The organism is Thermodesulfobacteriota bacterium (genome assembly GCA_040757775.1).
Classification (GTDB): Bacteria; Desulfobacterota; UBA8473; order UBA8473; family UBA8473; genus UBA8473.
Genome location: JBFLWQ010000002.1, coordinates 173,014 through 230,684 on the forward strand (window position 1 = coordinate 173,014; position 57,671 = coordinate 230,684).

A 57,671-nucleotide genomic window follows, 5' to 3' on the forward strand; every position below is an offset into this window, starting at 1 on the left:
TGCTGGTGGAGTCACAAAAGTAACCGAACCGTCCCTATCTAGGGATCACACTGAGCGCATGCTCAGTTTCTTCGGCGCCAATCTAAAAAGGGAGGGCAATTCAGTCAGCATATCCAATGGATCAAATATGGAAGGAAAGGAGATTGAGATTCCAGGGGATATCTCTTCGGCTGCTTTTTTTATAGTAGCGGCATTAGTCATACCAAATTCGGAACTTTTTTTAAAGCGGGTTGGGGTAAATCCAAGTCGTACCGGGATTTTAGAAGTATTGAAAAAAATGGGGGGAAACATTCAATTATTAAATGAATATGAAACATGGGGAGAACCTGTAGCAGATATACTGGTTAAAACCAGTCAGCTTGAAGGAACTAAAATTGAAGGAGACCTCATACCAAAAACAATAGACGAACTCCCTATCCTGTCTGTTGCAGCATCAGTAGCAGAGGGCGACACAGTCATCAAAGATGCCAAAGAATTAAGGGTTAAAGAAACAGATAGAATCAAGGCTGTTGCCTCTGAATTAAAGAAATTTGGAGTAGAGGTAGAGGAATTCGATGATGGTATGAGGATATCAGGCAAAGATAGCTTAAGAGGATGTGACTGCCAGAGTTTCGGGGATCATCGCATTGCCATGTCACTGATAATTGCCGGTCTCATGGCATCAGGTAAGACTGTTGTAGAAGATACTTCCTGTATTGGAATATCGTTCCCTGATTTTAAAGATAAATTATTTTCTCTTATTCAGTAAGTTAACGTTAGACAATTGCTTGGCCAGGATGTTGGTAAATATGAAAAAGGGACTTATCATCGCCATTGATGGACCATCAGGCGCAGGAAAAAGTACAGTAAGCAAAATTTTAGCAAAAAGGTTGAACTATCTCTATATCGATACCGGAGCTATGTATCGGGCAGTAGCATTGAGTACCCTTGAAAAAAATATTAGCATTGATGAAGAAGACAGGCTTTTACAAATGTGCTTAGAGATTGATATTTCATTTAGTATGGGAAATGGCTCTCCAAGGGTACTGCTAAATGGTAAGGACGTTACTGAGGCAATAAGGTCTTCCAGTGTGAGTATGCTGGCATCAAGCGTTTCTGCTAAAAAGGTTGTAAGGGATGCATTATTAAGGTTACAGAGAAAGATGGGGGAAGATGGGGGAGTCATTATAGAGGGAAGAGATATTGGAACAATAGTTTTTCCTGATGCTGATATTAAATTCTATCTTGATGCTTTATCAGAAGAAAGGGGGAAGAGGAGATACAGAGAATTAATAGCAAATGGAGAAAAAGTCAGCTTGGATAGGGTTACCAGGGAAATAATCCAAAGAGACCGCAACGACAGTTCGAGGAAATATGCCCCGTTAAAACCTGCCATTGATTCTATTACTATTGATTCTACCGACAGCACTATTGAAGAAGTTGTAGAGAAGTTGTTGGAGATTATTAGAGGAATTAAAAATTGATGGACTTTTTACTAAGCCATCAAAGCTGTTAGAAAAAATAATTTAGGAGGATAACCTTTTAATGGAAAATGAAACTGATGTAGTTCAAGATAAAGATTCTATCCCTGAGAGAAAGGATGCAGACCCAGGTACTGCTTCAAAAAACAAGAGTTCTGATCTTGATGAAAATTTTGAGCAACTCTATGAAAAGAGTTTAAACAAGTTGCAAGAAGGGGAAGTGGTAAGGGGAAAGGTTATTCAGATAACTGAAAATAATATTATGGTAGATGTGGGTTACAAGTCTGAAGGACAGGTTCCGACTAAAGAATTCTTAAATGAACAGGGAGAGATAACTGTAAATATCGGTGATGAGGTAGACGTTTTACTTGAGCGAAGAGAAGACAAAAATGGATCTGTGGTTTTATCAAAAAATAAGGCAGACAAGTTGAAAGTATGGGATGAAATTAGCAGAATTTATGATGAAGATAACGTTATAGAGGGGGAAATCATTTCCAGGGTAAAAGGAGGATTTGCTGTAGATATTGGTGTTAATGCATTTTTGCCTGGCTCACAGGTGGATCTTCGCCCTGTTAGAAATTTTGAAGAATCCATTGGTAAAAGGTTTAAATTTAAGATATTAAAATTCAACAAAAAACAGGGTAATATCGTTCTGTCCAGAAGAGCTATCATGGAAAAAGAAAGAGAGATTTTGAGAAAAAGAACCCTGGAAACTCTGGAAGAGGGGCAAATAATTGAAGGTACCGTAAAAAATATTACCGACTATGGTGTCTTTATAGACTTAGGAGGAATTGATGGTCTGCTGCATATCACAGATCTGTCCTGGGGTAAGATAATCCACCCTCAGGATTTATGTTCAATAGGAGACAAACTAAAGGCTAAAGTTATAAAGTTTGACAGAGAAAATGAAAGGGTCTCCTTAGGGTTAAAACAAATCACGCCCGCCCCCTGGACCAACGCAGATGAAAAGTACCCAATAGGTTCAAGGGTTAAGGGAAAAGTAGTCAGTCTGGCAGATTATGGTGCTTTTGTCAGGCTGGAAGAAGGGATTGAGGGGTTAGTACATATTTCTGAAATGTCCTGGACCCGAAAGATAAGACATCCATCGAAAGTTGTTGCCATAGGTGACGAAATAGATGCTGTAGTTCTGGATATTGATACGGCCAGAAAGAGAATTTCTTTGGGTATAAAACAAATAGAACCAAACCCCTGGGCTATAGTTAAAGAGAAATACCCCTTAGGCACAAAGATTAAAGGTATCGTCAAAAATGTGACTGACTTTGGTCTATTCGTAGGGATAGAGGAAGGGATTGATGGATTGGTTCACATATCAGATATTTCCTGGAAACAGAAAATAAAGAACCCTTCGGAGTTATATCACAAAGGTCAAAGCGTGGAGGCGGTCGTCCTAAATGTAGACCAAGAAAATGAAAGGTTTTCCCTGGGTATCAAACAGCTTGAACCTGATCCATGGGATACGCTACTAAAAAAGTATAAACCGGGCAATGTAGTGTCAGGGATTGTTACCAATATCACGGATTTTGGTATATTTGTTGAAATAGAAGAAGGGATTGAAGGTTTAATTCATGTCTCTGAAATTAGTAAAGAAAAGGTGGAAAAACCTGCAGATTTTACTAAAGTTGGAGAAGCGATATCTGCTCTCATTATCAATATCGCAGAGAAGGAAAAAAAGATCGGGCTGAGCATTAAAGAGCTCCACAAAATGTCAGAAAAAGCTGATTTTCAGAAATTTTTAACTAACCAAGAATCTGCTACCTCCAATTTGGGAGAACTAATTAGAGAAGAACTCGAGCAAAAAAATAGAACGTGAGGTTAAGAGATGAAAAGGCATCCAGTTTTACTAGGTATTATAATAGCAGGAATACTTCTAGTTGTCTTCTTCATCGCTGTATTTGCTATCACATATACTGGAGGGGATACCACTCTAGCCATGGGTGATAAGGTTGCAGTGGTAAATACTAAAGGAATAATTAAGGATTCAACAACTATTATAGAGCAACTTTTAAGGTTTAAAAAGGATAAAAGTGTCAAAGCAATCGTGTTGAGAATTGACTCTCCAGGAGGTGCTGTTGGGCCAACTCAGGAAATCTATGAAGAGGTAAAAAAGATCAGGGAGAAAAAAAAGGTATTAGTCTCTATGGGGTCTCTGGCAGCCTCAGGTGGTTATTATATAGCCTGCGCTGCTGATAAAATAATAGCAAACCCCGGAACTATAACCGGAAGTATCGGCGTAATCATTGAGTTCGGTAATATAGAAGAACTCATGAAAAAAATTGGGTTCAAAAGCGTAATAATCAAGAGTGGTGAGTACAAGGACGTTATGTCTCCTTTCAGAGGGATAACAGATCAAGAAAAAATTATACTCCGTGGGGTTGTTGATAGTGTTCATAGTCAATTTATTGAAGCAGTAGTGGAAGGTAGAAAGTTAAAAAGAGAAGATGTGGCTAAGATTGCAGATGGAAGGATATTTTCGGGAGAACAGGCTAAGGCATTAGGTTTAGTTGATACTCTCGGTAACCTACAAGACGCTATCTCAATGGCAGCTGAAATTGCGGGTATCAAGGGTGAACCAAATGTAATTTATCCCCCCAAGGATAGATTCTCGATACTCGATTTTTTATTCCAACGAATGGCCACAGATTTCATTAATTATCTAGAAAACAAAAGTTGCCAGTTTAATTACCTGTTTGTCCCCAATAGATTATAACTATTTAATTTGCAAACAGACAGTATTCAGCAGCCACAAAGTCACCTTTCCATGGTTTAAAAAACGTATAATGTAACTTCATGAAAGGAAATTTCTATGACAAAGAGTAAACTAGTTGAAAAAATATCTGAAAACCTCACTAGCATCACCAAGAAAGATGTCAAAATAATAGTCGATATTATGTTTGATAGCATGATTGATTCACTAAAAAAGGGCGAACGAATCGAAATCCGTGGGTTTGGAAGTTTTAAAGTAAAGGAAAGAAACGCCAGGAATGGAAGAAATCCCAAGACCGGGATTATTGTGAACATCCCTGAAAAAAAGACTATATTTTTTAAACCTGGTAAAGAACTTAAAAAAAAGGTAGACTATCAGATAAGTTAATTTTGTCTCTTTTCCTTCCTGCACACTCCTTGTGAGTAATTAGTCCACCCCGAAAAATGAAACATTCATGTCGCATGGCAACACAAAGGAGAATGAAAATCCCCTCTCACCCCATAGGCGCCAACTTAAGAGAGTAGGATTCATTCGTCATTCCGGCAAAACCCGTATCAAGTAAGGGGCAGGCACCGGAATCCAGAGAACTATACAACTGGATTCCCGTTTTCACGAGAAGACAGATTAGAGTAGGGAATTTTCCAGGACGAACTAACTATGTAGTTCTATATAAATGCACTAAATTTTGAATCAGGAATAAATTAATGACAATAGTTGCCTCTATTGATATTGGTACCAATACAATTCGCCTTTTAATCGCTGATATAGGTGAGAGAAAAAAACTAAAAAGGATAGTATCAAAGAGGGATATAACCAGACTGGGAGAAGGCTTTATTAAAAAAAAGGAAATATCCTTTAAAGCGACCAAGAGAAGTATCAAAGTCTTAGAGGAGTATTTAAACCTGGTAAATAAATACCGGGCAAAGAAAACCCTCGCAGTGGCTACCAGTGCCGTGAGAGAAGCTGCCAATAAAGATGAATTTCTAATGGAGGTTTATCGAAGTACCGGTTTGGAGGTACAGGTCGTCTCAGAAAGGGAAGAGGCCAGCATGACATTAGCAGGTGTTCTATCGATTATAAGCGAAATTATCGGTAGAACCTTAGTCATAGATATTGGAGGAGGAAGCACGGAATTTATCACCATTGAAGGCAAAATCCTTATAACGACTCACAGTTTAAACCTTGGAGCAGTGTATTTAACTGAAAGATTTATCCACTCTGACCCACCACCTCACCTGGAACTTGAAAACTTAAGAGAGTTTGTTGCTAAAAGACTATCCTCCCTGCCATTGGCAGGACTTTCTTTTTCTTCTTTATTGGGCACTGCTGGGACAATCACCACACTGGCAGCAATTGACCAAGAAATGAGTACCTATGACCCAGAGAAAATAAACAAATACACTTTGACCAGAGAAGCGGTAAAGAGCATTTACAACAGACTAAAGAGTCTTAATAGAGTTGAACGATGCTTAAATCCAGGCTTGGAAAGAGGAAGAGAGGATATAATTTTGGCTGGCACCATTGTTCTCCTGAGTATTATGGAAACCCTCAATTTTAACGAAATAACAGTTAGCGACTATGGGTTACTGGAAGGAATAATTATAGACAACTATAGAAAAAGGGGAGACCTTTTTTAATTTATTTCGTGTTGCCTCCGATATCCCTATAGCAGTGCTTTAATATCTTCGGCTATATCATTTACTGCTTGTGCCCCCAGCCGTTTTGTCTTCATAACACCATCTTTCCCTATAAGGATAAACGCAGGAATGCCAACTATTCCATACTGCTTACTGAGGCTGCCATCGTCTACAAATACTGGATATTTGATGGAATTTTTTTGCACATATGAGTTTACCGCTGGTATTCCAGATGGGACAGAATCTACGGACACTGCTATAATGTTTAAACCTTTTTGTTTATAATTGGTATAAAGGTTCCGTACTTCCGGGGTAATTTCTCGACACGGACCACACCACGTAGCAAAGAACATGAGCAGTAAAACTCTGCCTTTATATTTTTTGAGATCCAGTTTCTTTATATCAGTACTGACTATTTCAGAAGGCGCTGTAATATCCTCTGATGGAATGACAGATGTTTCAGCTGGTTTTTTAGGAACAGGTGGAACCTTCATAGATTCCGGCGCAGGAACTGTTAGTTTGGTGATTCTCTTTTCAGGGGCTGTTAGAGCAGTTGAAGGTTCTGCTGTTTTCTGTTTTGGGAGTAACGCAGAAGGTGCTTTTTCTTTTTTCTGCACAGAAGATGGTAATGGAGTTTCAGCTGGTTTTCTTTCAGGGGCTGGTGCAGTTCTTACAGGTGCAGAAGTAGAAACCGGTGCTTTAGACTCTTCATCCTTTTTGCAGCCTGTTGAAATAAAGGCAGGCACAGACAATAACAGCAAAAAAAGTAAAAGCCTTTTCATTGAATCGCTCCTATATAATTACATTGAGATAGTGTTTGCAGTATTAATACCACATATATTAACTGTTGTCAAAAATTCAACAACTACAATTGATGGACAAACTCCTCAATAACCTTAAAGTATTTCTTCATTCCTCCCATCATTATAATCAAACTTTTCTCCTGTCATCCAGAACCCCCGCATCTTGAGGTATAGTCCCTTCTTCTATCAGTACTACATTGGACTTAAGACGTATAACCTCTTTTAATTCATTGGTTAAAAATCCCTCTATCTTCCCCTTATCCACTAGTTTATTGAACTCCACCTTTATAGTTAATTCGTCCTCCAGTCTTGGTCTATCTACGATAATCTGAAACCTGCCCAACTCTGTATGCCTCTTTATCACGCTTTCTACCTCGGAGGGGTTAATAAACATCCCCTTCACTTTTGCTATATCACTGGTCCTTCCTAAAATTCGCTTTAACCTGGGGGTTGATCTTCCACAAGGACAAGGCTCTAAATTCAACCCTTCTGTTATATCACCTGTACGATACCTGATTATTGGCATAGCCCTTCTGTATATATCGGAAGCCACAACTTCGCCACCCTCACCAAAAGGAACATGCCTGCCCGTCTTAGGATCGATAACTTCTACAAGGATTTCCTCATACAGATGCATACCGCCGCCCTCAGGACACTCGGCTGCTATCAGCCCAAGGTCAGCAGTTCCATAAGCCTCTCTGACCTCGGCTCCAAACGTCTCTTCCAGTCTACCTTTTGTATCTTCGGTCCTTACATCTCCCAGTACAATAAGCAGTCTCAATGATAGTTCCTTGCTGGGATCAATTCCCATCTCCTTTGCCGTTTCTCCCAATTTTAATACAAACATCGTAAATCCCATCAAAACTGTGGTCCCGGTTAACCTCATCATCTCTACATGCATTTTAGACATTCCAGGCCCCCCTGGCAGAACCGCACAACCGATCTTTCTGAATGCCTCATCAAGAGCAGTTCCGGCAATGACCCAGTGAAAGTTAGCAGCTAAATTCACTATGTCTTTTTTCCGAGCTCCACATATGTAAAAACCCTTGGCTACCATCGATGTTAACATATCATATTCTTCTTTTGTAAAAGGCAACGCTATCGGTCCAGGAGCTATATATATTCTGGAAAGATCTTCAGGGTTAACAGCAAGCAGATCGCCAAAAGGGGGATGAGCTTTCTGATTTTCAATTATCTGGATTTTCGACAAAAAAGGGACTCTTTCATAATATTCTTCAACTGTCCTCATATCATCTATCCTAACCCCGGCATCTTCGAAACTTCTCCGATAATACAGGGCATTATTATATGCGTATCGTAACTGGGGCAATAGGTTACTCCATTGATATTCCAGAAGCTTATCCCTTGACATCGTCTCTGTTTCCGGGTCCCAGTACATTTCCTTTTCCAGCATTTATTAATACCTCCTCATATAGTCTTTAAAGTATTGCCGTTATCCCAATTCCACAAAAAATTACATTCTTTATTTATTTATATAGGCTTTATGGTTCTATTACTATACAACCTAAAAAAACGTCAAGAGTTTGCCAAAGGTTTATCCGGTTGTTTTAGCACCAAAGAAAACGCTATTGAAACTGCGTAAGACCCAAAAGCCAGTAAAAAGGCTAAAGTATAATTTCCCATAATATCGTAAAGATACCCTCCCAGTACAGGACCTATCATTCCACCAATACCGGCACTCGTTGCTATTATCCCTATTATCTCTGCCAGAGAATGTGTCCCAAAAAGAGAACCTACTAACCCAGGCAGTATAGGCACCTTGCCCCCATAAAAGAAACCAAATAATGCTACAAACACATAGAGTGCCCATGCGCTTTTAACAAAAATAAGCCAGAGGACCATAATCCCACAAAAGCCTATACATATAATAAGCCCATACTTCCACCCTATCCTATCTGAAAAACTACCCATTACTATCCGGCCTAAGATACTGAACCCACCTATAAGTCCTAGGGCACTGGCTGCAATTACCTTTGGAATCCCTACATCTGTGGCAAAAGGCACTATATGAACCATTATCAAAAATAAGGGGAGAATAGCAAAAAAGTGGACAAGATATATTACCCAAAAGGTCCATGTCTTTATTGCATCTCTGGTAGTCCAGATCCGCAATCCTTCTTTACTGACAGTGCCTCCACTGTTATCTGCATATTTAACTCTTTGAAAAGAGAAATCATGTCCCTTTTCGTTATTAAACCCATATGGTTTTAACCCAATCTTTTCTGGACTGGAAACCATTATCATGGCAAAAGCCATAAGGAGAAACATAGATGCACCACCTAATATTATGTAAGCCATTCTCCAACCGTAGGACCAGATAAAATACTCCGTAAGAGGTGCCAAAATCATGGTCCCAAAACCAACTCCCGACATGGCGATACCCAACACCAGCCCTCTTTTTTCTGCGAACCATCTCTGCACTGTAGCAGATGGGAGAGAATAGACAATCCCTGCACCTAAGGAGGCTACGAAACCATAAAAGATATATAAATGCCAAATATTCCTGATCTGACTGGAAAGCATCAATCCTGCGCCTATAAGAAATGCTCCAATGGCTAAGGCTAACCTTGGACCATATGTATCAGTCACTCTACCTATTATGATACCGGATATGCCATAGACCACCAAATGTACTGAAGAAACAGATGCAGTCAGTGCCCTGCTCCAGCCAAACTCTGCTTGCAACGATTTAAAGAATACACCAAAAGTGTAAAAAAGCCCATAAGACATGGCTGCCATAAAGGAGGCTGCTACTATTATCCAACCATAGAAAAATACAGGTTTATTTCGTTTTTTCATAAAAAATTTTTCTCAAATCTCTCTTCAATATCTACAATATTTTTAAGACCTTTTACATCTGGATCGGATGGAATTTGCCGTTTCAAGAAACTCCTTTCCAACTATCAACATACTGACTTTAGAATCATTCAAAAGGAAAGACAGTTCTTTTCCTGTTAATCTGAAATTCAGTGGAACAACAATCATCCCGCTCTTTGCCGCTGCAAAGAAAACCTCTATATGTCTGTGACAGTTATGTTCCAGGATTGCTATCCTTTCCCCTTTCCTCATCCCCATCTGGAACAATGCATTTACCAGCGAATTGATTCTTTCATTCAACTCTTTGAAGCTGAATTTAATATGACTATCTATACAAACTACAGCAGTTTTCTGTGGAAATTTTCGAATATTTCTAGCCAGCAAGTCCCCCAGAACCAATCTGATGTTACCCCCTACCTACCCTTAAACTGCGGTTCCCGCTTCTCCATGAAGGCATTTACCCCTTCTGCATGATCTTCGGTATCACACAATCCAGTCTGAACCATAGCCATATGGTCCAACGTTCCTGTCAGATCTGAATCCAACCCCCTGTTTATTGCGGATTTTGCCTTGCCAATAGCCTTAACTGCCCCCTTTGTCAACCTTCTTGCCAATTCCATTGCCTCATATTCCAGCTTGTCCGCGGCAACCACGCGGTTTACCAGACCAATCCTCTCTGCCTCTTTTGCATCAATTATGTCTCCGGTAAATATAAACTCTTTTGCTCTGGCAAGACCGATTAACCTGGGTAAAAGATATATCCCCACCATACCGGGAATCAGTCCGATCTTTATAAACAGTTCACCAAATTTTGCATTTTCTGATGCTATTCTCATATCACAGGCTATAGCAAGTTCACAGCCACCGGCTGTGGCGTATCCATTAACCGCGGCAATAACCGGTTTTTCCAGGGTTATTATACTCATAACCAACCTCTGTGCCCTGGGACAACCCTCCTTTACAAAGGCACAATTTGCCTGCACATCAGATAAATCCGCCCCCGATGAAAATGCATCCCCTGCCCCGGTGATAATCAGAGCCTTAACGTCATCATCATTTCCGGCTTCCTCAAACACCCTTCTAAGCCCTTCAACCATTTCCATACTAAGAGCATTTAACACATGGGGACGATTCAAAGTTATCTTTAAAACCCCCTCTCTCTTCTCCAAAATAATGGTTTTATCTTCCACCTGTATCTCCCTTCCCTTTTTTCAGCGCCCCAGTTATTTGGCTATTATGAATAACAACCATATAACAGCCTCAATATCTCTCTGTCAATAAATTATTAGGAGATTACTGAAAAACGAAAAAATTCCCTTTGAAGCGAACATCTGCCTGTGCGTTGCATGCAGACAGGTGGGTAGGATTTTTGAGTTACCCCTTCCCGGAGTTTCTGCCGTGTTTCCTGATAATCAGGGAATTTATTCTGAGGATCGGATTCTGCGTTTGCTTTCCATGCTTTCCAACAATAATCTTTGACTTTTATTAGCAGTAGATATAAAATTTGTCAAAATTATGTTTGTCGGCAGGGTAATTAAGTATTATGTATATTAATTGTTAGCACTAAAGACCAAAATAATGCCCATGAAACAATACTTGATAAAAAGAATAAAAAAGCTCTTCGAAAATATTGAGTCCACAATAACGACTCTAATTGTTCTTTTTCTTCTAAGTAGTTCAGTTGGTATTCTCGCCGTATCAAAGAAAGCATTAAATTTCTTCCTTCAAACCATAAATATACCAACGCCACTATACATAACAATAATCCTGCTGGTCGTTGTTTTAATACTTCACTTAAAGGCAAGAAAAAGTTATTCATCACAAAACCTAGATTTACTGGCGAATATTATTGAAAAAAATTCAATGCAAGATGCCGCTATTGATGAACTTAATAAACGAATTGAAACCATCGAAAGACACCTCGAAATTGATGGAGTTAGTAAACTCAATGAATATATTAAAAAACTTAGCACGCCAAAATAAAGGAAGGTAATCATGAAGAGAACCAATGTATTGTTTGCGCTTCTCGTTGTTCTTTTTTTGGCTGGATGTGTCACTAGCAAATTCACACAGACAGGAGAAGCATACCCGCCTTATGAAGGAATAGTCAAGGTTTTGACTGAGCCACCCAAGGATAAGAAGTACGTAGAAGTTGGCTGGGTTGCTTCCTCTGGAGGTATGATTCATGAATGGACAAATTTGATTGAAGCAATGCAAAAGGAAGCTGCTTCTAAAGGCGCAAACGCAATCATTCTTAACCAGCAATTCGGGCTTGTCGAAGGATCGAGTACGAAAAAATCCTTGATGGCTATAGCCGTAAGAATACTTGAATAGTAAGACATAATCAATCATTCGAGCCGTCCCTAAAAAAACATGCAAAGGAGCTTCTATGGAAAAGAAATTTAATGACTGTAAACTTGGTGGAACACATCATTGTCCCAAAATAACTAATCCAATTATGAAAACATCAATACCGCCTAGAAAAGATACCGAACCGGTTACCCATGAAATTACAGAAACCCTTATTGATGTAAGAAATCAAATATGCAGCAAATGCGATTCATTTACGGACAATTTGGATGTGATTCCTTAAACATAGATGGAGTATCAATAAAAACGTTCAATTCTCTTAACTTTACACGAATAGCATTAAACATAGCATGGAATAGTTCTTTAAATACCTCTTCTTTGAGAGTTCCATTATCATACGATTCAGACATGTCTATGCCTTGCTGATATTCTTGACTGTTATGACATAGAACAAAACTTATTTTTAGCATAATAGCCTCCTTAAAAGATTTGTGCTAACAAATCATTGGAGTTGACGGCCAACATGTCTGCATGGTTGGATTTAATCCGTTCACTCAGTGTTACGCCATGTCTCTTAGGACATATTGGCCGCAACTCACTTCTATGTTATGTTTAGGATGAATAAATGCAATTACGCTTCAGTGAACAGAACTTAATAGGATTATCGAATAGATATAATTATCGAATAGCGGACGATGATATTATGAATCTAAAGGATAATATTCAATCTAAAAGATATATAGAAAAGAAAGAATTATTTAAGATAGCTCATTGGAAAGCTCCTAGAAGCGCAAATCATGTGTATAAGAATGATGAAGACTATATAAACGAAGTTACAAGGTTATCATTCACAACAACATCTGAAAGAGCAAAAATAGAAGTATTAACAATTCTTGATGGCGTATCTTGGCCCACTGCATCGGTCATATTGCATCTATTCCATAGTGATCCATACCCAATATTAGACTTTAGAGCATTATGGTCTGTGAGTTTAGATGTTCCAGTTCAATATAGTTACAAGTTTTGGTGGCCATATGTTGAGTTCTGTAGAGATATAGCAGGACGCAATAATGTTGATATGCGAACATTGGATAAAGCATTATGGCAGTATTCAAAAGAAAACCAAGAAACATAACAAGTCATTGGAGTGAACGAGTGCCACAGGACACTTTTTGAGGTAGCATTATTATGAGGAGTGCAAATCGGTTTGTACGAGAAAAGAGGGACGACCTTAAATAATTAAATATCCACACTGTTTAATAATGTTATTTACGAATTTAAGGTCGCCCCCCAAATCCCCTGTGAGTAAGAAAACATGAAAAAGGCATCAGAGCTTCCATGGGCTTCCGGTCCCGGCGAAATACTTCGGCATGGGTTATCACTACTTAATCGTGATACGGATACTAATCGTCGTCTCGCAATGATCAGCATCGATAATGCCGTAGAACTTATGGTAAAGACTTATCTGGGTCTCCCCAAAAGAATCACGGGGCTGTCCATCACTAGGAGAGAATATAATGACATTGCAGAAAGTTTCCCGGCTTTACTCGATGGACTAGAGAAACATGCTCCTGATAAGCTCGACGGGATTGATCTTGGCACAATCGAGTGGTACCATCGCTTGCGTAACGAACTTTATCACCAAGGTAACGGTCTTACGGTTGAGCGTGATAAAATCGAAATTTATGCGGAACTCGCCAATCTCATGTTCAAAAACTTATTTGGCGAGGAACTTGTGCCACATGCCACACCGGCAACGGAACTCCTCGGTGAGTTCATGGCTACATGGGTTTCGATTGAGCGAGTGATGTATCGTTTAGCGGAGTTAACATATCCTGACCGACTAGAAGGAAAACGAATCAATATCGGACCGATTCCAAGTTTTCTTGCGCGAGACAAAACGCTTGACAAGTCTTTAGCTTCTGAAATTGATCACCTTCGGCAAATAAGAAACCAGATTGTACATGGTGAAGCCGATTATAAATCAATAATAACAGCAGATATAATGACGAAGATGCAGAGTGTCCATGCAGTGCTTGATAAGAAGATTTCTGAAATAGAGGAGAAAGAGAAACAAAAATGAACTCATAACAAGTCATTGCAGTGAACGAGTACCACAGGACACTTTTTGAGGTAGCATTGTTATGAGGAGTGGGGTTGGTGGGGTCAAACCTTGAATTGTGAATAAACGTTTTTCAAGAGATTAAAAAAATGGCAGTCGGAATTTCAAAACAATAACATTCAGATATAATGGATAAAATACCTCAATCCTAAAATGAAGTTGACGCCAAAAGGCGCGGCACAACTTATTAATTCGTTAGATTTAAAAACGAAACTTTTGATCCCTAAAACTCACCGCTAATAAAACACGAGTAAAACACTGAGAGCAAAACATATGAACGCAGTTGAAATTATGAAAGACCTGTTTTTTATCGAAAGGGGATATCTGAATTCGAATCACTTCGTTTATCGATCAGAACAACCGGCTCTCATTGACACTGGTTATGTCGCTGATTTTGATATAACAGAGCGCTTGATAAAGGAAATAGGCGTCAAGCTCGCACAGACTCGGTTAATCATAAGCACCCATACCCATTGTGACCACATTGGAGGAAATAGAATTATTCAAGACATATCTGGTTGTGACATCGCCTTGCACAAAGTTGGGAAATATTTTATGGATACACAGGATGACTGGGGCACATGGTGGAGGTATTACAGCCAGGAAGCTGATTTCTTCAACTGTACCAAGGCATTATATGACGAAGAAGTAATCCCCATTGGGCCCCACGAATTTCAGGTCATCCACACACCAGGTCATGCCTCTGATGGTATCGCCCTCTACAATAGAAAAGCAAAAATTCTTATCTCTGGAGACGCGCTTTGGCAAGAGAGAATACCCACGATTACGATGCGAGTAGAAGGCAGTACATGTCTTTTTGATCTTTTGGAGTCCCTCGAAAAACTTGAATCGCTTGATGTAGGAATCGTGTATCCCGGGCACGGGAGGCCATTTGCAGATTTCAAAGAGGCCATATCCAAGAGCAAGAGAAAGGCTAGGGACTACATTAATCACAAAGAAAAAACCGGAGACTCCCTCCTCAAGAAGATCACTATCTACACCCTTCTTATGCACAGGCAGATGGATGAAGAAAAGTTTTTCGACCTTCTGATGGAAACCTATTGGTTCAAGGAGACTATTGATCTATTCTTCAATGGTGGATATCAGCAAAAATATGATGAAGTCATGAGCAATTTCCTACGGCGCGATATTGTAAAACGTAAAGATGGCAAGTTATTTACAACTGTGAAGCCCTGAAAACAAATCCCTCGCAGGTTTTTGTTAGTGAATCCTGACTGGGGGGGGATCCCCTAATGAAATCAACCTAACCAGCGGCTGAAGGCGGACGAAAATGAACCGCGCCGTTGAGCCTGTAGAAAAACCCTGGATTTCTCCAATAATTACTTTATAAGACGACAGATTTATGGTACTATCACTGTAATGATATGAAGTCAAACCTTGTCTGCATGGCAGGCGTTTAGCCTTTATACAAGGAGATACCAGTGGCCCGGCGCACGGAGATAAAAGATAATTTGGCAAAGAAGATATGCAAAGATTTGGGAATTCCATCAATAAAATAACACCGAACCTCTCACTCCTTTAGACAAAAAGAGTCAAACGAGGAACAAAAGATGAAAAAGTTGGGGGTCATAATTTTACTGGGTCTATTTTCACTATGCCTGGAAGGATCAGGAGTCTGGGGACAGGAGTATGGGCAAGCCCAGAAGAGAATTATGATAGAACGGGCAGAAAAGGTGACAGGGAAAAAGCTGGAACTCGTCAAACGCGTGGTCGAAAAGTACAAGGATTGCCGGGTTCTCTTTGAAGGCAACAAGTTGACAGGGTTGGTCATCAATGGCAAGATATACCGCGATTTCACCATGGTCATCCGCGACGCCAAGAAGACCATAATTGTAGTTACAGCCGATGGTGTGGCCAGTTTTGATTACTGAATGGATTCATGCCGCGGCATCCTTGGAACTAATCTATATATTTTTTCTTGTCTTTCCCCATTAGTTTGCTATATTAAGTTTAAATCAATTCCCATCTACTTTTAAGCACCTCTGAAGATAAAACACCTCTTCTGGACTCACAATGATTGAAAAACGTGTAAACTCCCTGCCGATATGGTTCTTTGAGAGTCTCTTGAAACATGAAAATATTTCTCACTTTGTATCTGGAAGGATGGGTGGCTTCAGCAACCCGCCATATGGCTCTCTCAATTTAGCGTTTCATGTGGGAGATGATCAAGAAAAGGTATACAAAAATAGAAATTTGCTCGCATCATCTCTTGATATTTCTTTAACAAACTTTACCTTTGCCAAACAAATTCATGACAGCAGGGTCAAAATCGTTACGGAAGAATCGAAATCAAGTGGTGCATTTGAACAGCAAACAGCATTAGATGCAACAGACGCTATGGTAACTGACATCCCCAACATCTGCCTTGTCGTTCTCGTAGCCGACTGTGTACCTGTCCTATTCCTTGATCCAATTAAGAAGGTGATAGGAGTTGCCCATGCCGGATGGAGGGGTACAGTCCAAAGGATAGTCCAAAACACTATGAAAGTATTTCTGGAAAAATTTGGTTCTTCGCCAAAAGACATCATCGTGGGGACTGGTCCTTCCATTGGCCCATGTTGTTATGAAGTAGGCCCCGAAGTTATTACTCAAGTTGAAGGCACATTTCATAACAAAAAGGGTTATATTGAGAAGAATCCCATGGAAGATGCTAAAGGGTATCTCAACTTGTGGGAGACAAACAAAACACTGCTTGCAGAAATGGGCATACCAGAAAACAATATAGAATCAGCAGGGATATGTACACGTTGCAATCACAATTCGTTCTTCTCGCACAGGCATCAAAAAAGCGGAACGGGTAGATTTGGAGCGGGGATCATGATCAAGAAGGTTTAGAAGATATGGGGAAGAACAATGGGGTAGTATCTTAATTATTCATTTTATAATCAATAAAAAACCATAGAAAGAACCGGAGGATAACATGCTTAAAAAACTCTTTTCCCTGACACTAACTTTAATTATGTTTATGATAGTTCCAATCAGCAATGCAATAGAAATTGATGGTATCAAGATCCCTGATTCCCTTATGGCCGGCAAAACCAGCTTGATTCTAAACGGGGCTGGTGTGCGAACTAAATTCCTGATAAAATTATATATTGGTGGTCTTTACCTTATGCAGAAGGGCAATGACTCCAAAAAAATTATAGAGGCAGATGAACCGATGGCAATAAGACTCCATATTATCTCCTCTTTGATTACCAGTAAAAAGATGGAAGAAGCAACAAGAGAAGGTTTTTTTAGAGTCACACGTGGAAATATTGTCCCAATCAAGCCTGAGATAGAAAAGTTTATCTCAGTTTTTAAAGACAGCATAAATGAAAACGACATCTATGATTTGATTTATGAGCCTGGCAGAGGAGTAGAAGTTTATAAAAATCATAAAAAACAATCTCTAATAAGTGGTATAATCTTTAAAAAGGCTTTGTTCGGTATATGGCTTTCTGATAACCCGGCACAAAAGAGTCTGAAAAGGGAAATGCTAGGGGGAAAGTAAGGGTGGTGCCTCCTGACTGTTGGAAAAGAGGGTAATGTATGCATTTTCAAGCAGTAGTCTTCGATTTGGACGGGACATTACTTGACACCCTGGCAGATATTGCTAACTCGGCGAACAGTGCCTTAGCAAGATACGGGTTTCCCCCCCGTGGAGCAGATGATTATCGTTACTTCGTTGGCGAGGGGGTAAATATGCTTATATCGCGCGCACTGCCTGCTGAAAAACGGAATGATAGGATAATTTCGGACTGCGTAAAGGCATTTCGTGAGAGTTACAGTTCCAACTGGAATGTAAATACCAAACCATACGACGGCATTATGGAGCTTTTGGACGAAATCACTGCCAAACAGTTAAAGATGGCCATACTCTCAAATAAGCCTGACGATTTCACAAAACGTTGCGTCCGTGAGCTTCTGTCGGACAAGAGCTTTGAAATGGTTCTGGGCTATAGAGAGGGAATCCCGATGAAACCTGACCCGGCTGGCGCTACCAAAATCGCTGAGGCTCTCGGTATTGCATCATCACAATTTCTTTATCTGGGAGATAGCGGCATAGACATGCAGACAGCTACCCGTGCGGGAATGTTTCCAGTGGGGGCAGCATGGGGTTTTAGAACCCCTGGAGAGTTGATGACATACGGTGCTCAGGCAGTGATCGAGCGGCCAATGCAACTCCTGGGTCTCCTTGGATAGCACTTTGCCATCCTTTATTTCCCCTGAAACTTAGGTTTCCTTTTTTCCATAAAAGCGGCCATACCTTCCTTGTAATCCTCACTGGCAAAGCAGCAGTCAGCCAGATTCTTCAGTCTTTCAAAGTTCCGCTGGGATGGAGGCTTTAGAAGCTCTTGAATAGACGCTTTGTGAGCAGCCAGACTCAGGGGAGCTTTGCTGGATATCTTCAGGGCGTATTCCCGAGTGTAGTTTTCCAGTTTAGTTTTAGGGATTACACGATTGATAAGTCCCATGTGATAGGCCTCCTGAGCATCATAGCTTCGGCCGGTAAAGAGAATCTCGGAAGCATTAGCCGGACCCACGAGACTAACCAGTCTCTCTGCACCACGTTCCAGAGAATAGACAATACCTAAATGAGCAGCAGGGATGCTGAACCTGGCATCATCCGCAGCAAGACGTAAATCGCACATCATCGCCACTGAACACCCTCCCCCTATGCAAAATCCGTGGATCATAGCAATCACGGGCTTCTCCAAATCTATCAAATCAGACAGTGCCTTGCTGACAGCCTGGTCGTATTCGCCCGCCTCAACCCCAAAGCGAACTTTTTCAAACTGGGAAATGTCTGCCCCGGAGATAAATGCATCTTCGCCTGCCCCTCGGATGATAAGAACCCTGAGTGTGTTGTCTTCTGCTACCTTTTTCACCAGCCCGGGCAGGGTCTGCCACATCTCCAGGCTTATAGCATTGCGCATCTCGGGACGGTTAACTACAATCCAGGCTAGAGGAATCTCTTTGCGAAGATAGAGTGATTGGTCTGTCATGTTGTTACTCCTTTGGCAGTCTTGATATGAAAGCACATCCCTTGATTACCTGTATAAGAGGGAATTCATAATCACCTGCCTTTTTACAGATGGGTATACAGTTAATCGTTGCGTGAAGGAATGGGAGATTATATTATCATTTTATTATCCAATGTCAATATCTTTGCCATGCATAAAGTATTTGGGAAAAAGGGGATTAAAAAAGGGATGGATATTTATCACTGGCATGTGGTAAAATAAAAAACAGCCAAAGATTCTGATTCACTATATACACACAGGCAGGGGAAAAAATGAGCCGTGGCATTTTTAAACATGACGATATGAAGCAGATGAATGCCATTGGAATCACCGAGGGGCAGGTCATATCTCAAATAGAAATCTTCAAAAAGAAACCCTCTTATATGAAGTTGAGTCGCCCCTGTATTATAGGGGACGGCATAAGGGTTATCCAGGAAAACGAAATTCAGAGCCTCATCCTCAATCATCAAGATGCGGCGGGTAAGGGGTGCCTGCTGAAATTCGTGCCAGCTTCAGGAGCAGCCAGCCGTATGTTCAAGTCGCTGCTTAATCTCAATAACGTAAATCACGAGATTGACCGAGACTATATTGCCAGAAAAGCAGGAGAAGACAGTGAACAGACAGAAGATATTCTTTCTTTTATGAACGGGATAAGGAAATTCGCCTTTTTCGATGACCTTAAATCGTCAATGTATGATGCCGGGCTTGATATAGATAATCAGATAAGCAAAGGTCAATTTAAAGAAATTATCTCCTGCCTTCTTAACCCCCAGGGTCTTAATTACGCTAACCTGCCCAAAGGATTGCTCAAGTTCCATCAATATCCTGATGCCAGCCGGACCGCTTTTGAGGAGCATCTGGCCGAGGCTGCGGATTATGTCAGGGACGCCCGGGGTTTGTGTCGTCTCCACTTCACCATTTCCCCCGAACACCAGGAAAGTTTTAAAGGTCTTATGGAAGATGTCAGGCGTAAGTATGAAAAGAAATACAATACCCGGTTTCAGGTGGAATTTTCTCTTCAGAAGAGATCCACCGATACTATTGCAGTGACTCTGGGAAACCAGCCCTTTCGAGAAAGGGATGGAAAGCTCCTGTTCCGGCCTGGAGGACACGGTGTCCTTATAGAAAACCTAAATGGCATCAAAGGAGACATAATTTACATAAAAAATATTGACAATGTTACGCCGGACCGGCTAAAAGGGCCAACATTTCTCTGGAAAAGGATCCTTGCCGGTTATCTGATTGAGTTTCAGAAAAAGGTTTTCACCTACCTTAAAAGGTTGGAGGAAGGGGAACTTGAGAAACGATTCCTTGATGGAGTCATGGAATTTGCCAGAGACAGGCTTGTTTTGCTATCCTCAAACAGCTATCAGCATATGTCCGCAATAAAAAAGAGAGAGTTTCTCATGAGTAAACTCGATCGTCCCCTCAGGGTTTGCGGTATGGTTAAAAACCAGGGAGAACCAGGAGGCGGACCCTTCTGGGTTGAAGAGGAAGATGGCACCCTATCTCTGCAGATTGTCGAAAGTACCCAGGTTGATCCCAAATCCAATAAACAACAGGCAATATTCGCCTCGGCGACCCATTTTAACCCTGTAGATATTGTCTGCGGAGTCAGGAATTATAAAGGAAAACCCTTTAATTTAAGAAATTATATGGACAAAAATGCAGTCTTTATCTCCCGGAAATCTAAAGAGGGCCGGAATCTAAAGGCACTGGAGCTTCCTGGTCTGTGGAACGGTGCCATGGCTAATTGGATTACTCTTTTTGTGGAAGTTCCAGTTATCACTTTTAATCCTGTAAAAACCATAAATGACCTGCTTCGTGAGGAACACCAACCCCAATAGGAGGGTAAAGGAAAGAAAATCTCTTTCATTATCTAAAAAGGAGGTATATACTACGAAAGAGCTGGATAATACGGAAGATACCTGTCTTTATTCAGGTGAGGCTGCCTGTCTGGGATTCAATGACTGTCTCACTAAAGAGGAAGAGATTATTCTTGCGGATATTAGGGCACTTAGTGAAAAGGCTATGAATATAAAAAACAGGTTGAAGCTTATGGAGGGTCGCACTACCGGGGATATGTCAGGGTCTCAGGAGGAGACTCAACAGATTAGTCCCGGGCGCCAGGCTTTGATGGATGAGCTGGATGATCTGAGAAAAAACAGGAAAGAGCTTGACAGGCTGATGGAGGGAGCACATCATCGTAAGATGGTACTGTTAGGTCACAGAAAGCCATAACCTACTAATCTGGCAATGGGAAATGCCTAACCAAAAAAGGAGGTCAAAATGAAAAAAATTGTAACCTTAATAGCAGTAATCTCCATGCTTACCAGTCTTTTTTGCCTTGAATCATTTGCTTCATTTGCTCAGCGAGGGATGAAGTGGAAAGGAAGCAGCGGCTGGGGAATGAGGACTCAATATGCCAGGATGTATGATTCGAAAAGCGTTGAAACAATTACTGGAGAAGTCCTCAGCATAGATAAAATAACCCCGATGAAAAGGATGTCTTACGGTATACATCTGATAGTTAAAACAGACAAAGAAACTATATCAGTACACTTGGGGCCCGGGTGGTATATTGAAAACCAGGACATCAAGATCAACCCAAAGGATAAAGTTGACGTCAAAGGCTCAAGAATCACATTTAAAGGGAAACCAGCCATTATTGCCGCTGAAGTAAAGAAAGGTGATGAAACACTGAAGCTTCGGGATGAAAACGGCTTCCCTGTCTGGAGCGGTTGGAGGCGACGTTAAGTCAGCATCCCTTTTTATGTTTATGGGGTACTTTCCTTATTCAAAATATTGTTTAGTTCCCTGGTTAACTGTTCAATTATAGAGGCATGAAATTGAATCCTGTCAATTATGCCTTTAGAAGTGCTGTCAGAATCAGATACCCCCCTACCATCTATATCAGGGGGGGAAACAAACTGGTCTGATTCTTTCTTCTTTGAGACGAGATAACCCTCTTCTAAAAGCTTTACAAAGTGGTCAGACATCTCTTCAGGATCGAATCTGCCATCGGGTTTATACCACTTATATGCCCAGGTACACATCCCCAGAATAGCATTTACGTGCAAGGCTACATTTGATGTCCGGATAAAAACCCCCTCCTCCACGCCTTTAGAGTATACATCTTCGAATATTTTGTTGTAGTTACGTTTTTTTCTCTGTATTGATTTGTAGATCTTGCTTGGGAGTTCTCCCTCTTCCTGGAAAAAGATCTTCATCATAGGTTGTCTCTTTATAATAAAATTTTTTATATGGTTTCTAATGATTTCACGAATTTTTTCAGTTGTAGATAAGCCGGAATTGGCTATTTCTGAGATCTGTTCAACTGAATCCCTGATTGTCTCCTCATATATCCGGACAAGGAGTTCCTCTTTGCCCTTGAAATAATAGTAGAGGGCGGCTTTAGTCGTTCCAACTTCTTTTGCCAGATCGTTCATAGTGGTGGAATGGTATCCCTTTTCATAGAAGAGACTGGTTGATGCCCTAATGATCTCATCTTTTTTTGACATGATAGCTCCTTAATAAAAGTTACCATACGGTCAGTAAACTATTAATGTATCTCTTTACAGATTATATTATGATAAAAAGGATTATATTGCAACATAAATATATCCGCAGGCAAATCAGTATGACTTATTGATTTATTTGAATATTATAGCGAGTTCCGGCTTTTCTTCGTCATTTTTCAGCAGGTTGCAAAAATTTCATCTTGACAAAAAATCCGAAATCACATATGAATAATTTACTCGATGGTAGGTAAATAGCTTGGGGAATTTAAAAGTATTGAGGATTAATTTTAATGAAGTTTAATCTTTGTGGTTTGACCAGATGGACAACGAAGGTAAGTTTATGTTTTCCAGGAAGACCCTTGATAGAATTAATGAGATGATGAGGGATTGGGAAGAGGAGGTAGGAGAAGATTAAACTGCAATTTAAGAATGTCTGAAAAAAAATCAAAAGCGAAGGGGGGTGTGATATTAGTAACTATGGGAAGTAATTTTGCCGGTAACAAAATATGTTCTTATAAACAAAAAATTTTAAGGAAGGATAAGACTATGAAAAAGGAATGTGTATTAAGTGTATTTGTTTTGATATTTTTCACTTTCCTTTTTGTTTCTGACGGCTATTCAGCGGAAACAAGAGGTGTAACCAAAGATACCATTAAGATAGGGATTATGATGAGTCAAACAGGTTCTCTAGCTGACACCGGGATTCCATACACAACTGGTGCAAAAAACTATTTCAGATACCTTAATGATAGTGGAGGGATAAACGGGAGAAAAGTAAATGTTCTTGTAGAAGACGACAGGTATGCTATACCAGCTGCAATTGCAGCGTTCAAGAAATTCGTATACAAGGATGAGATAATGGCGATGATGGGTGCAGGGGGAACTGCCCCTGTAACCGCCCTGTTTAAATCAATCGAAAAAGAGAAGATGCCGACAATTGCAATAAGCCTGGCAGAAAGCATTGTTAACCCTCATAAGAGGTATATGTTCATTGCCGGAAGTACTTATAGAGAACAAATGGGGATAATTTTGGATTATCTCATGAATGACCTGCCTATAAAGAAACCCAGGATCGCATTTGTGTATCCCGATCATCAGGCTGGGTATCAGGACTTAAAACCATTTGAGGAAAGGACAGAGAAATACGGCATCAAGCTGGCAGACAAAGAGGTTCTAAACTTTGGGGCAATGGAGGCTACCGCCCAGGTACTCAATATTAAAAAAGCAAAGGTCGATTATATAGTAATAGGGGGTTCCATAGTACAAAACGCAAATGTTCTCCTCCGAGAGCTTCGAAAATTTGGTATTTCAACCCCGGTATACGGGAGCTTTGGCACGTGCACTGAGAATTTAGTCGAGGTAGCGGGTGAGGCTGCAAAGAACTTTTACGGTGTAAACACCTTTAGTTCATGGTACGAGGATGCTCCGGGCGTTAAATTCATGAGAAAGATTACAGAAAAATACAAGACTGGTGAAGACAGGTTGTTTAGGAGCCGTTTTAATACGCAGGGATGGTTGTGTGCAATTATCTTTGCAGAAGGGATGAAGAGAGCGGGGAAAAATCTCGATGGAGAAGCCCTCATAGATAACATAGAAACCCTTAAGGATTTTGATAGCGGCGGACTCACTGGTCTTCTTACGTATGGAAAGAATAAACACTACGGAAGTGAATACTGGAAGCTCTATAAGGCTAATGTAGAAAAGAAGATTATGGAACCCCTTACAGATTGGAGAAAACCTCTGGAGCTTAAATAAATTTCTTAACTTACAGCAATTCATAACAACAGCACCATAACAACAGCGCACTTAATTGTGCTGTTTAAAGGGACATTCTACCAGTCTTTTAGTCTTCTGGATTCCTGTGCCTGCCCCGTACTTGATACGGGGCAGGCAGGGATAACTATTGAAATCATGCGGCAAGCTGCAGGGTATCCAAAAATATTATTGTCGTCCAGACTCAGAGGGGAGGATTATGTAAATGCAGAATAAAGAGGAAACAGAAAAAATACTTGTGGAGCGAGACAGGTGGTTTCAGGAGAAATTCAGCAAAAGGAAGGCACCTGATGAGGAAGCAAGGTTGGCTTCCCGAAGTGCGCTCTCGGCTGGTGTTGGAAGGAAAGATTTTTACACACCTCTTGATCTATCTATAGATTACCTTAAGGATATTGGTTTCCCTGGACAATATCCTTTTACACGCGGTGTTCATCCATCCATGTATCTGGGGCGTCTCTGGACCATGAGACAGGTGACAGGCTACGGAACACCGGAAGAAACTAACAAGCGCTTCAAGTACCAGGTAAGCCAGGGACAGACCGGGCTGGCGGTTGTTCCCGATACACCTACGAGAGACGGTTATGACTCGGATCACCCTATGGCAAAAGGGGAAGTGGGAAGGTTAGGTGTACCCCTTGATACAATCGATGACATGGAAAGGCTCTTTGAAGGGCTCCCCCTTGATCAAATCAACCCTGCATTAATCGAGAGCGTTACCGGCACCATGGTAATACTGGCTATGTACTTCGCTCTGGCAGAGAACAAAGGCATACCCCTGGAGAAGCTCCGCGGGACGATTCAAAATAGCTGCCTTGCAAACTCTATTTACTGTGGGGAACTCAACATCTTCCCACCAGAACATGCCCTCAGGATAGCCACAGACATCTTCGAATACTGCAGTAAGTACGTTCCCAAGTGGAACACCGTAAATGTCGGGGGTTACCAGATAACCGAACAGGGTGCAAATACCGTTCAGGAACTTGGAATAAGTATGGCATTTGGCTTAACGTATCTTGAATCTGCCTTAAAAAGAGGGCTGGCTATAGACAGCTTTGCGCCAAGAATAGCTTTCTATTTCACCTCAGGAAACAACTTCTTCGAGGAAATTGCCAAATTCAGGGCAGCCAGGAGAATGTGGGCACGATTCATGAAAGAAAGAATGGGGGCTAAGGATGAACGGTCCATGATGTTGAGATATCACATTCAAACCTCGGCAGCTTCTCTTCCGGCACAAGAAGCACAAAACAATATCATACGGTGTACCCTGCATGCCATTACGGCAGCTCTGGGAGGGGTTCAATCACTGCATGTAAACTCCTTTGATGAAGCGTTAGCCTTACCCACTGAAGAATCCCTCCGAATCTCTTTGAGGACACAGCAGATTATTGCACATGAAAGCGGTATCTGTGATACGATTGATCCACTGGGAGGGTCCTATCTGGTTGAAGACCTGACTAACAAGATTGAAAAGGAAGCGACTGATTTAATAAATAAGATAGAAGATATGGGAGGGGGCAGTATCTTAAATGGTGTTATCATAGGGATTAAGAGCGGGTTCCTGGCAAGAGAGGTAATGGAAACCGATCAAGCCAAGCTCAAGGCTATTGAGGCGGGTGAGAAGGTCGTTATAGGTCAAAATAAATTCAGGATACCAGACGAGGAGGAACCTAATGTAACCCTTATGAAGGTAGACCCTGAACTGGAGAATATCCAGATTACCAGGTTGATTGAAATGAAGAAGGAACGTGATAATACCAGGGTCAAAAAGCAGTTAGATAAGCTTCGAGAGGTGGCAAAGAGCGATGAAAACATGATGCCAACGATGATAGAAACCGTTAAGTCCCATGCATCGCTGGGAGAGATCGTTCAGACTCTGAAGGAGGTATTTGGGTTTTTCGACAGGGTTCAGATAATTTAGTTTAGTAAACGGAGGTAAGTCAAATATGAAATCAAAGGGTAGGATTCGGATACTCATCGCTAAACCGGGTCTGGACACACATGATAGAGGAGCAAAGATGATTGCCAGGGCATGCAAGGACGCTGGCATGGAAGTCATATATCTAAAGCCAAAGCACACAGTAGACAACATTATTTCCGCTGCTATTGAGGAAGATGTGGACATAATCGGCTTAAGTATTCTGTCAGGAACACATATGGAGATGTGTTCGGGCATGGTGGATAAGATGAAAAAACAGAACTTAAATCTCCCGATTATTCTGGGCGGTATTATACCAAAAAGTGATATCCCCCTCTTAAAACGGCTTGGCATAAAAGAGGTTTTCAGAAGCGGTGTTCATACAAATACGGTGGTAAGATGGATAGAAGATGAAGTAAAGGGAGGAAGGTAGAATATGCGTGATGACATTGAGAAGATCAGAAGGGAAAAGGACAAGTGGTTTTCTGAGAAATTTATGAAACAATTATCAGGTTTGGGGGTAGAGTCACCTCCTCTGAAAGGGGACAAATTGCCTTTATATACCCCCCTAGATGTGGAAAACAAGTACCTGGAAGATATTGGATTTCCTGGAGAGTTTCCGTACACCAGAGGGGTCTACCCAGGGATGTATCTTGACAAGTTATGGATAATGCGGCAGATTGCAGGTTACGGAACGGCAAGAGAGACTAATCAGAGGTTTAAATATTTGCTGGAAAACGGTGAAACCGGGGTTACTGCAGTATTTGATTTTCCCACAGTTATGGGATTGGATTCAGATAACCCCATGGCAGAGGGTGAAGTGGGTAGATGTGGAGTCCCTGTTGACTCTGTCGAAGATATGCGTATTCTCTTTGACGGTATTCCCATTGACAGGGTCCATGTGGCATTGCTATCCAGTTATCCCTCTTCTCCAGCCATCTTTGCAGCGTATATAGCTATGGCGATGGAAAAAGGTTTAGCCATAGATTCCTTAGCCGGGTCTATTCAAAATCATTTCCTGGCATTCTATACCGCTTTGCCAAAATGCGCTAAAATTCCGCCACGAGATGCAATAAGGATTGCGGTGGATACCTTTGAATATTGCAGCAGATATATGCCCAGGTGGACTCCAATAAATATTACCGCTCATGTGATAAGGGAATCTGGAGCTACCATGATTCAGGAGCTGAGTTATTGCCTGGCCAATGCCATGGCATACGTAGAAGCGGCACTGGAGAGAGGATTGGATGTAGACAGCTTTGGCCCCAAACTGGCATTTTATTTTACCGCTGGAATGAATCTTTTCGAGGAAGTTGCCAAATACAGGGCTGCAAGGAGACTATGGGCAAGGATCATGAAGGAGAAATACAATGCCCGAAACCCTGCATCCCAGATGATAAGGTTTCACGCTCAGGGATCCGCTTTCACTGTAACTGCTCAACAGCCCCTGAATAATCTTATCAGGTCCACCATCCAGACACTGGCAGCAGCGTTAGGAGGTGCCCAGTCAATAAATGTAAATCCATTTGACGAATCCCTTTCCATCCCAAGTGAAGAATCTGTGAGGCTTGCTTTGAGAACATCACAGATTGTTGCCTATGAAACTGGAATAACAGAGACCATCGATCCCCTGGGCGGTTCCTATTACGTAGAAACACTTACAAACAAAACCGAAGAGGAAGTCAGGCAACTGTTAAAGCTCATAGAGGAAATGGGAGACGGAAGTATGCTAAATGGTGTTATAAAGGGGATTGAAAGCGGCTATTTTCTGCGGGAAGTTTCAAAGGCAGCCTATGATTACAATAAGGAAGTTGAATCAGGGGAAAGGGTAGTTGTTGGTTTAAATAGTTATAAGGTTGAAGAAGATATTCCAATTGAATTGTTGACAGTGGATCCAGAGCTTGAAAAGATTCAAGTAGAAAATCTTAAAAAATTGAAGAGAAACAGAGATGAAAAAAAGGTACACGAGACCCTTGAGAAAGTGAAGGAAGGAGCAGGAGGAAAGGGAAATCTAATACCTTTAATGATAGAGGCTATTCGTGCAAATGCGACTGTAGGAGAGATAACAGATTCTATAGTTAATGTGTTCGGTCTCTATCAGCCGAAAAGTGGAGTTATATAAATAATAATATTTAAGAGGAGACCAGTCCAAGATGGAAGAAAAACTTAGAATTCTGATCGCAAAACCCGGCTTAGACACCCACGAGAGGGGAGCAAAAATAATTTCGAGGACGCTGATAGAAGCTGGAATGGAAGTTATATACATGGCACAGATAAATTTAACTATTCCTCAAATTATTTCCTGCGCCATAGAAGAGGACGTTAACCTGATTGGTTTAAGCATACTTTCTGGTGCTCATCTGTCTATATGCCGCAATATAATAGACGAAATGAAGAAAAGAAATATAGATGATATGCCTGTTATTGTTGGTGGAGTCATCCCCAGACACGACGTACCAAAGTTAAAAGAAATGGGTATTCGGGAGGTTTTTGGTCCTGGGATACCAACCGAGACCGTCGTTGAATATGTAAAAGCACTTCAAGGTTGAATGTAGCGGTACAAAGGAAATTTTTGCTGGTAGAAGGTTAACTATAGATAGAGGACAGTTGGGAAAGTTTGGAGGTGATTGAACTGATGGCAAAGGGTGAAATAGTGGTAGACGAGACGTACTGTCGGGGATGCGGATACTGTAGAGATTTTTGCCCCAAGAAATGTATAATCCTACCCGAGGATAACTTTACACCGCAGGGTTACCGGCTTTTCTGTTTTGTCAATCCTGAAGACTGTAATGGTTGTGGTATATGCAGCTTTATGTGCCCTCACCATGCAATAGAGGTTTATAAATATGTTCAGTAATTAAATAGGCGATCCTGAAAAATTTCCTTTTCCGCTTTCTGGAGCAGGTTTTTTGACCCATCTATTACTTGCTCCAGGCATTTTCAGAAACTCGCCCTTCGGGCTCAAACACCTGAAAATGCTTATCTTCCGCTTCGTCAAGATGGGTACCCCCAAAAAATCCTGCTCATGTTCGCTCCAAAAGAAATTTTTCATTTTTCAGGGTAGAGTAAATAGGTGGTGGTAAAAAGTTGGTTATTGGGAATGATGGTAAATTGAAGATTACGAAACAAATCATATCAGCAATCCAACTACGTACAGGAGGAAACAATGGGAGAACGCTTGTTTGTGATTGGTAATGAGGCGATTGGTTGGGGCGCGCTGAACGCAGGATGTGATGCCTATATAGGGTATCCCATAACCCCTCAGAATGAAACTACAGAGTGGTTTGCCGGAGAGTTTCCAAAGAGGGGTAAGGTCTTTATCCAATCCCAGTCCGAGGTTGGCTCCATAAATATCCTTTTTGGTGCTGTTGCAACGGGGCATCGAGCTATGACTTCTACATCGGGGCCCGGATGGGGTCTGATGCAAGAGGGCATGTCTCATCTCTCAAACGGCGAAATGCCCTGTATTATATCCCTGGTTCAAAGGGGGGGGCCTGGAGCAGGCACTACAAGGCATGGCCAGATGGACTATCTTTCAGCTACGTGGGGAGGAGGCAATGGAGGGTATAAGAACATTGTTCTGACTCCTGCTTCTGTTCAGGAGACCCATGATTTTGTTCAGCTTGCGTTTTATCTGGCAGATAAGTACCGTAATCCGGTAATCGTGATGACCGATGGTCTTTTAGGACAGATGGCAGAGCCCCTGGAATTGAAAGTTCTTGATTTTGGCCCCGTTCCTGAAAAGGATTGGGCAGTTCGGGGACGGGCGAATCAACCGGATGGCATACGGAGGGTGGTAAACGTTATGCAAGGTCTCATACCGAGTCCACCGCACCCACCGTATACCGGTTTCTCAGATCTCTTAAAAGTCCTTAATGAAAAGTACGAGAGAATGAAAGAATCTGAAGTCAGGTATGAGACTTATTTGATAGATGATGCAGATCTGATTATTGTGGCATATGGGTATACAGCAAGGGTATCAAAGGAGGCTCTCAAAGCAGCCAGAAAAGATGGCTTCAGGGTTGGTATGATAAGGCCCTTGGCAGTGTGGCCTTTCCCCTATCAAATTGTAAGAGAAATGGCTTCTAAAGGGTGCCGATTTCTTGTGGTTGAGGACAGCCTGGGACAATTAGTTGAGGATGTCAGGATCGGTGCTCAGGGAAAGGCAGACGTCCATCTTCTCGGGGCATTGGCCCGCCATGACCCCGGAGATGGGGGGATGATCCTTCCCGATACGGTCATTAATGAGATATACAGGCTTATGAACAGATAAATTCTCTATAGGAGGTCTGGCAATTGAAAAAAAAGTTAGTTTCAGGATTACCTAAGCTGTGGGTACGCCATCCGGCAGAGAGGTTGGAGTGCCCTGGGTGTCAATATCCTATAATAACACGCATAGTGTATGACGTGATAGATGAACTTGGGATAGAGGGGAACACGATATTGGTCAATAGCTCTGCCTGCGGATTCGCTGTTATTCTGACCACTTCCACAGATTGTGTGCATGCCAATCACGGACAGGGTATAGATGCAGCTTGCGGAGTAAAGGCGCTCCTGCCGGATTCTCTCGTTGTTTGCTTCGGAGGAGACGGAGATGTTGCGGCGATTGGAGCTGGTGCGTTCGTCAATGCTGCGCAAAGGGCTGATAAATTTACTGTAATCATGGTAAACAATGGCCATTTCGCAATGACAGGGGGCCAATTGGCGCCTACAACCTTAATGGGGCAGATTACGACTACCACCCCTGAAGGACGTGGACCGAATATGGGTTATCCTGCCCGTATGCCGGAGATGATCGCTACGGTTCAGGGTGTTGCTTACTCTGCGAGGGGTGCCGCTAATACCCCTGCTAATTATTTGAAGACCAGGAAATATGTAAAAACTGCTTTTGAGAAACAGCTTGATAATATTGGTTTCAGTTTTGTAGAGTTTCTATCAGCATGTCCTACGGGATGGCGTATGACTCCTCAGGAAAGTATAAGATGGATAGAAGAAAAGATGATACCCGCACTCCCTCTCGGAGAATTTAAGAATGTTGACAGGCTTGACTGAGATTGATTACTTAAAAAAATATTTTGGGGGGAAATAAATTATGGGGCAAGAAACAAATAAACGGGCTGATTTGATAATTGCAGGTCTGGGGGGGCAGGGCATTCTTATGGGTGGAATGATTTTGGCGGCTGCAGCAATGTCTCAGTATAGAAACTCCCTCTGGCTTCCTTCTTATTCCAGTAGGGTCAGAGGTGGTCCCAGTGAATGTACTGTTGTATTCTCAGATGATGATATAGATTCTCCAGTGCTATCCAGGGCAGACGTAATCATCCTTGTAGACCCTCCCCAACTCAAACTCTTTGAGAAAAGGGTAAATGCCGGTGGATATTTTATCGTGGAGAGTACCGGGTTAAATGATACCTTAGAAAGAAAGGATATCAGGATGGTAACGGTTCCTGCCCTCAATATGGCAGTGGCTATGGGGGACAGGAGGACATCGAATATGATCCTTCTTGGGGTTTACATCGGGATAACAAAAAGCATCTCCGTACATTTTGTTGAAGAGGAGTTAGAAAAGAAATTTGGCAGAAAAGAGAAAGTTCTTTCATTGAACCTTGGTGCGTTTAAAAAGGGATTTGAAGAAGCAGCCAGATTTGTAGGATAGAATGTGCTTTTTGGTTAGAAGATCAGCTTGAAAATAAGCTGGATGGATTGTAAGGACGAGTAAAAAATCGTAGACAAGGAGGTATGGTTATGAAAAGAAAGGAAAGGTTTTTTGTGCTGGGAATTATTGTATTTTTTTTAATAACTCTTATGGCATCTTCAAGTCCTGCAGAATCGACAAGAGGGATAACTGACAATACAATACAAGTAGGTGCTATTTTTGACATTACAGGGCCACTGGCAGGTATATTTGTTCCTGTCTCGGATGGAATCAGGACATATACGAGACATGTGAATGATCAAGGGGGAATTAATGGAAGGAAAATCAAGTTAATTCTCGAAGATGACCGCTACAGCATCCCTCTGGCTGTGGCATCATTCAAAAAACTGTTATTCAGGGATAAGATAATGGCGCTTTTAGGGCCAGGGTCTACTGGAGAAACAAGTGTTTTGCTGAGGCACATAATGGAACAAAAGCTCCCCACAATCCCTGTTGCTGCGGATGAACAACTCGTTGACAAAAGGTACACTTTCGTAGCTACAGATTCTTACGATAACCAGGTAGGAATCATCTTTGAGTGGATAGTTGAGGAATCAAAGCCTACGAAACCCAAGATAGCATGTCTTGTTCTTGATATTGGTGCTAAGGTACAGTTCTTGAAAGCCGTTAAGAAGTGGTCTGAATTTTTTGGCCTGGATATTCCGATTATTATGACTACATTGGGTGCTATGGACCTCACTTCCGAGATATTGCTGATAAAAAAGGAAAAACCGGATTATGTAATACCGCTTACCGGTGTTGACACAATAATTAAGTTCATTAGAGATTCAAAAAAACTCGGGCTTGATACCAAAGTATGTGCAACATATACAGGAATCAACGAGGATGTTGTCAAAGGTGCTAAAGAGTTAGCGGATAGGGCATTTGGAGCCCATTTCTACAGTTCCTGGTACGATGATACACCGGGAATGGCTGAACTGAGAAAGACAACGCTTAAGTATTATCCCGGGACAGAAAAACCCTGGAGATCTAAAAACTATACTGTCGGCTGGATGCTGGCAACACTCCTTTATGAAGGGATGAAGAGGGCGGGCAAAGACCTGGATAATGAGAAACTCGTAGAAGGATTAGAAACCCTGAAAGATTTTGATACGAAAGGGATAGGTGCTCCAATTACCTACACCCCGAAAAACCATGCAGGAATTAAAGCCAACAAAATCTACAGAGGTGATCCAGCAACAGGAAAAGTTATTCCTATTAGTGGCTGGAGAAGCGCTCCAAAAATCAAATAGAGTCTGGGTTACTTATTCTGGAAGATTTTCTGACATAAAAGAGAAACCAGGGGAATACTATGTACACCCCTTTTCCAACATTTCTGCATTTTTCTCTGCATTTTTTTCTTGACAATAGTTTAGCATTAGTATACATGGAACCTCTATGAACGATTTTGACGAGAAAGAAATTTGTGCCAGAATCAAAAAAGTCCGGGTATCACAGAATATAACTATAGAGAAGTTGGCGTCACTAACGAAGTTCACTAAAGGTTATATTTCTCAAATGGAGAACTCAGAAAAGGCCCCACCTATATCTACTCTTGTAAGAATCGCTGCAGCATTAAATATAGACCCCATTTTTCTCCTTACCGGAGAAGAAAAAAAAGACGAAGATGTGAAATTTGAACTGATCAAAAAAAATGAGAGAAAAGAAATAGGGTCTAGAGGTGAATCTCTTGGGTATTTATATGAATCATTAGCATATCGGTCTTTCGGGAAACAGATGGAACCTACCCTGATTACAGTATATGATAAAACGGGTGAGTTACAGCATGAGGGTGAAGAGTTTGCTTATGTTCTAGAAGGAAAAGCAAAGTTCTATCATGGTAATAAAACTTATGTTGTTTTGGAAGAAGGAGATAGCATGTATTTTGATTCTGGTGTTACCCACTGGTGTGAAAGAATCGGGAGCAAACCATTCAAAGTGGTTTCAGTGATGTTACTCAAAAAAAGAACCTAATAATTTTTTTTGCCCAGTTGGTTTAGTAATGTTAAACAAAAGTCTTTGTTAGTTTAGAAAAATTAATATTTTCCTTTGCATCAAAAGGGATAAAATAAAAAAAGGGGGGGGTGATCTCTCAAAATAAACCGAACTGTTTAAAGGTTTCAAAGATTAATGGGTGGCTTACTATAATGTTTCCCGTTAAGTCTCTTTTCCTCAACCTCATACTACGTTCCAATCCTCATCGTGTTATATTCCATTTACGAATGCTTTAAGATTATCGAGTTACTGTTACCCAACCCAATTCAATTGAAACAATGTACCAGCAATTTAAAGTGAATAGCCCGGTATCGTTTATGGGGAAAAAGTCACTTTAAGTCTTGAAAGGAGGTGGATTTTGTTCTTCAGGAATTTTTAATGGACAAAGGAAATATCTGATTGGTTGTATTTCAAAGCTATTAAAAGGAGGGCAAAATGGAAAGAGAAGTCACAGTAATAGGATCAGATGCTGGCGGCACAATGACCGATATGTTCGTGATTGACAAAGTGGGTGACTTTGCCGTGGGGAAAGCAGCCACCACTCCGCACAACGAATCAATAGGTTTCTGGGGCTCGCTGGCAGACGCTTTTGAGGACTGGAACCTGGATTGGAACAAGATTTCTAAAGAAACCCTAGACAAGGTATTAGCGATTGTATATTCCGGCACAGCAATGCTCAATACCCTTATAACCAGGACAGGAAAGGTTACAGGCATCATTTGTACGAAGGGTTTTGAAGATACCTTGATTCACGAGAGAGGATGCGGGATACATGCGGGTTATAGTTACCAGGATAAGGTACACAAGCAGGCTCATCATCACAACGAGCCATTCGTTCCAAAGAAACTCATCAGAGGCGTAACTGAAAGAACATCTATCTTCGGAGAAATCCCTATCCCTCTCTATGAGAGCGAGGTGCGCAAAGCGGGAGCCGAACTTCTCGATAAAGGCGTCGAAGCAATCGTTATCTGGTTTTTATGTTCTTACCTCAATCCCTCCAATGAGAAAAGGGCGGCAGAGATTGTGAGGGAGGTTATGAAAGAAAAGAATAAGGAAGTACCTCTTTACCTTAGTGGTGAATTGGCACCAATAGCCAGGGAAGTATCCCGGTTAAATGCTGTTATCCTCCAAGCATACGGGGCGGAACCGGGAAGGGAGCACCTCCTTGAAATAGAAAGGAAACTTTACGAAAACAATTATAAAAACCCCTTGCAGATAGTGCTGGCTGATGGTGGCATCGCCAACATAACCTATCCAGCGTTGTACAAGGCCTGTTTTTCAGGACCTATCGGAGGGCTTCTGGGAGGTAAATACGTCTCACAAGTAATGGATATGCCCAATCTGGTTTGCAGCGATATGGGAGGCACCAGTTTCGATGTGGGCCTGATCATGGGTGGAGAAACAATCCTCTTGCGTGAGGTAGAACTAGGTAGAACCGTTTTAAATATCCCCACGATGGTGATGGACTCAATCGGGGCTGGATGCGGCATGTACGTTACGATTGATCCGGAGTCGAAAAGAGTGGAGATCGGTCCGGGTAGTGCAGGTTCAGATCCAGGGCCTGTTTGTTACGACATGGGAAACTACACTCCTACTGTCATGGATTGTGTTGTTATTCTGGGATTATTGAACCCGGATTACTACCTTGGGGGGAAGCTGAAGTTAAAGAAGGATCTTGCATTGAAGGCCGTAAAGGAAAAATGTTCAGATGTTTTGGGGGTTGACCCATATGATTTTTCGGAGGGGGTTCTCACTCTAATTAATGATCGTATGAATAGACATATCAACACCGTTCTTTCGGTAAGAGGTTATTCACCGGCAGATTACTATCTCATCGGTTATGGTGGTGCAGGGCCTTTATTCCTTGGGGGCTACGCAGGGGATATGCCGTTTAAAGGGGTTTTTACCGTGCCCTGGGCTGCCGCATTCTCAGCGTTTGGCTGCACTGTGGTTGATTACGTTCACAGGTATCAAAAGTCTACCCTTGTTCAGATCCCTCCCGGTGCAGATGAACAGACCAAAATGTTCATGGGTTCGATAATTAATTCTGGATGGCAGGAACTTGAGGAGAAAGCGATAAGAGAGATGAAGGAAGAAGGTTTCAAAGAGGAGCAGGTTACGTTTTCTCAGATCGCCTATGTTCGATATTTTGGACAGATGGAGGATCTGGAGGTCAAGTCCCCTGTAAAAAGGATTGAATCAGCGCAAGACATGGATAAGCTGATAAATGCCTTTGAAGAGATGTATTCCAGGGTATACGTCCATGGGGCACGACACCCCGAAGCAGGGTACCAGGTTTTAGAACTGGGGCTGATCTGTTCAAGTCCAAAACCCAAACCGGAACTGAGGAAGTTCAAACTGGAAGACAAGAAACCATCACTCGATGCATATAAGGGAGAGCGGGAAGTTTACGTGAGTGGTAAGTGGGAAAAAGCTGCATTATATGAAATGGACAGACTACTACCCGGTAACGAGGTTAAGGGCTTAGCGATAATCGAGGCCCCTGCAACAACGCTGCCCGTGCCCGAAGGGAAAAAGGTAGTAATAGATGAATACCGACGGTACTGGCTAAGAAAGGCTTGAAAAACAGAGGGGATAGGACAGCCGGACCAGAGTTTAGATTGGATTATAAGAAGGAGGTTTAAAATGGAGACAATAGCAAAAAAACAAGAGGGAATATGCTGGAAAGGAAGGAAATTAAAAGACCTGCTCGGGGAAAGCGAGAGGCTCTATGAGGAGACGGGGTGCTATTATGGTTTGGAGAAATTGAAGTTACATGAAGATGACCCGCTTAAACTAGAGTTGCTTTTTTCCCGCTTGCTGGCAGCTACTGTAGCCGGGAGGGAGGCAACACGCATGATCTCAGGGTCGCCTCTCGTCAGGGAGGTAGCTGAGCTGGCAACAGCACTTTATACGGCGGAGGGGGACTGTGTGCTTCAGTCTACTGGCATCATTATCCACATTCCCCTCATGGGACAGGTAATAAAATATATGATCAGTCAGAATTATGAGGAAGTGGAAGGTATTAATGAGGGAGACATATTTACGAGTAATGATAACGCCATAGCCGGGATGCATCCACCAGATGTGTATGATATCTGTCCGATTTTCTGGCAGGGTAAGCTGATCGCATGGGCAGCAACAGTAATCATGGAGGCTGAGTTGGGCGCGATCTCACCGGGGTGCATGCCCTCGGCGGCTACGGAGAGGTTCGTAGACGGACTCAGATTCTCTGCGGAGAAGACCGGCGTCAATGATGAGTTTCTCCCATCGGTGATACGGCGTATTCGCTTCAGTACGCGTCTTCCCGATCTTTTCATACTTGATCGGAAAGGTGCCCTGGGCGCCAATGTAAAAGTCAGAGAGGAGATTAAAGAGGTGGCCCAGGAGTTTGGTGTAGAGTACTTCCTGGAAGGGGCAAGGGAAATTATCGAGATGGAGAGGAGAGCACAGCTCAATAGAGTACGAACAAGGACTGTGCCAGGTAAGCTTCATTCTCCTGTTGCATTCGAGAACTACATGACTAGGACATTTGTTCCTCCTCATCACGCCATTGACCAGGTAACACTGGTACCCATGGATTTTTTCATTAAGCCTGACGGTAAATACTTTCTTGATTTGGATGGTGCAGGCCCGTGGGGCTGGCATCCAAGCAATACTACGCCGTCTTCAATGACAGGGGCCATGTGTTTGGCTCTCACTCAGACGATTGCATACACAGGCAGTGCCAATCACGGAACGATTCTGTGTGCAGACATGAACTTACCATACGATACGTATGTCAACCCGAGTTCACCCAATATCGCCACTCAAAACCTATTCAGTTTCCCTATAAATGGCGGAAGTGTTTGGATCGGATTGCAGTCGAGGGCTTTCTTTTCCAGAGGTTTCGTTGAAGAGTGCATGGTGGGGTCTCCTGGGACTGCCCTTTACTCGATGGCAGGAAAAGATCACATGGGCAATGATTTTGGGTTTCTCATGACCGATGTGGCAGGAACACATGGAAGCGGCGCTTTTGCCATCAGGGATGGATTCAGTTCTTACGCCATATGGCAGCCGGTAACTGACATGGGCAATTGTGAAATCTGGGAACTGATACTCCCACTCATCTGGACAGGGAGGAACTTGCTGCCTGATGGATGCGGATGGGGAAAATACCGTTCCGGATTTGCGATTGTCGGAAACTGGATGATATACAAAACCCCTCTCCTTGTCTTTGATTGCACCCCTGTGGTAATGGCAGACAAGATTTACCCGAACACCGGCACACACGGAGGCTATCCCGCAGTGGGTCCGTTTTACAAGCTGGTCACCAATGCAAATACCGACGAGCTAATCAAGGAGATGAAACCTTTGGCTCACGGAATGGGTTATCCGGGCAAAGGCGATATCGAAGAGAACATAAAAGGTAAATTCGCTCTCGAGACTTCTAGGGGCGTCACGATGAAGGATGTCAGCAAACACGGTGACTGGATTCAGCTAAGCTATGGGAGTCAGGGAGGAGGATTCGGCGATCCTATAAAGAGGGACGTCAAGTTGATCAAAAGGGATCTGGACAATAGGTTAATAACTATCGATGCGTGTCGCAAGATTCACTGCGCCGAAGCCAACTATGATCGGACCAGAGATGAGTGGATAATTGACGACAAAAAGACGGAGCAACTGAGGAAGGAGAAGATACGGGCAAGGTTGAAGAAGGGTATTCCTGTAAAAGAATGGTATAAGAACCGCAGAAAGGACATCCTACAAAAGAATATGCCAGACCTCATCAAAACTATGTACAACGGTTCTCTGGAAAAAGGGAAGAGATGGCCAGGTGAATTCAGGGCATTCTGGGGTTTACCGGAGAATTTTACTTTCTAGATAACTAAAAGGAAGGAGGAGTGTTCATGACTACATATCCGAAAGAGACTATAAAACTCTTAATTGATGGTAACCTTCCATGGGACCAGACTAAGGGCATTGTTTCAGACCACAAAGATGAAGATCGTTTTGACAAATACGTGGAAGTCCTTCAGGAACAGGTATCGTGGAAAGACAAAATCCTGCTCAGATTGAGTGATGATTTATTTATTGTGGAAAAGGGCAATGACAGGCTTGTAAAATGCCGGTGCGGCCACGAGTATGGCGATTACAGAGAAAACTGGAAGCTCAATGCATTGATTCATGTACGAGAAACGAAGAAAGAGTTAGATGAGCTGTACCCGTATCCAAGCCAACCAGACCCCAAAATGTGCGAGGTGAGGGAGTTCTGTTGCCCGGGCTGCGGAACGCAACTGGAAGTGGAGACGGTACCTTTCGGTTATCCGCTGGTCTTTGATTTTTTGCCTGATTTGGACACCTTTTACAGAGAGTGGTTAGGTAAACCCTTGAAGACGAGCAAGGAATTTAAAGACCTGACTTATGATGTTGTCAAAAAGTGGGCTGAGAAATAAGGTAGAAGAATGAGTAAAGGGTGAAAGAGAGCAGACTGGATCTTAATCCGTCTGCCCTCTTTTAATTTGACTATATGGATGAGGGAGGGGTGTTTTATGCCGATTGACAAGGTGTTGAAGAATTTTGATGAGGCTGTAGCCGACATATCAGATGGGGCAGTGGTTGCCCTCAGTTGTTTTGGGGGTCCGTTACATGCTCCACAGAATCTTATACGGGCTGTAGCCAGAAATGGTCCTAAGGATCTTACAGTAATTGCCCATGCTGTTGGGGTTGCCGAGGGACAGATAGTTTTTGGGTGGCCATTGCATGTCGACCACGGAATATGGATCGAGAGGGAGATGGTGCGAAAGCTCATAGCCGGATTTCCTTTCCTACCGACTGTGGAGACTCCCCCGAAGAGAGAATGGAAGGCAGGTAGGCTTGAGGTTGTGAACCTACCTCACGGTACGCTACAGGTAAAGCTCTGGGCTGCAGGTGCCGGGGTGGGAGGAGTTTACGTTCGCACCGGAGTGGGAACGGTAGTCGAGGAAGGTAAGGAGAAGAGGTTATTTGATGGTGAAGAGTATATCCTGGAGGAGCCTTTTAAAATCGATTTCAGCTTGGTGCGGGCTTACAAGGCGGACAGGCTCGGGAATCTAATATATGATGGATGTCAGAGGGCCACGGCAGTCATGGTGGCAAGGGCGGGGAAGATAACGATAGCGGAGGTTGATGAGATCGTTGAGGTTGGAGAGTTAAACCCTGAACACATCATTACGCCAGGCATATACGTCCATCGTATATTGGAGGTTCCGAAGGAGGGGTAGACATGGGGGATAACGATACGAGAAAAGGATTATTATCTAAGAAGAGGCTTGATGAGAAGGGGATAATAGCGAGGGCGAGCAAGGAGTTAAAGGATGGTCAGTATGTGAATCTTGGTTTTGGTATGCCTACGCTTTTGTCGAACATGTTGCCATTTCCTGATAAGACCCTGATACTCCAGGCTGAGACAGGGCTTCTGAATTATGGGCGAATGGCTACGAAAGAAGAAGCAGAGGAGGCAAAGTACAAGTACATAGATGGGAGCGGCATGGCTGTGATACCCCTCCCGGGCTTATGCATCTTCAACATGGAAGAGGGGTTTGACATGATTCGATCAGGAAAGGTTGATTGGACCATTCTTGGCGGTCTTCAGGTATCAGAGAAAGGAGATCTGGCAAACTGGAGGTCCCCAGGGGTGTTGAGCAGCATCGGCGGCGCGATGGATCTGGCAGTGGGTGCCAAGAACGTTATGGTTTGTATGATGCATTGCACCCCTAAAGGAGAATTTAAAATAGTTAAAGAATGTTCTTTCGATTTGACAGCAAAGGGGTGCGTCGATATAATCGTTACCGATATTGCGGTCATATATGTGACGGAAAAAGGTCTTTTACTGAGGGAGGTTGCTCCGGGATGGACGTCAGAGGATGTGCAGACTTTGACAGAGCCAAAGCTGATTATAAGTTCTGATCTTAAGGAGATTGACTTGTAGAAATCCTTGGGATACCAGGAGGTATTGAGAATGAGTACATGGGTTGACAGATCGTTGGGTGATATTCTTGATGACACAACCATGAAGTTTCCTGATAGGGAGGCAATAGTATTCAGGGATCAGAGGATAACCTACAGACAGTTTCAGGAAAAGGTTAATGTTCTTGCAAAAGGTCTTATAAATCTGGGTGTTAAAAGGGGAGACAAGGTAGTCCTGTGGATGAGCAACCAGCCGGAGTGGCTTTATACAAAATTTTCAATCTCCAAGATCGGCGCTGTGATGGTAGCCATAAACACCTGGTACAGGCTTTACGAGCTGGAGTATATCCTGAAGCAGTCGGATACAACCACAATAATAATGATGGATAGGTTTTTGAATAATGATTTTGTAGGGATGCTCACAGAGCTCTGCCCTGAGCTTGGCAGATGTGAGCCGGGAAAGCTGCAATCTGAAAAGTTCCCTCTTTTAACCAATGTAGTATCTTTTAGTAAGAAAAGCTATGATGGGATGTTTGATTTTCAAAAGATTACAGAATGGGGTAAAGACATCTCAGATAATAGATTAAGAGAGATTCAGTGTACAGTAAAACCAGGCGATATAGCGAATCTTCTCTACACCTCAGGTACAACTGCCTTTCCCAAGGGGGTACAGCTTAGCCACATAAACATAGGGAGAAATGGTTTTAATATTGGTAACCGTCAGGGGTTTACAGAAAAAGACCGGCTGTGGTTATCCGTCCCCCTGTTTTTTTCTTTTGCCTGCTGCAATGCAACACTAACCACCATAACCCATGGGGGCTGCATCGTTTTACAAGAGTCCTTTGATCCAGGGGAGGCATTAGCGTTGATGGACATAGAAAAATGTACTGTTTACTATGGTATGCCCAATATGAGCTTAGCGATACTCGATAACCCTGACTTAAGGAAATATAATACGAAGTCACTGAGAACTGGAGTAACCATAGGTGCGCCTGAGATTATTAGCAGGGTGATAGAAGAGCTTGGTCCGAAGGAGATATGCAATGCTTTCGGGCTTACCGAGACGGCTGCTGTATCATCAATTACCTCCTGTACTGATCCTCTGGAGACACGACTCCATAAAGTGGGCAAACCACTTCCCGGAGTCGAGATAAAAATTACAGACCCTGATACAGGGAAGGTTTTATCTGTTGGTAAAGAGGGAGAGATATGCATCAGGGGATACAATGTGACAAAGGGTTATTACAAAAAGCCCAAAGAGACATCCGATGCTATAGATAGTGAAGGATGGCTTCATTCGGGAGACCTGGGTATTCTGGATGAGGATGGCTACCTCAGCTTCAAAGGTCGGATTAAGGACATGTTGAAGAGTGGGGGTATAAATATATCCACATTGGAGGTTGAGGAGTTTTTGCATCGTCATCCGAAGGTAAGAGAAGCGCATATGATAGGTGTGCCTGACAAGATAAAGGATGAGGTTGGTTTAGTGTTTATAGAGTTGAAAGAGGGGGAGACGTGTACAGAGGAGGAGATAATCGGTTTCTGCAAAGGGAAGATAGCGAGTTTCAAGATTCCAAGATATGTAATATTTGGTAAGGACTTCCCCAGAACCGCTACCGGTAAGGTGCAGAAGTTTAAGTTGAAAGAGGTTGGGTTAAAGGAGCTAGAAAAGAAGTCGGGAAGCACTTAGAATTATTCTGTTATCAATATAAAGGAGGTTACTTCAGTATGAAGTATACACGCATCTATGCCGATTCAAGCGGCGAGTCTCATTTCGAGGATGTCGAAGTCGAGATCAAAGAGGTCAATTTTGCCCCTCCGGCACCGCCAGTAAATCTTTCCTCTTTTAACCCAGCTTCCCAGTACTGCTTTTTAGAAAGCCCAGCTGGCTGGTATGGTGATTGGCACCCAACACCACAGCGGCAGCTTTTCTTTTTTCTTTCGGGCGAAATAGAGATCGAAGTTAGCGACGGTGAAATACGCCAATTTGGACCAGGTAGCATCACATTTCAGGAGGACACGGTGGGCAAAGGTCATGCCAGCCGGGTTCTTGGTGATAACATTGCACGTATGGTGGCTGTGCAATTGCCTGATTCGGAACCTATCTGACCACATTCCCACAATTCATTCTCAGCAGTGAGGATTGTTAGCTTCTTACATTTTCACCTCAAGGGTTACCGAATTCATGAAAGGATCTCAAACGTAACGTGGCTTTACTGGAATTTAACGGGCTGACCAAACATTTCGGCGGTCTCATCGCTGTTAGTGGACTCGATCTTTCAATCGAGGGAGGAGAAATTTTTGGGTTGATTGGTCCAAATGGGGCAGGGAAAACTACATTTTTTAACCTCATAGGGGGGATCTATAAACCTACATCAGGAACTATAAAGTATAACGGTGAGGATATAACCGGACTCAAACCAAATAAGATAGCTCGAAAGGGAATTATCAGAACTTTTCAGCACACAACTCTTTTTAAAGAATATACTGTCCTAGAGAATGTAATATTCGGCTTTTACCTCCAATACAAAGCACATTTCTGGAGTTATATTCTTGGTACACCTCTATATAGACGGGAGGCGGATTTTTTCAAAGAAGAGGCAATGGGTATCCTCCAGTTGGCTGGTTTATATGGATTGGAAGACGAATATGCCAAAAACCTTTCCTATGGTCATCAGCGGGCTCTCGCTTTGGCAATAGCCCTGGCTGCAGAACCCAGGGTTCTGCTCTTAGATGAACCCGTAGCTGGCATGACTGCCGAAGAAATAGAGCTTATGTTGACGAGAATCAGAAAAATAAACAAGAATAAAGGAACAACTATTGTTTTAGTGGAACACAATATGCGGGCAATACTGAGTGTGTGTCACCGAATAGCGGTATTAAACTTTGGTAAAAAGATTGCAGAAGGTCCCCCTCTGGAAGTAGTTAATAATCAACTTGTTATAGAGGCTTATTTGGGAAGGTATAGAGATGCTGCTTCGAATTGAAAGTCTGAGCGTCCACTATGATGGGGCTGAAGCCCTCAGTGATGTTTCCCTTACAATTCCCAAAGGTTCAATTATAGCGCTTCTTGGAGCCAACGGAGCCGGTAAGACGACACTGCTAAGAACCATTTCAGGTCTGAAGTCACCTACTATGGGTAAAATATGGTTTCAAGACCATAGAATTGAAAACAACCCTCCAGAAGAAATCGTAAAACTTGGTATAGCCCATTGCCCTGAAGGCCGAAGAGTCTATCCATTTATGACAGTCCTGGAAAATCTACAAATGGGAGCCTATCTCCGGAGAGATCAATCGGAAATAAAAAGAGACCTCAAAATGATATATGAGAGATTTCCGGTACTTAAAGAACGAACCAGACAGAAGGCTGGCACTTTGAGCGGAGGGGAACAGCAAATGGTGGCTATAGCCCGTGCTTTAATGTCTAATCCTCGATTACTTCTTATGGACGAACCATCCCTTGGTCTTTCTCCAATTATGGTGATGGAAGTAGCTCGGATTATTGGTGAGATACAAAACACAGGCTTGAGTGTCTTACTGGTAGAGCAAAATGCTAGAATGGCTTTGGAAACGTCTAACTATGCTTATGTTTTGGAAAAAGGAAAGGTGCGTCTGGAAGGGCATTCAAAGGAAGTAGCCAACGATGACCATGTCAAAAAAGCATATTTAGGAATATAGTATAAACGAGCCTGTTCACCTGTCACAGAATCAATTGTAAATTTGACATACGGGTGAAGTCTTTATAAATAAACGGACATGAATATGCTGGAAGGAGGTGGTTCTCTACAATTTTTATCTGATGTTCTTCTGGAAACAATATTGACCTGATCTAAACATGTTGGCGTAAAAAGATTATGATGTCTTCAACAAACAAGTATAACTTAAATTAAAGAGAAGGAGGAAGTTATGAAGAAGAACGCATTGTTTTGGTTACTGGGTTTCCTGATAGCAGCTGTTATCTTGATCTGTCCGGCATCCAGAGGGTTATCCGAGGCGGCAGAGCCCCTGAAGCTTGGTAGCTATCTTGCTCTGTCAGGGCCGGGTGCGCCGTGGGGAGTGGCAGTAATGCGATGCGGTGAGATGCGTATTGAGGAGTACAACACGGCTGGTGGCATAACTATAGGTGGGAAAAAATACAAACTTGAGCTTATAACTTATGACCATAAATATACCTCTGCTGGAGGGCTGGAGGCGATTAATAAACTTATTTTTCAGGACAAGGTAAACTTCATAGCTACGACCTTTGGTACTGCCCCCAACCTTGCAGGACTATCTGTCAGCGAGCCTAACAAAGTGCTTCATTGCACCCTGGCTTCCGGAGCCGGGCTTCTCGGTCCTGACAAGCCATATTCTTTCAGGCTTCTTATGGGGGCTGCTGAATATATGCCTGCCCTTTATCGATGGCTGCACAGAGAGTACCCCAAAGCTAAGAAAGTTGCTGTTCTCAATCGGGATGATGCATGGGGAAAGGACTGTAACAAATATGGGCGCAAGGGTGCAGAGGCACAGGGGTTTAAGGTGGTATACGATGGCAATTTCCCCCTTGGAACCAAGGATTTCGCCCCGATACTGACTCGAATGATATCCGAAAAACCTGACATCGTTGAGACGACAGGTTGTCTGCTCGGCGAAGGGGTGCTGCTCCTGAAGCAGGCCAGGGAGCTAGGTTACACCGGTCCTCTGGTAACTAATCTGGCGACCGTTCCGGAGTTAGTCTTGAAAATGGCAGGGGCGGAAGCTGCAGAAGAAGCCATTTCTGCACTAACCATAATAACCGATGAAGAGGACCCTTCCGTGCCTCAAAAGGTTAAAGAACTGGCACGTAGGTATAGGGAAAAATACAATGAACCTTTAGCCGGTCTCGGTGTAAACGGATACGACTCGATAACAGTGGTCGTTGAAGCAATAAAGAAAGCAAATAGCCTGTATACAGCCAAGGTAGCAAAAGCTATGAAGGCGCTGCAACTTAATCTCCTCCAGGGACCTGCAAAATTTACAGGGGAGAAGACCTATGGTATAAAACACCAGCTTGTGCTTCCCATCCAGATTTCCCGCTGTCGTGGAGGGAAGTTTACACTGGTAGCCCTTGAGAAGCCCTAAAGATATCATGAAGCAAAATCTTGGGGAAGGGATTCTCCGTTCCCTTCCCCAAATTTTACGCTTTATCTGAGGACACACTGCAATGGAGATTCAGATTTTCATTCAGCTCATCTTAAATGGTATAATGATTGGAGCCACCTATGGTCTTATAGTTTCTGGGCTCACCCTGGTTTTCAGCATTATGCGCATCATCAACTTCGCCCACGGTGAACTCTACATGCTGGGTGGGTTTACCACTTATTACCTCTTTGCTGTGGCAAAAGTGCCTTATGTAGTGACGTTATTTTTGGCTGCCCTCACACTTGGACTTCTTGGCCTGATTCTGGAAAGACTGATATTTCGACCCTTCCGGGGTCACCTCTTAGGTGCCTTTATAGTTTCTCTTGGACTTTCCAGGTTTTTTCAGAACTCCGCTCAGCAGGCGTTTGGTTTAACGGAAAAGTCTATTCCATCAACCTTCACGGGGAAATTTGTGGTAGGTTCTGTTTCCTTCCCCGCAGAGAGGGTCGCAATTGTCCTTATTAGTATAGCTATATTGATAGGCTTACATACGTTCCTTCAAAGGCTTAAAGTGGGACAGGCTATGCGGGCTGTGGCTCAGGACAGCGAGGCAGCTCTCCTGGGAGGTATACGTATAAATCACATCTCAGGACTTGCGCTCGCTTTAGGAAGTGGGTTAGCGGGTCTTGCCGGAGCTTTACTGGGACCAGTGTTTTATGTGGATCCATGGATAGGGGGACCTGTTATCCTGAAAACTTTTGTGATAATAATCGTTGGAGGAATGGGCAGCATCCCGGGTGCCATTCTTGCCGCATTTATTTTCGGTTTTATCGAAAGTTTTGGGGGGTTCTACTTCGGCCCTGCCATTGTTACCACTATCTTCTTTGGCGCCCTTATTTTAATCCTGCTGGTTAGACCTAAAGGGCTTTTGGGATATGAGGAGACTTGAGAAGATGAAAAAATATTTAGGGTTTTATCTCCTTGCTATCCTACTGCTTTTTATTGGAGTAATTACTCAGGATCCATATATCCTGCACATACTAATAATTTTGTGGCTTAACATTATCCTTGCTACCAGCCTCTGGTTGATCTACTCGACAGGGGAAATGTCACTGGCGCATGTTAGCATGATGGCAATAGGAGCCTATAGCTCTGCCCTTCTTGTGATAAAGATAGGTGTCTCTTTCTGGGTTGCTCTTCCCATCTCTGGACTGATCGCTGCGCTTTTTTCTTTTCTTATCGGGTTTCCTGCTTCGAGACTAAAGGGCTTTGCTTTTTTTATGGTCACTTTTGCCTTTGCAGAGATTGTAATGACTATAGTCTCTAACTTCTGGCAGGATGCTTTTGGAGGACACAGCGGGATCTTCGCTATCCCCCCTCCCTCTCCTATTTCCTTCGCAGGATTTACATTGAGTTTTTCTTCCAAAGTTGCCCAGTATTATCTCGGGTTGACAATAATGGCTCTAATTGTGTTCTTTATCCATTTCATGGTAAAATCCCGCTTTGGCAGGATCTCAAAAGCTATAGCTCAGGCGGATATCCTTGCCGAATCTATCGGGATAGATGTGTCGATGCACAAAATTATAGCCTTTACTATAGGGGGATTCTTCGCAGGAATAGCCGGGAGTCTCAGTGCTCACCTGTTTAGAGTTATCGCTCCATTGGATTTCGGAATAAACTATATGATAATGGTAATAGCCTTCGTTGTAGTGGGTGGCGCTGCCAACATATTTGGGCCAATCATAGGAGCATGTTTCTTCAGCCTGCTTTCTTTACTCTTGGCAAAATGGGGACACGTGGAGGTTCTGATTACTGGCATGATTTTGATAGTTGTAATGCGCTTCCTTCCGGGAGGGTTACTGTCTTTCCCGAGTACTTTGAAACGTCTAAAAAGCAGAGAGTAAATCACAACCTCAAATTGCTTCAAATTACTTTAAGGGTATTGTGGAATAGAGGAGCAGTCTATTTGGCTCTATCCTCTATGTCCAACATGGTGGTAGAGAAAAGTTGTTGAGGTATCGATATATCCTGATTTTTTTCTGTTGCTTTTCTTACACATATCTGTATTATTGACAAACACCTCTATAGAGTGTTAGCCTTGGAAATCCACTGGACTAAATCAATATCGACCTAAAGGAGGATAAAACGTATATGCCTTTTCAACTTACTGAAGAGCAGGAAATGTTTAAGAGGTCTTTGAGAAGCTTTTTTGAAGACAGGATCGCACCAAGGGCAGCTGAAATTGATGAAAAGGACGAATTTCCAGCTGATGTCTACAAAGCCATGAGTGAAATTGGTGTCCAGGCTATATTCTTCCCTGAAGAGTATGGTGGATCTGGGGGTGACCTCCTGACCTGCTGCCTGGCTACAGAGGAACTTAGCAGGGTGAGTGGAAGCATGGCTGTTCTCACAGCCCCTACCCTATCTCTTGCCTCTGCAGCATTCAGATTGGCTGGTACTCATGAACAAAAGGCTAAATATCTACCCAAGCTGGCAACCGGTGAATGGCTGTTTGCCATAGCCATTACTGAACCGGATGCAGGGTCTGATGTCTCTGCTATAAGAACAACTGCTGTGCTTAAAGGTGATCATTACATTCTAAACGGCACAAAGCGTTTTCATACGGTTGGTGACCTTGCTGATGTAACAACGGTCTATGCCAAAACTGATACAGGCAAAGGAGCAAAGGGAATTAGCACCTTTGTGGTTGAAAAGGGAGCCCCTGGACGAATCATTTCTAAGAAAGAGAAGATGATGGGTATAAGGGGCATTGCCTCATGCGAATTGATCTTTGAGGACTGTCGTATCCCAAGAGATAATCTTCTAGGCAAAGAGGGAGATGGGTTTAAGGACGTTATGCATACCCTGGATGAGAGCCGCCCAATAGTGGCTGCTATGGGGGTAGGATTAGCTCAGGGTGCCCTCGATTATGCCGTAAAATACGCAAAACAGAGGGTCCAGTTTGGAAAGCCTATTTGTGAATTTCAGGGAATCCAATTTATGCTGGCAGATATGGCAACACAGATTGAGGCATCCAGGTATCTTGTTTACAGAGCTGCCTTTATTGCATTAAATCGTAATAGAGAGAGTATGATGCTTGCTTCCATGGCAAAATATTTCAGCAGTGATATGGCTATGAAAGTCACCACAGACGCAGTTCAGATTCTTGGAGGGTATGGATATACCAGCGACTACCCGGTGGAAAGAATGATGAGAGATGCCAAGTGCTTTCAGATATTTGAGGGAACCAACCAGATCCAGAGGGTTGTGGTAGCGAGGTCTCTGCTGGCATAGGCAGAATATTTCCTAGAAATGGAGAAAAGGTATGGAAAAAGGTAAGCAGGATTATTTTCTAGCATGTGTCGAGGATGGCTCCCTTTCTATGAAGCCCTATTGTGGTAGCTGTGGACTCCAGTTAAACGAAAACTATTTTTGCGAAAATTGTCAGCGCCAATGCCGTTGTGCTCATGTCAAATGCGAAGATAGGGGATCATATAGTTTGATGGATGCCCTCATTAAAAAGAACGAAAGGTTTAAGAATTTTACGATAGAGATACTGCTAAGTGAAAATAAATAACCACCGCCAAATTGGTAAACAAATTGTTGTCGAGGGCGCTTCGCGCCGAGCAAACAGCGGATACTCCTCATCCGCGGCGTTATCCCCTACCCTAACTATCGGTGCTGGCTGAAATGGTGATATAAGCATCTCTAACTCAACTTTCAGCTTCCGCTGTCCGAAAGATAGTATTTTTCTGCTCTATCGTCAGTGGAACTCCTGTTCCGTTCTATTTATGATCTCATCCTGAATCTGCCTGGGCAGATCAACGAAATAGACACTGTAACCTGCCAGCCGTACAACAAGATCAGCATGCTGCACTGGATTTTTCTGTGCCTCCAACAGAGTTTTTCTGTCTATCACGTTAAACTGGATATGAAAATGCCCTAAATCGGCCCATGTCTTTATATAGGAAGCGAATAACTCCTTATATTCTCCCTCCAGATATTGGGGTAGAAATTTTTGGTTCAAAAGTAGTGTGTAGGTCGTTAAGGGATCGATCTTCGAAGTGGATTTAAGTACCGCTGTAGGACCGTTTTTATCCATACCACGCTCAGGAGATAAAGTGCCATCTGCAAAAAGGTCCCTGTCCTTCCTGCCATCAGGAGTAGCACCAGTAAGTGCGCTGTAACCAAAATAATTAGCCCCTGCACTTCCATCCACCTGATAATAACTGTTTTTGGATGTCTTTACTTTTTTCATCTCCGCTGCTGTTCTGAACTGGATTTCTTTCGCTATCTGGTCTGCATAATCATCATCATTTCCAAACTTTGGAGCGTTCAGGAACATTTTCCTCATGTCCTCTTTGCCCTCCCAGTTGCCTTTAAGTGATTTGAGTAATTCGGCTACACGCACTTTTTTTTCATCAAAGACAAGCTTCTTCATAGCAGTCAGACCATCAGCTACGTTAATCAAGCCTACAGGTGCCATTACCTTCTTGTCAAAGTAAGACCATCTTCTGCAATCTTCCGCTCGTTCTATGCAGCCATCAAGCAAAGCCGAGAGAAAAGGTCGCGGTAAGTACTCCTCATATAGAACATCAGCCATATTGGCTATCTTTGCCAGTTTATCCATGAAGAATCTTACCTGCTGAAGATAGGCATCCATCACATCCTCAACAGAGGAAAAAGTCAAAGGATCCGGAGTTGAAACCCCTATCTGCTTATCACTAAACTTATCAATCCCCTGATTCAAAGCCAGCTCTAGGCATTTTGGCCCGATTAGGACTCCGGATAATGCCCTGTAGGTTATATTCTTTCCTGGTATAGTCCACCTCATACAGGACTCTATTCCATAATTCCTGGCATCCTCTATCGGTATCCCCTCGTTTACTATCATCGGTATTACCACCTTATCATTGAAGAAGGGAGGGTATCCAACACCGGTTTTCAGAAGGTCAATGGCACTCATAAGGAAGTCCTTTGGGATATTATTATGGTACCTGAAAGCGATTTGCGGCTGTGTTCCCTTTATTGCCTTTGAGGCATCGAGAATAATATAGCTCATCTCATTTGTGGCATCCCTCCCATCAGGAGTAACCCCTCCAACGGTAAAAGTAACATTGGGATGAAAGCCAACATTACCACTTCCCATAAGTGGTGCTACCAACTCTCCCCTTGAATTGAACTTTAACCATAAAAACTCTAATAATTCCTGCGCATCTTCCCTCTTAATCTTCCCCTTTTCTTTATCTTTCTTATAAATTGGATATAAGAGCTGGTCAAGTCTAATTGCATAGCCATTCATATTCAGCTCATACACACGAGATGCCAGGGTTATAAACCAAATAAACTGTAAAGCCTCATGGAAGTTTCTGGGTGGATTCTCTGGTACCCAATTACATATGGCTGATATTTCTTTTAATTCTTTTCTTCTCTGTAAATTATTCTCACCATCCGCCATTTCTCCAGCCAATACAGAAAACCTCTTTCCAAAAGCGATTCCACCCCTTAATGATATAATTACAGCCTTAAGAAAATTTAACTTTTCAAAATACTCTTTGTCCACATTTGAACCTAAAGTCTTCAGCCTGCCTTCCGCCTCGGCTATTAACCCTTTTAGTCCAACTTTGAATAGCTTTTCAAAATTTGGGACTCCCGACTCGTAATAATAACCCCAGAAAATGGGGCCACTAAATTTCCAGTAAGGCTTTACATCGTCAGGCACAAGGTCTCGCTCTTTACCCTGAACCGCTATGTTCTGCCAATATTTATGTATCTGGTGGAGTTCTTCTCTGCCTGGATTATCCAGCATGTTTTTGTAGCGCTTATCAATCTCTTTATCCAGCCACCTCCAGTAATATTCTGGATAAGGAACCAGAGCATCGGGTGTAGAGGCAGTATTTCCGACAATCCGTTCCTTATCACCTATATATATCTTTATGTTTTCCAGTATGTTAGCCAGAGCCATTGCCCTTCTCAAAACAATGGGAACCCCCTCCGTCTCCATGTATGATTGAGTCAATAAACGTGCCCTATCAAGACATATTTTTACCCCGGGGGCATATGGACTTTCGATTTCGGTCGGATCAAAACCTCTCTGTACCGATCTAAATCCCTTTACAGCAACTTCTTTTTTCAACTTCAGAGTTGTTCCACTCATAATAATCTCCCTTTCTGACCATCTAACCTATCGTGGAGTTTGTGGAAGAGCAGATAACTTTTACTCTGGGCTCCTCCATTCGGTTATCGGTATAAACTTTCCTGTGGACGGATCGGCTTTAAATATCTTCCAGGTACTCCCCCCGTTGTGGTTTGTTGGACTATAACTTATAGGACCCGTGAGCCCTCCTGTATCAAAGTTCTTCATTCCTTCTAAACTAGTTATCAGAACCTCTCCATCGAGATTCCTGCCTGCCCTCATCATAGCCTCGATTTTAACTGTTGCGATAACCCAACCATATGTATAGGTCTTTCCACGATAGGGTTTCTCCCTTCCCGGTTCATATTTGAGGGTAATCTCCCTCATCCTTGCCACACCAGGCCCTTCATCATACCATGATGCCATGGAACTGACTCCATAAAACAATTCAGACGCATCACCTGATATACGTATTACATCTTCATTGCAGGTCGCCCAACTGCCAAATAAGGGAACCTTCAAACTAAACTTCTTCAACTCTCTAAGGAGGAGTGCCGCTGGCTGGGGAAGTGAACCGCAGATAATAATATAATCAACATTAGCCTTCTTCAGGTTCATCACCTGAGAGGTTGCCTCAATGGAACCGGGATTGAGCACCTCCTTTGCTACAGGCTCTAAATTATAGTATTTGAGCCTCTCCAGTCCGGGCACCAAATCTGCTTTTCCTGCCTCGTTATCAGGAAAGACGAATGCAATCCTTGGGTTCTTCGCCTTCAAATCCTTAATGATGTAGTCAACAATTACCTTCATCTGCCCAGGATAGATGTCCTGAATGGTAAATATATACCGCTCGAAGGGTTTTACCATCCTTTCCGCTGTCGATGCTGGGAAGGTAGGGACCTTTTCCCTATCGATACTCCTCAAAAGGGCAACAGCTCCACTGGTGCTTGTAGGCCCGATTAAAGAAATAACCTCATCCCGGAAGATCAACTTTTTGAAAGAAGATATAGCCATCGGTATAGAATAACGGTCATCCTCAAACAATGCCTTCACTTTTCTTCCATGTATTCCTCCATGCTCATTGGTGAATCGAAACAGACTTCTAAGTCCTGCGGTCAGGGGGATGACCGCATTTGCAGCAGGCCCTGTTTGATCGAGGATCACACCAATCTTTACCGTATCATCAGTTATCCCCCGAGCTTTAGCTGAATAAGCACTACCTCTAATTCCAAATAACCCCGATAAGATCAGGATAGCAATTAAAACCCAGTTTGAAAACCCATGAAGATTCAGTGTAACCGCCTTCTTTTCCATAGCATACCCCCTGCAAAAACTGCTAGCAGTTAAAAATAGTAGCCTCCGTTCTCATTATTTTTTTAAAGGTGGCAGCCTCCACTCAGTAACAGGAATGAGTTTACCGCTTTTTGGATCTGCCCTGAAAAGCTTGTTGTAATTCAACCCATAATGCATTGCAGGGGTATAGGTTATGGGACCACATATACCCTTTGTATCTAAATCATTTATAGTCTCTAACGCAGCCACCAGCTTTTCCCCATCTAAATCCTTCTCAGCCCTTTTTATCCCCTCACAGAGAATAGCAGGCATAATCCATCCCAGAGAATAACTCTTGATTTTGTATGATTTCTCAGCGCCCGGATTATATTTCATGCTTATCTCTCTCATTTTTGCTATTCCCGGGCTCTCTTCATACCATGAACTGTAAGGACTGACACCCACAAAATTCTTTGATGCCTCACCACTTATCCTGATGATATCCTCTGTGCACGCAGCAGATGTTCCAAATAAAGGAACATCAAGGTCGAACTTCTTCATATCCCTGAGAACCGCAGATGCTCCAGGAGCGACATGATGCAACAGGATAAGGGTTACCCCTGCCTTCTTCATGCTTAATACCTGCGAGGTAACATCAATTGCGTTCAGGGGAATGATCTCAAGATGAAGCTTTAGCCCAAAAAGCATTGCCCACTCGTCAGCCAAATCCCTAACTACCTTGCCGGATTCCACATCCGGATAGCAAAGGGCAACTTTCGGGTTTTTGGGCTTTAACTTATTGATGATATAATCAAAGGTTACACCCCATTCATTATCGTACCAGCCATTTGTTGGAAATACATACCTCTTATATGGCTTCATTATTGATGTATCAGGTGCCCAAGGCAATATAGGAACCTTCTCCTTTTCAATATGGCGAAGGAGTACCTTTGTTTCACCAACAGAGATGGGACCTATGATTGCCAATATCTGATCTTTGAATACCAGCTTTTTAAAGGCAGCTATCCCTGCCGGGATAGAATAACGGTCATCCTCCACGATCAGCTTTATCTTTCTTCCCTGGATTCCCCCTTCGTCGTTTACATAATGGGTATAGTTCTTATACGCCTCTATCACCACAACTCCAGCATTAGAAATAGGGCCTGTGAGATCGATTATTACACCAATTTTTACCAGATCCTTTGCTACGCCCCTTGCTTCTTTACCGTATGCCAATCTGCTTTGTGAAATGTGTAGGATTAAAACCAAAAAACCAACAAGCAATAACGCGGATAAATACCTCGTTTTCATAGCCAATCCCCTTTCTTGAAGATTAGACCCTGCATATCAAAGCCTTTTATGCCTTTTTGTTTCCAGTTTTTATCTTAGATTTTTTTTAACCTTGGAGTCATCTTTTTTATATCAGAGGTTCTAGGTACAGAAACATCATCAAAAGGAGATGCAAGGGAATGGCAGGAAAAGTCAGAGTTCAGTAATCGGGAGATTGGGTTTTCATAATTTTTATTTATTCAGGTACTCAGTATAATTCACCACGTGACGCAACGCTCTTGCTGCCCTTCTGGGGTTTGGATAAATAGGGATCCCCCTGTCACGTAAGAGATTAAAGCTTTCCGGTTCTGCCATAACCCTTGGCATCAGATTTACATAAACAAGAGGCTTTCCAAGCCTGTCTATTTTTTCCCTAATGAGATCTAAATTCTTAAGTTCTTGTTCTTCGAGAGACTTAACCATCTTTTGAAACTCTTCATTATTTGAAAAAGATCCCTTCTCTATCATATTCGAAAAATAAGAACTTGCTCCAATACCCCCTAAAAGAATTGCAATATCTATGTTAGGGTCTTCCATGATTGCCCACAGACAGGAAAAGATAACGAGATTACCCGATGTAACCAGATCCGTAATGTCCGTTGGATTTCCGTAAGAACAACGTGAAGGTAAAAGAGACCTCAATGTCTCGGTAGTCTCATAAGAGAAATTAGGGAGTTCTAAACCTACCTTTTCAGTAGCCTCAGCCATTACAACACCAATTCCACCACCTTCAGTTAAAATCCCTGTCCTGTTCCCTCTGGGAAGAGGAAGAGAAACCAGGGCATTAACAACATCAAACAATTCCACTTCATCCTCTACTCTGATGACTCCTGACTGCTTAAAAGCAGCATCATAAATTTGATCCGAACCAGATAAAGATGCAGTATGGGATTTTGCTGCCCTTGCAGAACCTTTTGTGGATCCAGACTTCATGATTATGATCGGTTTTTTCCGCGTGATTTCCCTGGCTAATTTAAAGAACCGTCTGCCCTCTCTTAATCCTTCGACATAGGCAGCGATAATCCTGGTTTCTTCATCTTCGGCAAGATATTCTATGTAATCTTCCAGATGAATATCAGCCTCATTACCATCGCTTACAAATTTACTAAAACCAATCCCTCGATGTGTCCCTGTGCGAACCACGCGCTGTCCGTAAGTCCCGCTCTGGGAGAGAAAAGCAACCCCTCCCGGTTTCACGTCCTCCATCCATGCCAGGGTAGAGAATGAGGAATGGGTGTTTATATGGCCCATACTATTAGGCCCGATGAATCGTATTCCACCTTTTCTTGCGATTTCTACCAATTCTTTTTCCAGTTTTGCACCTTCTTCACCAGATTCAGCAAGTCCTCCTGTAATCACTAAAGCTGCTTTAACCCCTTTAGCTACACATTCTCTCATAACTTCAGGGGTTTTTGCGGGCGGTACTGAAAGAACTGCAAAGTCCACTGGTTCCGGTATCTCTGTGATTTTCCGGTATGCCTTAATCCCCATTATTTCATCACTTTTTGAATTAACTGGATAAACCTTCCTCTTCGGATTGCCAAGAAGACGGTTCAAAACCCCAAATCCCCACGTTCCAATTCTGTTCGATGCTCCAATTACAGCGACTGAGCGCGGATTAAAGACGTAATCGAGTTGCTCTACAACAGAACTTTCATTTACAGATTCCACTCTCACCACATTTTCCAATCCCAATACCTCCTGAACTTCAAATGAATTTCAACTTTTAAAAAGACTGTATTCGGTTGATAAAGAGCTTGAACTACACTCCGAGAAGTAACTGGTTTTATATCTGAATAATTTGTAACTAATCTTTATTATTTTACCTCCTTTGTTCAATAGCACATAGAACTAAAAAAGACAATAAATGGATTTTATTTCTCCTAGATAATCTCCTCCCTTTTTAATTGCTCTATCTCGTGTTCACTATATCCCCCCACTGTCCTCAGAACCTCCTCAGTATGCTCTCCCATTTCAGGGGCTGCTTTTCTCGTCCCGGCTCGAGCCTCGCTAAAATGGGCAGGAAAACCTGGAATATTAACCTTCCCTAAAGTTGGGTGATCAAGTTTATCCAGGTAATTTTCACGTATTTGCGGGTCATTCTCAAGCTCAGTATGCCTGTGTATCGCACAGGCAAAGAGGTCGTACCCTCTGAAGGCTTCCAGCCACTCATCACGTGTTCTGGCTAAAAAAATCTGGGAGAGCAACGTGATAAGTTCACTCGAATTTTCCTCTGATCTCTTTTCCTGTGTGTTAAATCTGGGATCTATCTCCAACTCTGAGTGCTCTATAGCCTGACAAAAGCGGGGCCAATCTCCATTGGGCCGAAGTGTAATGGCAAACCACTTGTCATCTTTACACTGATAGTAATTTCGGATGGGGTCTGTATCCATGCGACGGTGACGCGGGACATCCTGATGAAGCCACAGGGCATTCAATAAATTAAAATAAGACAGATACAGGGCAGATCCCAAAATCGAGGTTTCAATCATCTGTCCTTTTCCGGTACGTTCCCGCATAAAAAGAGCTGCCAGAATTGCCTGGCTTACGGTGATAGCTGTTGCCTGGTCGATGAGTCCGAACTGAGAGAGAACAGGAGGTGTCCCCGGCTCTCCCATGCTGTACATTATCCCTGATCGTGCCTGGCCCTGGAAATCAAACCCACCTTGGTCTTTGTGAGGACCCATTGGACCATAACTCGAAACCGAAAGATATATCAGCCTCCGATTTAAATCAGAAAGTACAGGATAAGTCATACCCATGTCTTCACGGGTTTTTCTACGGAGATTCGTCAGAAACACATCGAAATGAGGGATTAAACGATAGACAATTTCTTTCCCCATATCCTTGCTCAGATCGACGCAAATGGATTTTTTATTCCGATTAGAACCCTCAAAAAAGAGATTTCTGTTGCCAGGCAAATCGAAGGAGGTTCGTCCAAAGCGGCCTCGATGCCGAATTGGATCACCCTTCCCGCGTTCTTCTATTTTTACTGCCTCTGCACCCAAATCACCAAGGATAGCCGTGCCTCCCGGTCCGGCATGAAAAATACCCCACTCCAAAATCCTAATCCCTTCTAAAGGATA

General features: G+C 42.7%; 57 protein-coding genes (2 of these 57 only partly in view). 45 read left to right on the plus strand and 12 right to left on the minus strand.

All coding sequences use genetic code 11. The features are described from left to right. From aroA to AB1401_02275, 6 genes are all read left to right on the plus strand, one after another. Positions 1–748, plus strand: partial view of a 3-phosphoshikimate 1-carboxyvinyltransferase gene (gene aroA / locus AB1401_02250; GenBank protein ID MEW6614279.1) — the 3' portion only. It extends 542 nt beyond the left edge of the window; only the last 748 of its 1,290 coding nucleotides appear in the window; its start codon lies beyond the left edge, outside the window; its stop codon occupies positions 746–748. Positions 749–788: 40 nt separating this feature from the next. Then, positions 789–1,463 carry a (d)CMP kinase gene (cmk, locus tag AB1401_02255; GenBank protein ID MEW6614280.1) on the plus strand — a complete coding sequence of 225 codons (675 nt, stop codon included), beginning with the start codon at positions 789–791 and terminating at the stop codon, positions 1,461–1,463. A 61-nt stretch (positions 1,464–1,524) separates the two neighbouring features. Further along, a complete protein-coding gene (locus tag AB1401_02260) occupies positions 1,525–3,291 on the plus strand; it encodes a 30S ribosomal protein S1 (GenBank protein ID MEW6614281.1) in 1,767 nt (588 codons plus the stop codon). 9 nt (positions 3,292–3,300) lie between these two features. Beyond that, positions 3,301–4,188 (plus strand): signal peptide peptidase SppA, encoded by an 888-nt coding sequence (gene sppA / locus AB1401_02265; GenBank protein MEW6614282.1) that lies wholly within the window; start codon positions 3,301–3,303, stop codon positions 4,186–4,188. 96 nt (positions 4,189–4,284) lie between these two features. Next, positions 4,285–4,572, plus strand: a complete 288-nt coding sequence (locus AB1401_02270; protein ID MEW6614283.1) for an integration host factor subunit beta — start codon at positions 4,285–4,287, stop codon at positions 4,570–4,572. A gap of 317 nt (positions 4,573–4,889) precedes the next feature. After that, complete coding sequence (locus tag AB1401_02275; protein MEW6614284.1) at positions 4,890–5,822, plus strand: Ppx/GppA phosphatase family protein; 933 nt, start codon at positions 4,890–4,892, stop codon at positions 5,820–5,822. 26 nt (positions 5,823–5,848) lie between these two features. Here the strand turns inward: AB1401_02275 and AB1401_02280 are convergent, their stop codons facing one another. Further along, positions 5,849–6,271, minus strand: coding sequence for a TlpA disulfide reductase family protein (locus tag AB1401_02280; GenBank protein ID MEW6614285.1), 423 nt, complete (start codon positions 6,269–6,271; stop codon positions 5,849–5,851). Between AB1401_02280 and AB1401_02285 the strand changes: the two genes are divergently transcribed. Continuing rightward, on the plus strand, positions 6,174–6,716 hold the full coding sequence (locus AB1401_02285; protein MEW6614286.1) for a hypothetical protein: 543 nt from the start codon (positions 6,174–6,176) through the stop codon (positions 6,714–6,716). The genes AB1401_02280 and AB1401_02285 overlap by 98 nt on opposite strands. Positions 6,717–6,752: 36 nt before the next feature. Here the strand turns inward: AB1401_02285 and AB1401_02290 are convergent, their stop codons facing one another. The 4 genes from AB1401_02290 to AB1401_02305 all read right to left on the minus strand — a co-directional run bounded on the left by AB1401_02290 (position 6,753) and on the right by AB1401_02305 (position 10,653). After that, positions 6,753–8,039, minus strand: coding sequence for a hypothetical protein (locus AB1401_02290; GenBank protein MEW6614287.1), 1,287 nt, complete (start codon positions 8,037–8,039; stop codon positions 6,753–6,755). Positions 8,040–8,161: 122 nt separating this feature from the next. Beyond that, entirely contained in the window at positions 8,162–9,445 is a 1,284-nt protein-coding gene (locus AB1401_02295) for an MFS transporter (GenBank protein ID MEW6614288.1), read from the minus strand. A 42-nt stretch (positions 9,446–9,487) separates the two neighbouring features. Then, positions 9,488–9,862, minus strand: coding sequence for an AMP-binding protein (locus AB1401_02300; GenBank protein MEW6614289.1), 375 nt, complete (start codon positions 9,860–9,862; stop codon positions 9,488–9,490). Between the two features lie 14 nt (positions 9,863–9,876). After that, a complete protein-coding gene (locus tag AB1401_02305) occupies positions 9,877–10,653 on the minus strand; it encodes an enoyl-CoA hydratase (GenBank protein MEW6614290.1) in 777 nt (258 codons plus the stop codon). Positions 10,654–11,059: 406 nt separating this feature from the next. Here AB1401_02305 and AB1401_02310 point away from each other — a divergent pair, with 406 nt between their 5' ends. The 10 genes from AB1401_02310 (at position 11,060) to AB1401_02355 (ending at position 18,101) form a co-directional block, all read left to right on the plus strand. Further along, positions 11,060–11,446: a hypothetical protein gene (locus AB1401_02310; GenBank protein ID MEW6614291.1), complete on the plus strand. Its 387-nt coding sequence runs from the start codon at positions 11,060–11,062 to the stop codon at positions 11,444–11,446. A 12-nt stretch (positions 11,447–11,458) separates the two neighbouring features. Then, positions 11,459–11,797 (plus strand): hypothetical protein, encoded by a 339-nt coding sequence (locus tag AB1401_02315; GenBank protein MEW6614292.1) that lies wholly within the window; start codon positions 11,459–11,461, stop codon positions 11,795–11,797. A 55-nt stretch (positions 11,798–11,852) separates the two neighbouring features. Beyond that, entirely contained in the window at positions 11,853–12,056 is a 204-nt protein-coding gene (locus AB1401_02320) for a hypothetical protein (GenBank protein ID MEW6614293.1), read from the plus strand. Positions 12,057–12,476: 420 nt separating this feature from the next. Further along, a complete protein-coding gene (locus tag AB1401_02325; GenBank protein MEW6614294.1) occupies positions 12,477–12,908 on the plus strand; it encodes a hypothetical protein in 432 nt (143 codons plus the stop codon). A 180-nt stretch (positions 12,909–13,088) separates the two neighbouring features. Continuing rightward, entirely contained in the window at positions 13,089–13,856 is a 768-nt protein-coding gene (locus AB1401_02330; GenBank protein MEW6614295.1) for a hypothetical protein, read from the plus strand. Positions 13,857–14,168: 312 nt separating this feature from the next. Then, on the plus strand, positions 14,169–15,092 hold the full coding sequence (locus AB1401_02335) for an MBL fold metallo-hydrolase (GenBank protein MEW6614296.1): 924 nt from the start codon (positions 14,169–14,171) through the stop codon (positions 15,090–15,092). A 374-nt stretch (positions 15,093–15,466) separates the two neighbouring features. After that, a complete protein-coding gene (locus AB1401_02340) occupies positions 15,467–15,787 on the plus strand; it encodes a hypothetical protein (protein ID MEW6614297.1) in 321 nt (106 codons plus the stop codon). A 142-nt stretch (positions 15,788–15,929) separates the two neighbouring features. After that, positions 15,930–16,751 carry a peptidoglycan editing factor PgeF gene (pgeF, locus tag AB1401_02345; protein MEW6614298.1) on the plus strand — a complete coding sequence of 274 codons (822 nt, stop codon included), beginning with the start codon at positions 15,930–15,932 and terminating at the stop codon, positions 16,749–16,751. Between the two features lie 85 nt (positions 16,752–16,836). Further along, positions 16,837–17,409 carry a chalcone isomerase family protein gene (locus AB1401_02350; GenBank protein ID MEW6614299.1) on the plus strand — a complete coding sequence of 191 codons (573 nt, stop codon included), beginning with the start codon at positions 16,837–16,839 and terminating at the stop codon, positions 17,407–17,409. Positions 17,410–17,447: 38 nt separating this feature from the next. After that, positions 17,448–18,101 carry an HAD family hydrolase gene (locus AB1401_02355; protein ID MEW6614300.1) on the plus strand — a complete coding sequence of 218 codons (654 nt, stop codon included), beginning with the start codon at positions 17,448–17,450 and terminating at the stop codon, positions 18,099–18,101. Between the two features lie 14 nt (positions 18,102–18,115). Here AB1401_02355 and AB1401_02360 read toward each other — a convergent pair whose 3' ends face one another. Next, the gene (locus tag AB1401_02360; GenBank protein MEW6614301.1) at positions 18,116–18,904 is read right to left on the minus strand and encodes an enoyl-CoA hydratase; all 789 of its coding nucleotides are present in this window, start codon (positions 18,902–18,904) and stop codon (positions 18,116–18,118) included. A gap of 290 nt (positions 18,905–19,194) precedes the next feature. Between AB1401_02360 and AB1401_02365 the strand changes: the two genes are divergently transcribed. Genes AB1401_02365 through AB1401_02375 form a run of 3 tightly spaced genes read left to right on the plus strand, consistent with a single transcriptional unit; the run spans position 19,195 to position 21,679 of the window. Continuing rightward, positions 19,195–20,769, plus strand: a complete 1,575-nt coding sequence (locus AB1401_02365; GenBank protein MEW6614302.1) for a DUF4301 family protein — start codon at positions 19,195–19,197, stop codon at positions 20,767–20,769. Next, the gene (locus AB1401_02370) at positions 20,747–21,163 is read left to right on the plus strand and encodes a hypothetical protein (protein ID MEW6614303.1); all 417 of its coding nucleotides are present in this window, start codon (positions 20,747–20,749) and stop codon (positions 21,161–21,163) included. Before AB1401_02365 ends, AB1401_02370 begins: the two co-directional genes overlap by 23 nt. A gap of 48 nt (positions 21,164–21,211) precedes the next feature. Continuing rightward, positions 21,212–21,679 (plus strand): DNA-binding protein, encoded by a 468-nt coding sequence (locus AB1401_02375; GenBank protein MEW6614304.1) that lies wholly within the window; start codon positions 21,212–21,214, stop codon positions 21,677–21,679. 20 nt (positions 21,680–21,699) lie between these two features. Here AB1401_02375 and AB1401_02380 read toward each other — a convergent pair whose 3' ends face one another. Next, positions 21,700–22,443: a TetR/AcrR family transcriptional regulator gene (locus AB1401_02380; protein ID MEW6614305.1), complete on the minus strand. Its 744-nt coding sequence runs from the start codon at positions 22,441–22,443 to the stop codon at positions 21,700–21,702. Between the two features lie 546 nt (positions 22,444–22,989). On the opposite strand from AB1401_02380, the gene AB1401_02385 reads away from it, so the two are divergent. The 25 genes from AB1401_02385 (at position 22,990) to AB1401_02505 (ending at position 49,425) form a co-directional block, all read left to right on the plus strand. Beyond that, the gene (locus AB1401_02385) at positions 22,990–24,198 is read left to right on the plus strand and encodes an ABC transporter substrate-binding protein (protein ID MEW6614306.1); all 1,209 of its coding nucleotides are present in this window, start codon (positions 22,990–22,992) and stop codon (positions 24,196–24,198) included. Between the two features lie 223 nt (positions 24,199–24,421). After that, on the plus strand, positions 24,422–26,134 hold the full coding sequence (locus AB1401_02390; protein ID MEW6614307.1) for a methylmalonyl-CoA mutase family protein: 1,713 nt from the start codon (positions 24,422–24,424) through the stop codon (positions 26,132–26,134). Between the two features lie 25 nt (positions 26,135–26,159). Then, the gene (locus tag AB1401_02395) at positions 26,160–26,564 is read left to right on the plus strand and encodes a cobalamin-dependent protein (GenBank protein MEW6614308.1); all 405 of its coding nucleotides are present in this window, start codon (positions 26,160–26,162) and stop codon (positions 26,562–26,564) included. A gap of 3 nt (positions 26,565–26,567) precedes the next feature. Beyond that, complete coding sequence (locus AB1401_02400; GenBank protein MEW6614309.1) at positions 26,568–28,253, plus strand: methylmalonyl-CoA mutase family protein; 1,686 nt, start codon at positions 26,568–26,570, stop codon at positions 28,251–28,253. A gap of 31 nt (positions 28,254–28,284) precedes the next feature. After that, on the plus strand, positions 28,285–28,680 hold the full coding sequence (locus AB1401_02405) for a cobalamin-dependent protein (protein MEW6614310.1): 396 nt from the start codon (positions 28,285–28,287) through the stop codon (positions 28,678–28,680). Between the two features lie 86 nt (positions 28,681–28,766). Further along, on the plus strand, positions 28,767–28,988 hold the full coding sequence (locus tag AB1401_02410) for a 4Fe-4S binding protein (protein MEW6614311.1): 222 nt from the start codon (positions 28,767–28,769) through the stop codon (positions 28,986–28,988). A 309-nt stretch (positions 28,989–29,297) separates the two neighbouring features. Beyond that, positions 29,298–30,404 carry a 3-methyl-2-oxobutanoate dehydrogenase subunit VorB gene (gene vorB / locus AB1401_02415; GenBank protein MEW6614312.1) on the plus strand — a complete coding sequence of 369 codons (1,107 nt, stop codon included), beginning with the start codon at positions 29,298–29,300 and terminating at the stop codon, positions 30,402–30,404. A 23-nt stretch (positions 30,405–30,427) separates the two neighbouring features. Next, positions 30,428–31,183: a thiamine pyrophosphate-dependent enzyme gene (locus AB1401_02420; GenBank protein ID MEW6614313.1), complete on the plus strand. Its 756-nt coding sequence runs from the start codon at positions 30,428–30,430 to the stop codon at positions 31,181–31,183. 40 nt (positions 31,184–31,223) lie between these two features. After that, positions 31,224–31,787 carry a 2-oxoacid:acceptor oxidoreductase family protein gene (locus AB1401_02425; GenBank protein ID MEW6614314.1) on the plus strand — a complete coding sequence of 188 codons (564 nt, stop codon included), beginning with the start codon at positions 31,224–31,226 and terminating at the stop codon, positions 31,785–31,787. 89 nt (positions 31,788–31,876) lie between these two features. Further along, positions 31,877–33,079: an ABC transporter substrate-binding protein gene (locus AB1401_02430; GenBank protein MEW6614315.1), complete on the plus strand. Its 1,203-nt coding sequence runs from the start codon at positions 31,877–31,879 to the stop codon at positions 33,077–33,079. Between the two features lie 145 nt (positions 33,080–33,224). Continuing rightward, positions 33,225–33,800, plus strand: a complete 576-nt coding sequence (locus tag AB1401_02435; GenBank protein MEW6614316.1) for a cupin domain-containing protein — start codon at positions 33,225–33,227, stop codon at positions 33,798–33,800. Between the two features lie 456 nt (positions 33,801–34,256). Further along, complete coding sequence (locus AB1401_02440; GenBank protein MEW6614317.1) at positions 34,257–36,404, plus strand: hydantoinase/oxoprolinase family protein; 2,148 nt, start codon at positions 34,257–34,259, stop codon at positions 36,402–36,404. 63 nt (positions 36,405–36,467) lie between these two features. Continuing rightward, positions 36,468–38,684, plus strand: coding sequence for a hydantoinase B/oxoprolinase family protein (locus AB1401_02445; protein ID MEW6614318.1), 2,217 nt, complete (start codon positions 36,468–36,470; stop codon positions 38,682–38,684). A 26-nt stretch (positions 38,685–38,710) separates the two neighbouring features. Next, the gene (locus tag AB1401_02450) at positions 38,711–39,256 is read left to right on the plus strand and encodes an acetone carboxylase subunit gamma (protein ID MEW6614319.1); all 546 of its coding nucleotides are present in this window, start codon (positions 38,711–38,713) and stop codon (positions 39,254–39,256) included. Positions 39,257–39,352: 96 nt separating this feature from the next. After that, positions 39,353–40,063 (plus strand): 3-oxoacid CoA-transferase subunit A, encoded by a 711-nt coding sequence (locus AB1401_02455; protein MEW6614320.1) that lies wholly within the window; start codon positions 39,353–39,355, stop codon positions 40,061–40,063. A gap of 2 nt (positions 40,064–40,065) precedes the next feature. Then, positions 40,066–40,770 carry a CoA-transferase gene (locus tag AB1401_02460; protein MEW6614321.1) on the plus strand — a complete coding sequence of 235 codons (705 nt, stop codon included), beginning with the start codon at positions 40,066–40,068 and terminating at the stop codon, positions 40,768–40,770. Positions 40,771–40,800: 30 nt separating this feature from the next. Further along, positions 40,801–42,438 (plus strand): AMP-binding protein, encoded by a 1,638-nt coding sequence (locus tag AB1401_02465; protein MEW6614322.1) that lies wholly within the window; start codon positions 40,801–40,803, stop codon positions 42,436–42,438. Between the two features lie 38 nt (positions 42,439–42,476). Then, positions 42,477–42,857, plus strand: coding sequence for a cupin domain-containing protein (locus tag AB1401_02470; GenBank protein MEW6614323.1), 381 nt, complete (start codon positions 42,477–42,479; stop codon positions 42,855–42,857). Between the two features lie 98 nt (positions 42,858–42,955). Continuing rightward, a complete protein-coding gene (locus AB1401_02475; protein MEW6614324.1) occupies positions 42,956–43,735 on the plus strand; it encodes an ABC transporter ATP-binding protein in 780 nt (259 codons plus the stop codon). Beyond that, on the plus strand, positions 43,722–44,426 hold the full coding sequence (locus tag AB1401_02480; GenBank protein ID MEW6614325.1) for an ABC transporter ATP-binding protein: 705 nt from the start codon (positions 43,722–43,724) through the stop codon (positions 44,424–44,426). Before AB1401_02475 ends, AB1401_02480 begins: the two co-directional genes overlap by 14 nt. Positions 44,427–44,654: 228 nt before the next feature. After that, on the plus strand, positions 44,655–45,848 hold the full coding sequence (locus tag AB1401_02485) for an ABC transporter substrate-binding protein (GenBank protein MEW6614326.1): 1,194 nt from the start codon (positions 44,655–44,657) through the stop codon (positions 45,846–45,848). 82 nt (positions 45,849–45,930) lie between these two features. Next, positions 45,931–46,797 (plus strand): branched-chain amino acid ABC transporter permease, encoded by an 867-nt coding sequence (locus tag AB1401_02490; protein ID MEW6614327.1) that lies wholly within the window; start codon positions 45,931–45,933, stop codon positions 46,795–46,797. Positions 46,798–46,801: 4 nt separating this feature from the next. After that, complete coding sequence (locus AB1401_02495; protein ID MEW6614328.1) at positions 46,802–47,752, plus strand: branched-chain amino acid ABC transporter permease; 951 nt, start codon at positions 46,802–46,804, stop codon at positions 47,750–47,752. Between the two features lie 247 nt (positions 47,753–47,999). After that, positions 48,000–49,142, plus strand: coding sequence for an acyl-CoA dehydrogenase family protein (locus tag AB1401_02500; protein MEW6614329.1), 1,143 nt, complete (start codon positions 48,000–48,002; stop codon positions 49,140–49,142). 31 nt (positions 49,143–49,173) lie between these two features. Further along, positions 49,174–49,425, plus strand: coding sequence for a hypothetical protein (locus tag AB1401_02505; protein ID MEW6614330.1), 252 nt, complete (start codon positions 49,174–49,176; stop codon positions 49,423–49,425). Positions 49,426–49,611: 186 nt separating this feature from the next. On the opposite strand, the gene AB1401_02510 is transcribed toward AB1401_02505, so the two are convergent. The 5 genes from AB1401_02510 to AB1401_02530 all read right to left on the minus strand — a co-directional run. Beyond that, on the minus strand, positions 49,612–52,005 hold the full coding sequence (locus AB1401_02510; GenBank protein ID MEW6614331.1) for a pyruvate formate lyase family protein: 2,394 nt from the start codon (positions 52,003–52,005) through the stop codon (positions 49,612–49,614). Between the two features lie 60 nt (positions 52,006–52,065). Continuing rightward, positions 52,066–53,298: an ABC transporter substrate-binding protein gene (locus AB1401_02515; protein ID MEW6614332.1), complete on the minus strand. Its 1,233-nt coding sequence runs from the start codon at positions 53,296–53,298 to the stop codon at positions 52,066–52,068. Positions 53,299–53,352: 54 nt separating this feature from the next. Next, positions 53,353–54,567 carry an ABC transporter substrate-binding protein gene (locus AB1401_02520; GenBank protein ID MEW6614333.1) on the minus strand — a complete coding sequence of 405 codons (1,215 nt, stop codon included), beginning with the start codon at positions 54,565–54,567 and terminating at the stop codon, positions 53,353–53,355. 210 nt (positions 54,568–54,777) lie between these two features. Next, positions 54,778–56,265, minus strand: coding sequence for a CoA-binding protein (locus AB1401_02525; protein MEW6614334.1), 1,488 nt, complete (start codon positions 56,263–56,265; stop codon positions 54,778–54,780). A 203-nt stretch (positions 56,266–56,468) separates the two neighbouring features. After that, positions 56,469–57,671: the 3' portion of a CoA transferase gene (locus tag AB1401_02530; GenBank protein ID MEW6614335.1), read on the minus strand. Its footprint extends 6 nt past the window's final position; 1,203 of the gene's 1,209 nt are visible here — the last part of the coding sequence; its start codon lies off the right edge, out of view; the stop codon is at positions 56,469–56,471.

What these genes read in the sequence shown, in the direction of transcription:
- sppA (MEW6614282.1), top strand. Translation starts at nt 3,301, where the DNA reads ATGAAAAGGCATCCAGTTTTACTAGGTATTATAATAGCAGGAATACTT.
- AB1401_02390 (MEW6614307.1), top strand. Translation starts at nt 24,422, where the DNA reads ATGCAGAATAAAGAGGAAACAGAAAAAATACTTGTGGAGCGAGACAGG.
- AB1401_02320 (MEW6614293.1), top strand. Translation starts at nt 11,853, where the DNA reads ATGGAAAAGAAATTTAATGACTGTAAACTTGGTGGAACACATCATTGT.
- cmk (MEW6614280.1), top strand. Translation starts at nt 789, where the DNA reads ATGAAAAAGGGACTTATCATCGCCATTGATGGACCATCAGGCGCAGGA.
- AB1401_02500 (MEW6614329.1), top strand. Translation starts at nt 48,000, where the DNA reads ATGCCTTTTCAACTTACTGAAGAGCAGGAAATGTTTAAGAGGTCTTTG.
- AB1401_02400 (MEW6614309.1), top strand. Translation starts at nt 26,568, where the DNA reads ATGCGTGATGACATTGAGAAGATCAGAAGGGAAAAGGACAAGTGGTTT.
- AB1401_02375 (MEW6614304.1), top strand. Translation starts at nt 21,212, where the DNA reads ATGAAAAAAATTGTAACCTTAATAGCAGTAATCTCCATGCTTACCAGT.
- AB1401_02325 (MEW6614294.1), top strand. Translation starts at nt 12,477, where the DNA reads ATGAATCTAAAGGATAATATTCAATCTAAAAGATATATAGAAAAGAAA.
- pgeF (MEW6614298.1), top strand. Translation starts at nt 15,930, where the DNA reads ATGATTGAAAAACGTGTAAACTCCCTGCCGATATGGTTCTTTGAGAGT.
- AB1401_02330 (MEW6614295.1), top strand. Translation starts at nt 13,089, where the DNA reads ATGAAAAAGGCATCAGAGCTTCCATGGGCTTCCGGTCCCGGCGAAATA.
- AB1401_02350 (MEW6614299.1), top strand. Translation starts at nt 16,837, where the DNA reads ATGCTTAAAAAACTCTTTTCCCTGACACTAACTTTAATTATGTTTATG.
- vorB (MEW6614312.1), top strand. Translation starts at nt 29,298, where the DNA reads ATGGGAGAACGCTTGTTTGTGATTGGTAATGAGGCGATTGGTTGGGGC.
- AB1401_02285 (MEW6614286.1), top strand. Translation starts at nt 6,174, where the DNA reads ATGAGCAGTAAAACTCTGCCTTTATATTTTTTGAGATCCAGTTTCTTT.
- AB1401_02510 (MEW6614331.1), bottom strand. Translation starts at nt 52,005, where the DNA reads ATGAGTGGAACAACTCTGAAGTTGAAAAAAGAAGTTGCTGTAAAGGGA.
- AB1401_02380 (MEW6614305.1), bottom strand. Translation starts at nt 22,443, where the DNA reads ATGTCAAAAAAAGATGAGATCATTAGGGCATCAACCAGTCTCTTCTAT.
- AB1401_02295 (MEW6614288.1), bottom strand. Translation starts at nt 9,445, where the DNA reads ATGAAAAAACGAAATAAACCTGTATTTTTCTATGGTTGGATAATAGTA.
- AB1401_02270 (MEW6614283.1), top strand. Translation starts at nt 4,285, where the DNA reads ATGACAAAGAGTAAACTAGTTGAAAAAATATCTGAAAACCTCACTAGC.
- AB1401_02340 (MEW6614297.1), top strand. Translation starts at nt 15,467, where the DNA reads ATGAAAAAGTTGGGGGTCATAATTTTACTGGGTCTATTTTCACTATGC.
- AB1401_02520 (MEW6614333.1), bottom strand. Translation starts at nt 54,567, where the DNA reads ATGAAAACGAGGTATTTATCCGCGTTATTGCTTGTTGGTTTTTTGGTT.
- AB1401_02455 (MEW6614320.1), top strand. Translation starts at nt 39,353, where the DNA reads ATGCCGATTGACAAGGTGTTGAAGAATTTTGATGAGGCTGTAGCCGAC.
- AB1401_02505 (MEW6614330.1), top strand. Translation starts at nt 49,174, where the DNA reads ATGGAAAAAGGTAAGCAGGATTATTTTCTAGCATGTGTCGAGGATGGC.
- AB1401_02260 (MEW6614281.1), top strand. Translation starts at nt 1,525, where the DNA reads ATGGAAAATGAAACTGATGTAGTTCAAGATAAAGATTCTATCCCTGAG.
- AB1401_02385 (MEW6614306.1), top strand. Translation starts at nt 22,990, where the DNA reads ATGAAAAAGGAATGTGTATTAAGTGTATTTGTTTTGATATTTTTCACT.
- AB1401_02465 (MEW6614322.1), top strand. Translation starts at nt 40,801, where the DNA reads ATGAGTACATGGGTTGACAGATCGTTGGGTGATATTCTTGATGACACA.
- AB1401_02435 (MEW6614316.1), top strand. Translation starts at nt 33,225, where the DNA reads ATGAACGATTTTGACGAGAAAGAAATTTGTGCCAGAATCAAAAAAGTC.
- AB1401_02495 (MEW6614328.1), top strand. Translation starts at nt 46,802, where the DNA reads ATGAAAAAATATTTAGGGTTTTATCTCCTTGCTATCCTACTGCTTTTT.
- AB1401_02470 (MEW6614323.1), top strand. Translation starts at nt 42,477, where the DNA reads ATGAAGTATACACGCATCTATGCCGATTCAAGCGGCGAGTCTCATTTC.
- AB1401_02440 (MEW6614317.1), top strand. Translation starts at nt 34,257, where the DNA reads ATGGAAAGAGAAGTCACAGTAATAGGATCAGATGCTGGCGGCACAATG.
- AB1401_02445 (MEW6614318.1), top strand. Translation starts at nt 36,468, where the DNA reads ATGGAGACAATAGCAAAAAAACAAGAGGGAATATGCTGGAAAGGAAGG.
- AB1401_02360 (MEW6614301.1), bottom strand. Translation starts at nt 18,904, where the DNA reads ATGACAGACCAATCACTCTATCTTCGCAAAGAGATTCCTCTAGCCTGG.
- AB1401_02395 (MEW6614308.1), top strand. Translation starts at nt 26,160, where the DNA reads ATGAAATCAAAGGGTAGGATTCGGATACTCATCGCTAAACCGGGTCTG.
- AB1401_02315 (MEW6614292.1), top strand. Translation starts at nt 11,459, where the DNA reads ATGAAGAGAACCAATGTATTGTTTGCGCTTCTCGTTGTTCTTTTTTTG.
- AB1401_02425 (MEW6614314.1), top strand. Translation starts at nt 31,224, where the DNA reads ATGGGGCAAGAAACAAATAAACGGGCTGATTTGATAATTGCAGGTCTG.
- AB1401_02405 (MEW6614310.1), top strand. Translation starts at nt 28,285, where the DNA reads ATGGAAGAAAAACTTAGAATTCTGATCGCAAAACCCGGCTTAGACACC.
- AB1401_02450 (MEW6614319.1), top strand. Translation starts at nt 38,711, where the DNA reads ATGACTACATATCCGAAAGAGACTATAAAACTCTTAATTGATGGTAAC.
- AB1401_02290 (MEW6614287.1), bottom strand. Translation starts at nt 8,039, where the DNA reads ATGCTGGAAAAGGAAATGTACTGGGACCCGGAAACAGAGACGATGTCA.
- AB1401_02355 (MEW6614300.1), top strand. Translation starts at nt 17,448, where the DNA reads ATGCATTTTCAAGCAGTAGTCTTCGATTTGGACGGGACATTACTTGAC.
- AB1401_02275 (MEW6614284.1), top strand. Translation starts at nt 4,890, where the DNA reads ATGACAATAGTTGCCTCTATTGATATTGGTACCAATACAATTCGCCTT.
- AB1401_02410 (MEW6614311.1), top strand. Translation starts at nt 28,767, where the DNA reads ATGGCAAAGGGTGAAATAGTGGTAGACGAGACGTACTGTCGGGGATGC.
- AB1401_02430 (MEW6614315.1), top strand. Translation starts at nt 31,877, where the DNA reads ATGAAAAGAAAGGAAAGGTTTTTTGTGCTGGGAATTATTGTATTTTTT.
- AB1401_02365 (MEW6614302.1), top strand. Translation starts at nt 19,195, where the DNA reads ATGAGCCGTGGCATTTTTAAACATGACGATATGAAGCAGATGAATGCC.
- AB1401_02490 (MEW6614327.1), top strand. Translation starts at nt 45,931, where the DNA reads ATGGAGATTCAGATTTTCATTCAGCTCATCTTAAATGGTATAATGATT.
- AB1401_02335 (MEW6614296.1), top strand. Translation starts at nt 14,169, where the DNA reads ATGAACGCAGTTGAAATTATGAAAGACCTGTTTTTTATCGAAAGGGGA.
- AB1401_02485 (MEW6614326.1), top strand. Translation starts at nt 44,655, where the DNA reads ATGAAGAAGAACGCATTGTTTTGGTTACTGGGTTTCCTGATAGCAGCT.
- AB1401_02460 (MEW6614321.1), top strand. Translation starts at nt 40,066, where the DNA reads ATGGGGGATAACGATACGAGAAAAGGATTATTATCTAAGAAGAGGCTT.
- AB1401_02515 (MEW6614332.1), bottom strand. Translation starts at nt 53,298, where the DNA reads ATGGAAAAGAAGGCGGTTACACTGAATCTTCATGGGTTTTCAAACTGG.